Origin of the sequence: Roseibium sp. TrichSKD4, from assembly GCF_000148725.1 — a bacterium.
Taxonomy (GTDB): domain Bacteria; phylum Pseudomonadota; class Alphaproteobacteria; order Rhizobiales; family Stappiaceae; genus Roseibium.
In genome coordinates, this window is sequence record NZ_GL476320.1 from 384,746 (window position 1) to 440,234 (window position 55,489).

At 54.7% G+C, this 55,489-nt stretch carries 57 protein-coding genes, 1 pseudogene and 1 riboswitch; of the genes and pseudogenes, 30 read left to right on the forward strand and 28 right to left on the reverse strand.

Annotated features, from left to right (window positions below):
• The first annotated feature begins 133 nt into the window (after positions 1-133).
• The 5 genes from TRICHSKD4_RS22530 to TRICHSKD4_RS22550 all read left to right on the forward strand — a co-directional run bounded on the left by TRICHSKD4_RS22530 (position 134) and on the right by TRICHSKD4_RS22550 (position 3,419).
• On the forward strand, positions 134-844 hold the full coding sequence (locus TRICHSKD4_RS22530; RefSeq protein ID WP_009469289.1) for a GH25 family lysozyme: 711 nt from the start codon (positions 134-136) through the stop codon (positions 842-844).
• Positions 845-930: 86 nt separating this feature from the next.
• The gene (locus TRICHSKD4_RS22535; RefSeq protein WP_009469290.1) at positions 931-1,335 is read left to right on the forward strand and encodes a MerR family DNA-binding transcriptional regulator; all 405 of its coding nucleotides are present in this window, start codon (positions 931-933) and stop codon (positions 1,333-1,335) included.
• The gene (locus TRICHSKD4_RS22540) at positions 1,332-1,775 is read left to right on the forward strand and encodes a PaaI family thioesterase (RefSeq protein ID WP_009469291.1); all 444 of its coding nucleotides are present in this window, start codon (positions 1,332-1,334) and stop codon (positions 1,773-1,775) included. The genes TRICHSKD4_RS22535 and TRICHSKD4_RS22540 overlap by 4 nt, the downstream gene beginning before the upstream one ends.
• 4 nt (positions 1,776-1,779) lie before the next feature.
• Positions 1,780-2,250, forward strand: coding sequence for a GNAT family N-acetyltransferase (locus TRICHSKD4_RS22545; protein WP_009469292.1), 471 nt, complete (start codon positions 1,780-1,782; stop codon positions 2,248-2,250).
• Positions 2,247-3,419 carry an isovaleryl-CoA dehydrogenase gene (locus TRICHSKD4_RS22550; protein ID WP_009469293.1) on the forward strand — a complete coding sequence of 391 codons (1,173 nt, stop codon included), beginning with the start codon at positions 2,247-2,249 and terminating at the stop codon, positions 3,417-3,419. Before TRICHSKD4_RS22545 ends, TRICHSKD4_RS22550 begins: the two co-directional genes overlap by 4 nt.
• A 713-nt stretch (positions 3,420-4,132) precedes the next feature.
• Here TRICHSKD4_RS22550 and TRICHSKD4_RS22555 read toward each other — a convergent pair.
• A complete protein-coding gene (locus TRICHSKD4_RS22555) occupies positions 4,133-4,621 on the reverse strand; it encodes a DUF1993 family protein (protein WP_009469294.1) in 489 nt (162 codons plus the stop codon).
• Between the two features lie 414 nt (positions 4,622-5,035).
• Here TRICHSKD4_RS22555 and TRICHSKD4_RS22565 point away from each other — a divergent pair, with 414 nt between their 5' ends.
• The gene (locus TRICHSKD4_RS22565; RefSeq protein ID WP_009465529.1) at positions 5,036-6,385 is read left to right on the forward strand and encodes an IS5 family transposase; all 1,350 of its coding nucleotides are present in this window, start codon (positions 5,036-5,038) and stop codon (positions 6,383-6,385) included.
• Here TRICHSKD4_RS22565 and TRICHSKD4_RS22570 read toward each other — a convergent pair.
• On the reverse strand, positions 6,374-6,913 hold the full coding sequence (locus tag TRICHSKD4_RS22570; protein WP_009469296.1) for a Spy/CpxP family protein refolding chaperone: 540 nt from the start codon (positions 6,911-6,913) through the stop codon (positions 6,374-6,376). The genes TRICHSKD4_RS22565 and TRICHSKD4_RS22570 overlap by 12 nt on opposite strands.
• Positions 6,914-7,064: 151 nt before the next feature.
• Here TRICHSKD4_RS22570 and TRICHSKD4_RS22575 point away from each other — a divergent pair, with 151 nt between their 5' ends.
• From TRICHSKD4_RS22575 to TRICHSKD4_RS22615, 8 genes and pseudogenes are all read left to right on the forward strand, one after another.
• The gene (locus TRICHSKD4_RS22575; protein WP_009469297.1) at positions 7,065-7,445 is read left to right on the forward strand and encodes a helix-turn-helix transcriptional regulator; all 381 of its coding nucleotides are present in this window, start codon (positions 7,065-7,067) and stop codon (positions 7,443-7,445) included.
• Positions 7,442-7,943, forward strand: a pseudogene (locus tag TRICHSKD4_RS32460) (SRPBCC domain-containing protein). Before TRICHSKD4_RS22575 ends, TRICHSKD4_RS32460 begins: the two are co-directional and overlap by 4 nt.
• Before the next feature lie 95 nt (positions 7,944-8,038).
• Positions 8,039-9,010 (forward strand): agmatinase, encoded by a 972-nt coding sequence (speB, locus tag TRICHSKD4_RS22590; protein WP_009469301.1) that lies wholly within the window; start codon positions 8,039-8,041, stop codon positions 9,008-9,010.
• Positions 9,007-9,393 (forward strand): cupin domain-containing protein, encoded by a 387-nt coding sequence (locus TRICHSKD4_RS22595; RefSeq protein WP_009469302.1) that lies wholly within the window; start codon positions 9,007-9,009, stop codon positions 9,391-9,393. Before speB ends, TRICHSKD4_RS22595 begins: the two co-directional genes overlap by 4 nt.
• A 20-nt stretch (positions 9,394-9,413) precedes the next feature.
• On the forward strand, positions 9,414-9,827 hold the full coding sequence (locus TRICHSKD4_RS22600; RefSeq protein WP_009469303.1) for an ACT domain-containing protein: 414 nt from the start codon (positions 9,414-9,416) through the stop codon (positions 9,825-9,827).
• Between the two features lie 109 nt (positions 9,828-9,936).
• Entirely contained in the window at positions 9,937-10,779 is an 843-nt protein-coding gene (locus TRICHSKD4_RS22605) for an adenylate/guanylate cyclase domain-containing protein (RefSeq protein WP_009469304.1), read from the forward strand.
• Between the two features lie 162 nt (positions 10,780-10,941).
• Positions 10,942-11,556 carry an ATP-dependent Clp protease proteolytic subunit gene (locus TRICHSKD4_RS22610; protein ID WP_050763541.1) on the forward strand — a complete coding sequence of 205 codons (615 nt, stop codon included), beginning with the start codon at positions 10,942-10,944 and terminating at the stop codon, positions 11,554-11,556.
• 145 nt (positions 11,557-11,701) lie between these two features.
• On the forward strand, positions 11,702-12,505 hold the full coding sequence (locus TRICHSKD4_RS22615) for a YdcF family protein (protein ID WP_009469306.1): 804 nt from the start codon (positions 11,702-11,704) through the stop codon (positions 12,503-12,505).
• A 43-nt stretch (positions 12,506-12,548) separates the two neighbouring features.
• Here TRICHSKD4_RS22615 and TRICHSKD4_RS22620 read toward each other — a convergent pair whose 3' ends face one another.
• Positions 12,549-13,265, reverse strand: coding sequence for a DUF599 domain-containing protein (locus TRICHSKD4_RS22620; RefSeq protein ID WP_040617492.1), 717 nt, complete (start codon positions 13,263-13,265; stop codon positions 12,549-12,551).
• Positions 13,266-13,520: 255 nt separating this feature from the next.
• Between TRICHSKD4_RS22620 and TRICHSKD4_RS32070 the strand changes: the two genes are divergently transcribed.
• Positions 13,521-13,655: a hypothetical protein gene (locus tag TRICHSKD4_RS32070; protein ID WP_009469308.1), complete on the forward strand. Its 135-nt coding sequence runs from the start codon at positions 13,521-13,523 to the stop codon at positions 13,653-13,655.
• Between the two features lie 103 nt (positions 13,656-13,758).
• Here TRICHSKD4_RS32070 and TRICHSKD4_RS22625 read toward each other — a convergent pair whose 3' ends face one another.
• A complete protein-coding gene (locus tag TRICHSKD4_RS22625; RefSeq protein WP_040617348.1) occupies positions 13,759-14,646 on the reverse strand; it encodes an SDR family NAD(P)-dependent oxidoreductase in 888 nt (295 codons plus the stop codon).
• 122 nt (positions 14,647-14,768) lie between these two features.
• Between TRICHSKD4_RS22625 and TRICHSKD4_RS22630 the strand changes: the two genes are divergently transcribed.
• Complete coding sequence (locus TRICHSKD4_RS22630) at positions 14,769-15,203, forward strand: DUF1489 family protein (RefSeq protein ID WP_009469311.1); 435 nt, start codon at positions 14,769-14,771, stop codon at positions 15,201-15,203.
• Between the two features lie 51 nt (positions 15,204-15,254).
• Here TRICHSKD4_RS22630 and TRICHSKD4_RS22635 read toward each other — a convergent pair whose 3' ends face one another.
• Entirely contained in the window at positions 15,255-16,100 is an 846-nt protein-coding gene (locus TRICHSKD4_RS22635) for an enoyl-CoA hydratase/isomerase family protein (protein WP_009469312.1), read from the reverse strand.
• A gap of 273 nt (positions 16,101-16,373) precedes the next feature.
• Here TRICHSKD4_RS22635 and TRICHSKD4_RS22640 point away from each other — a divergent pair, with 273 nt between their 5' ends.
• On the forward strand, positions 16,374-17,102 hold the full coding sequence (locus tag TRICHSKD4_RS22640) for a hypothetical protein (protein ID WP_009469313.1): 729 nt from the start codon (positions 16,374-16,376) through the stop codon (positions 17,100-17,102).
• 9 nt (positions 17,103-17,111) lie between these two features.
• Entirely contained in the window at positions 17,112-17,804 is a 693-nt protein-coding gene (locus tag TRICHSKD4_RS22645) for a DnaJ domain-containing protein (RefSeq protein ID WP_009469314.1), read from the forward strand.
• A 16-nt stretch (positions 17,805-17,820) separates the two neighbouring features.
• On the opposite strand, the gene TRICHSKD4_RS22650 is transcribed toward TRICHSKD4_RS22645, so the two are convergent.
• Positions 17,821-19,314 carry a D-alanyl-D-alanine carboxypeptidase gene (locus TRICHSKD4_RS22650; RefSeq protein ID WP_040617349.1) on the reverse strand — a complete coding sequence of 498 codons (1,494 nt, stop codon included), beginning with the start codon at positions 19,312-19,314 and terminating at the stop codon, positions 17,821-17,823.
• A 531-nt stretch (positions 19,315-19,845) separates the two neighbouring features.
• Here TRICHSKD4_RS22650 and TRICHSKD4_RS22655 point away from each other — a divergent pair.
• From TRICHSKD4_RS22655 to clpA, 3 genes are all read left to right on the forward strand, one after another.
• The gene (locus TRICHSKD4_RS22655; protein ID WP_009469317.1) at positions 19,846-20,178 is read left to right on the forward strand and encodes a phasin family protein; all 333 of its coding nucleotides are present in this window, start codon (positions 19,846-19,848) and stop codon (positions 20,176-20,178) included.
• Positions 20,179-20,590: 412 nt separating this feature from the next.
• Positions 20,591-20,923 carry an ATP-dependent Clp protease adapter ClpS gene (gene clpS, locus TRICHSKD4_RS22660; protein WP_009469319.1) on the forward strand — a complete coding sequence of 111 codons (333 nt, stop codon included), beginning with the start codon at positions 20,591-20,593 and terminating at the stop codon, positions 20,921-20,923.
• Positions 20,924-20,935: 12 nt separating this feature from the next.
• Positions 20,936-23,410 carry an ATP-dependent Clp protease ATP-binding subunit ClpA gene (gene clpA, locus TRICHSKD4_RS22665; protein ID WP_009469320.1) on the forward strand — a complete coding sequence of 825 codons (2,475 nt, stop codon included), beginning with the start codon at positions 20,936-20,938 and terminating at the stop codon, positions 23,408-23,410.
• Positions 23,411-23,677: 267 nt separating this feature from the next.
• Here clpA and TRICHSKD4_RS30380 read toward each other — a convergent pair whose 3' ends face one another.
• The 3 genes from TRICHSKD4_RS30380 to TRICHSKD4_RS22680 are packed head-to-tail and all read right to left on the reverse strand — an operon-like array spanning position 23,678 to position 25,183.
• Positions 23,678-23,869, reverse strand: coding sequence for a hypothetical protein (locus TRICHSKD4_RS30380; protein ID WP_139052257.1), 192 nt, complete (start codon positions 23,867-23,869; stop codon positions 23,678-23,680).
• The gene (locus TRICHSKD4_RS31830) at positions 23,844-24,803 is read right to left on the reverse strand and encodes an NAD(P)/FAD-dependent oxidoreductase (protein ID WP_009469322.1); all 960 of its coding nucleotides are present in this window, start codon (positions 24,801-24,803) and stop codon (positions 23,844-23,846) included. Before TRICHSKD4_RS31830 ends, TRICHSKD4_RS30380 begins: the two co-directional genes overlap by 26 nt.
• A complete protein-coding gene (locus TRICHSKD4_RS22680; protein WP_009469323.1) occupies positions 24,800-25,183 on the reverse strand; it encodes a hypothetical protein in 384 nt (127 codons plus the stop codon). Before TRICHSKD4_RS22680 ends, TRICHSKD4_RS31830 begins: the two co-directional genes overlap by 4 nt.
• A 376-nt stretch (positions 25,184-25,559) precedes the next feature.
• Here TRICHSKD4_RS22680 and TRICHSKD4_RS22685 point away from each other — a divergent pair, with 376 nt between their 5' ends.
• Positions 25,560-26,438 (forward strand): hypothetical protein, encoded by an 879-nt coding sequence (locus TRICHSKD4_RS22685; protein ID WP_009469324.1) that lies wholly within the window; start codon positions 25,560-25,562, stop codon positions 26,436-26,438.
• Between the two features lie 216 nt (positions 26,439-26,654).
• Positions 26,655-27,365, forward strand: a complete 711-nt coding sequence (locus TRICHSKD4_RS22690; RefSeq protein WP_009469325.1) for a spermidine synthase — start codon at positions 26,655-26,657, stop codon at positions 27,363-27,365.
• A 44-nt stretch (positions 27,366-27,409) separates the two neighbouring features.
• On the opposite strand, the gene TRICHSKD4_RS22695 is transcribed toward TRICHSKD4_RS22690, so the two are convergent.
• Complete coding sequence (locus tag TRICHSKD4_RS22695; protein WP_050763520.1) at positions 27,410-28,270, reverse strand: LysR substrate-binding domain-containing protein; 861 nt, start codon at positions 28,268-28,270, stop codon at positions 27,410-27,412.
• A 133-nt stretch (positions 28,271-28,403) separates the two neighbouring features.
• Between TRICHSKD4_RS22695 and TRICHSKD4_RS22700 the strand changes: the two genes are divergently transcribed.
• From TRICHSKD4_RS22700 to TRICHSKD4_RS22715, 4 genes are all read left to right on the forward strand, one after another.
• Entirely contained in the window at positions 28,404-29,108 is a 705-nt protein-coding gene (locus tag TRICHSKD4_RS22700) for an SDR family oxidoreductase (RefSeq protein ID WP_009469327.1), read from the forward strand.
• Between the two features lie 97 nt (positions 29,109-29,205).
• Complete coding sequence (locus tag TRICHSKD4_RS22705) at positions 29,206-29,982, forward strand: AzlC family ABC transporter permease (RefSeq protein WP_009469328.1); 777 nt, start codon at positions 29,206-29,208, stop codon at positions 29,980-29,982.
• Complete coding sequence (locus TRICHSKD4_RS22710; RefSeq protein ID WP_009469329.1) at positions 29,982-30,353, forward strand: AzlD domain-containing protein; 372 nt, start codon at positions 29,982-29,984, stop codon at positions 30,351-30,353. Before TRICHSKD4_RS22705 ends, TRICHSKD4_RS22710 begins: the two co-directional genes overlap by 1 nt.
• Before the next feature lie 81 nt (positions 30,354-30,434).
• On the forward strand, positions 30,435-31,352 hold the full coding sequence (locus TRICHSKD4_RS22715) for a phosphatase PAP2 family protein (RefSeq protein WP_009469330.1): 918 nt from the start codon (positions 30,435-30,437) through the stop codon (positions 31,350-31,352).
• A gap of 21 nt (positions 31,353-31,373) precedes the next feature.
• On the opposite strand, the gene TRICHSKD4_RS22720 is transcribed toward TRICHSKD4_RS22715, so the two are convergent.
• The 5 genes from TRICHSKD4_RS22720 to TRICHSKD4_RS22740 all read right to left on the reverse strand — a co-directional run bounded on the left by TRICHSKD4_RS22720 (position 31,374) and on the right by TRICHSKD4_RS22740 (position 35,898).
• Positions 31,374-31,802, reverse strand: coding sequence for an HIT family protein (locus TRICHSKD4_RS22720; RefSeq protein ID WP_009469331.1), 429 nt, complete (start codon positions 31,800-31,802; stop codon positions 31,374-31,376).
• A 312-nt stretch (positions 31,803-32,114) separates the two neighbouring features.
• Positions 32,115-33,035: a homoserine O-succinyltransferase gene (gene metA, locus TRICHSKD4_RS22725; protein ID WP_040617495.1), complete on the reverse strand. Its 921-nt coding sequence runs from the start codon at positions 33,033-33,035 to the stop codon at positions 32,115-32,117.
• A gap of 42 nt (positions 33,036-33,077) precedes the next feature.
• Positions 33,078-33,186, reverse strand: a riboswitch (SAM-I-IV-variant riboswitch).
• 50 nt (positions 33,187-33,236) lie between these two features.
• Entirely contained in the window at positions 33,237-34,529 is a 1,293-nt protein-coding gene (locus tag TRICHSKD4_RS22730; RefSeq protein ID WP_009469334.1) for a GNAT family N-acetyltransferase, read from the reverse strand.
• Between the two features lie 84 nt (positions 34,530-34,613).
• A complete protein-coding gene (locus TRICHSKD4_RS22735; protein WP_009469335.1) occupies positions 34,614-35,372 on the reverse strand; it encodes a glycerophosphodiester phosphodiesterase family protein in 759 nt (252 codons plus the stop codon).
• 61 nt (positions 35,373-35,433) lie between these two features.
• Complete coding sequence (locus TRICHSKD4_RS22740; protein ID WP_009469336.1) at positions 35,434-35,898, reverse strand: RidA family protein; 465 nt, start codon at positions 35,896-35,898, stop codon at positions 35,434-35,436.
• Between the two features lie 257 nt (positions 35,899-36,155).
• On the opposite strand from TRICHSKD4_RS22740, the gene TRICHSKD4_RS22745 reads away from it, so the two are divergent.
• Positions 36,156-36,998 (forward strand): cell envelope integrity EipB family protein, encoded by an 843-nt coding sequence (locus tag TRICHSKD4_RS22745; protein WP_009469337.1) that lies wholly within the window; start codon positions 36,156-36,158, stop codon positions 36,996-36,998.
• A 13-nt stretch (positions 36,999-37,011) separates the two neighbouring features.
• Here the strand turns inward: TRICHSKD4_RS22745 and TRICHSKD4_RS22750 are convergent, their stop codons facing one another.
• From TRICHSKD4_RS22750 to TRICHSKD4_RS22760, 3 genes are read right to left on the reverse strand one after another with little or no spacing between them, the layout of a single operon-like run.
• Positions 37,012-38,337: a DNA polymerase IV gene (locus TRICHSKD4_RS22750; RefSeq protein WP_009469338.1), complete on the reverse strand. Its 1,326-nt coding sequence runs from the start codon at positions 38,335-38,337 to the stop codon at positions 37,012-37,014.
• Positions 38,338-38,355: 18 nt separating this feature from the next.
• Positions 38,356-39,030 (reverse strand): hypothetical protein, encoded by a 675-nt coding sequence (locus TRICHSKD4_RS22755; RefSeq protein WP_009469339.1) that lies wholly within the window; start codon positions 39,028-39,030, stop codon positions 38,356-38,358.
• Positions 39,023-39,322, reverse strand: coding sequence for a DUF3572 domain-containing protein (locus tag TRICHSKD4_RS22760; protein WP_009469340.1), 300 nt, complete (start codon positions 39,320-39,322; stop codon positions 39,023-39,025). Before TRICHSKD4_RS22760 ends, TRICHSKD4_RS22755 begins: the two co-directional genes overlap by 8 nt.
• 140 nt (positions 39,323-39,462) lie before the next feature.
• On the opposite strand from TRICHSKD4_RS22760, the gene TRICHSKD4_RS22765 reads away from it, so the two are divergent.
• Both TRICHSKD4_RS22765 and TRICHSKD4_RS22770 read left to right on the forward strand, forming a co-directional pair.
• Entirely contained in the window at positions 39,463-39,840 is a 378-nt protein-coding gene (locus tag TRICHSKD4_RS22765; RefSeq protein ID WP_009469341.1) for a response regulator, read from the forward strand.
• A gap of 515 nt (positions 39,841-40,355) precedes the next feature.
• Positions 40,356-42,068, forward strand: coding sequence for a methyl-accepting chemotaxis protein (locus TRICHSKD4_RS22770; protein WP_009469342.1), 1,713 nt, complete (start codon positions 40,356-40,358; stop codon positions 42,066-42,068).
• 78 nt (positions 42,069-42,146) lie between these two features.
• Here TRICHSKD4_RS22770 and rpmG read toward each other — a convergent pair whose 3' ends face one another.
• The 10 genes from rpmG to TRICHSKD4_RS22825 all read right to left on the reverse strand — a co-directional run bounded on the left by rpmG (position 42,147) and on the right by TRICHSKD4_RS22825 (position 55,222).
• Positions 42,147-42,314 carry a 50S ribosomal protein L33 gene (gene rpmG, locus TRICHSKD4_RS22775; RefSeq protein WP_009469343.1) on the reverse strand — a complete coding sequence of 56 codons (168 nt, stop codon included), beginning with the start codon at positions 42,312-42,314 and terminating at the stop codon, positions 42,147-42,149.
• 186 nt (positions 42,315-42,500) lie between these two features.
• On the reverse strand, positions 42,501-43,244 hold the full coding sequence (locus tag TRICHSKD4_RS22780; RefSeq protein ID WP_009469344.1) for an NUDIX hydrolase: 744 nt from the start codon (positions 43,242-43,244) through the stop codon (positions 42,501-42,503).
• The gene (locus TRICHSKD4_RS22785) at positions 43,241-43,720 is read right to left on the reverse strand and encodes a DUF983 domain-containing protein (protein ID WP_050763521.1); all 480 of its coding nucleotides are present in this window, start codon (positions 43,718-43,720) and stop codon (positions 43,241-43,243) included. The genes TRICHSKD4_RS22780 and TRICHSKD4_RS22785 overlap by 4 nt, the downstream gene beginning before the upstream one ends.
• The gene (rnr, locus tag TRICHSKD4_RS22790; protein ID WP_009469346.1) at positions 43,714-46,044 is read right to left on the reverse strand and encodes a ribonuclease R; all 2,331 of its coding nucleotides are present in this window, start codon (positions 46,042-46,044) and stop codon (positions 43,714-43,716) included. Before rnr ends, TRICHSKD4_RS22785 begins: the two co-directional genes overlap by 7 nt.
• Positions 46,026-48,743: a type I DNA topoisomerase gene (gene topA / locus TRICHSKD4_RS22795; protein ID WP_009469347.1), complete on the reverse strand. Its 2,718-nt coding sequence runs from the start codon at positions 48,741-48,743 to the stop codon at positions 46,026-46,028. The genes rnr and topA overlap by 19 nt, the downstream gene beginning before the upstream one ends.
• A 305-nt stretch (positions 48,744-49,048) precedes the next feature.
• Positions 49,049-50,185: a DNA-processing protein DprA gene (dprA, locus tag TRICHSKD4_RS22800; protein ID WP_009469348.1), complete on the reverse strand. Its 1,137-nt coding sequence runs from the start codon at positions 50,183-50,185 to the stop codon at positions 49,049-49,051.
• Positions 50,182-50,844: a glycerol-3-phosphate 1-O-acyltransferase PlsY gene (plsY, locus tag TRICHSKD4_RS22805; RefSeq protein WP_009469349.1), complete on the reverse strand. Its 663-nt coding sequence runs from the start codon at positions 50,842-50,844 to the stop codon at positions 50,182-50,184. Before plsY ends, dprA begins: the two co-directional genes overlap by 4 nt.
• A 1,085-nt stretch (positions 50,845-51,929) precedes the next feature.
• Positions 51,930-53,231, reverse strand: coding sequence for a dihydroorotase (locus tag TRICHSKD4_RS22815; protein WP_009469353.1), 1,302 nt, complete (start codon positions 53,229-53,231; stop codon positions 51,930-51,932).
• 11 nt (positions 53,232-53,242) lie between these two features.
• The gene (locus tag TRICHSKD4_RS22820; protein WP_208993164.1) at positions 53,243-54,199 is read right to left on the reverse strand and encodes an aspartate carbamoyltransferase catalytic subunit; all 957 of its coding nucleotides are present in this window, start codon (positions 54,197-54,199) and stop codon (positions 53,243-53,245) included.
• Positions 54,200-54,292: 93 nt separating this feature from the next.
• Positions 54,293-55,222, reverse strand: a complete 930-nt coding sequence (locus TRICHSKD4_RS22825) for an AEC family transporter (protein WP_009469355.1) — start codon at positions 55,220-55,222, stop codon at positions 54,293-54,295.
• Positions 55,223-55,489: the final 267 nt, after the last annotated feature.

Here is a 55,489-nt window from a genome sequence, read left to right on the forward strand (position 1 = left end):
GCTGGCTCAGCGATGTACCACATCGCCTTCGCCAGTTTCGCCTTGTCTTGAGCACTGCATTTCCCGGCGAAATACATCTCCAATCCATCCACACAGCCTAGGCTGCGCCAACTTCCCTTCGGCGGTCAGAGCAATGCGATTTCTTTTTTCGATTTTTCGGTTCATTCTTTACGTTGTTCTGGGCGGTGTTCTGTGTCTGGCTGGAGTGACCTTCTTTTTCATGTCCTGGGAACCTGATCGCTCAACGCACCCATTTCGCGGCATTGATGTATCCCATCATCAGGGCGAGATTGATTGGCCGCTGGTCGCCGCCGATGACGTGACCTTTGTCTATATGAAAGCAACCGAAGGACAGGATTTTCAGGACAAGTCATTCTCGACGAATTGGCGGGAAGCCGGACAGGCCGGATTGGCACGCGGGGCCTACCACTTCTTCAGTTTCTGTTCCCCCGGTGAAAAGCAGGCCCTGAATTACCTCTCCGTCTTGCCGAAGTCGGAGAAGATGCTGCCACCGGTTCTTGATCTGGAATTTGAAGGCAATTGCGCCCGCAAACCCTCGGTGGACGAGGTTCTACGGGAGGTGACCGACTTTGTGCAAACTGTTGAGGCTGCGCTGGGCCGGCAAGTCGTGTTTTATGTGCCAGATGATTTCCACGCGGCCTACATCAAGGGGCAGGGGCTGAACCGGCAGGTCTGGGCGCGGTCCTTGTGGCACTCCCCCGACTATGTGCGAGATTGGCTGTTCTGGCAGTTCCACCAGCAAGGTGCGATTGACGGGATTGATGGCAATGTTGATTTGAACGTTTTGGCGGGAAATCGAAAATTGGATCAGTTTTTGAAATAGTTACACAATTGAAAATATTATTAAAAAACAATTTGATTGACTAAAACGTAAAAAGAGTTGAATGTCGCCGCCAACAGGGAGTTGGCATGCAGCGGCTATACACAATCACCCAGCTTACGCAGGAATTCGACATCACGACGCGCACGCTTCGGTTCTATGAAGCGCAAGGCATGTTGACGCCGCAGCGTCGTGGCCGTCAACGTCTCTATCGGCCTGCCGACCGGACGCGTTTGAAGCTGATCCTGCGCGGCAAACGCCTTGGGTTTTCGCTGGCGGAAATCAGTGAAATGATTGAGATGTACGGCACAGCTCCGGGCGAAGAAGGTCAGCTGCGCCTGTTGATGCAGAAGATTGCCAACCGCCGGGCCGAACTCGTGGAAAAGCAACGGGACATTGAACTGACCCTTGCCGAACTGGAGGAAGTTGAAGAGGGCGCGCGGGCGCGCATGGCCGAAATCGGCGGAACCTTTGGCAAGGATGGTGACGCATGATGTTTGAAGTCCGCAGTGCGGATTGGGAGGCGCGTGTTCGCAGCAGCTTCGCCGCTCAGAAGTTTATGGAGCATCTTGGCGCGCGCTTGACGCATGTTGCGCCGGGCGCGGTCGATATCGAGCTTGATCTCAGACCGGAAGTCACCCAACAACATGGGTATTTCCATGCCGGAGCCACATCTTCGGTCACCGACAGCGCAGCAGGCTATGCGGCGTTGACCCTGTTTGCCGACGGCTTCGGCGTGTTGACCACCGAATACAAGATCAACCTTTTGAACCCGGCAAGGCAAAACCGCATCGTGGCGCGCGGTCGGGTGGTGAAGCCCGGTCGAACCCTCACCATCGCCAAGGCCGATGTTTTCGGCGTCTCGGAGACAGGTGACGTACATATTTCAACAGGCCTTTTCACTTTGATGAGTGTTGAGGGAATAAAGGACTGAATTCATGGGACAAGCTGCCATTCGGCAGATTGAGGCCGGAGATCGCGCCCAGTGGGAAGCGCTCTGGCAAGACTATCTTGCATTTTATCACACCAGCGTTCCAGCCAACGTGACGGACACCTTGTTCGAGCGACTTCTTAGCGAAGAAGGGCACAATGGTCTGGTTGCTGTTCTGGATGGCAAGGTGGTGGGCTTCGTGCACTATCTTTTCCATCCGAGCACCTGGTCGAGCGAGCTGAAATGCTATCTGGAAGACCTGTTCGTGAGCGATGAAACGCGGGGAACAGGCGCAGGTCGCAAACTGATCGAAGCTGTTTATGCCGCAGCCGATGCGCGTCCCGACGCATCCGGCAACGTTTATTGGCACACCAACGGCGACAACGCCCGCGCGCGTCAGCTTTATGACCATATCGGAAACCTATCAACCTATGTCTATTACGACCGCACCAAAGCGCCGGTGAAGGAGGCATCATGATCCGCAACGATTTTCCTGCGTTCAACTTCAATCTTGGCGAGACTGCCGACATGCTGCGCGACAGCGTGCGCTCGTTCTCGCAGGACCGCATTGCGCCGCTGGCCGAAAAGATCGACCGTGAGGACTGGTTCCCACGCGAACTCTGGCCGGAAATGGGCGACATGGGCTTGCATGGCATCACGGTGGAAGAAGAGTGGGGCGGGGCCGGCCTTGGCTATCTCGAACATTGCATCGCCATGGAAGAAGTCAGCCGGGCATCGGCATCGATTGGCCTGTCCTATGGCGCGCACTCGAACTTGTGTGTGAACCAGCTGCGGCGCTGGGGCAATGAAGACCAGAAGAAGCGCTATCTTTCCAAGCTGGTCACCGGCGAGCATCTGGGTGCGCTGGCCATGTCCGAGCCGGGCGCGGGGTCAGACGTTGTCTCCATGAAGCTGAAGGCCGAGAAGAAGGGTGATCGCTACATCCTGAACGGTAACAAGATGTGGATCACCAACGGTCCGACAGCAGACACGCTGATCATCTATGCCAAGACAGATCCTGACGCTGGCCCGAAAGGCATCACCGCCTTCCTCGTAGAGAAGGACTTCAAGGGCTTTTCCGTTGCCCAAAAGCTCGACAAGCTGGGCATGCGCGGGTCGGAAACTGGCGAGCTGGTATTCCAGGATTGTGAAGTGCCGGCAGAAAACGTGCTTGGCGAAGTCGGCAGGGGCGTGAATGTCCTCATGTCCGGTCTCGACTATGAGCGGGCGGTTCTGGCTGCAGGTGCGGTTGGCATCATGCAGGCGGCTATGGATGTGGTGATCCCATACATTCACGAGCGCAAGCAGTTCGGCCAGTCCATCGGCACGTTCCAGCTGGTTCAGGGCAAGGTCGCGGACATGTATGTCTCCATGAACGCCTCAAAAGCCTATGTCTATGCAGTCGCGCAGGCCTGTGACCGGGGCGAGACCACCCGCGAGGACGCTGCTGGTGCGATCCTTTATGCGGCTGAAAACGCGACCAAGATGACCCTCGATGCCATCCAGCTTCTCGGTGGCAACGGCTACATCAACGAATACCCGACTGGTCGCCTTCTGCGCGATGCCAAGCTCTATGAAATCGGCGCGGGAACCTCCGAAATCCGCCGCATGCTCATCGGTCGCGAAATTTTCAACAAGACGGCTTGAGGCAATAATCCGTGTTAAGAGAAGGGGCCCGCGCGGCCCCTTTTTGCGAGCCACAATCCACCAGCGTTTGCATCGTCATCCCGCGCTTGACGCGGGATCGGTGAGCCCGGATCGTGGTTGGAAGCTCATGCTCTGTCGTTCGGGGCTCTCCGATCCCGGCTCACACTGCGTTTGGCCGGGATGACGACCTAGGAGATGGGTGCCCTTACCCATCCGCTCTGCCGTACCGGTCCCCGAGCCGGGACTTTATCGAGGTCAAGCGATTTCAATAAATGGGATTGGGGCAAACAGACCCCACATCAAGTGCGCGGCGGCACCGTGGAAAACTTGGTTTTGTTGCTCATTTCTGATCCTGAGGAGCGATCTCATTCACCTCTCCCATGGGGATAGGTCGGCGCAACGCGCCGGGTGAGGGGAAGTGATGTCTCAAGGGACACGCCGCATTTCAGTCCCTCACCCTAACCCTCTCCTACTGGGAGAGGGAACTGTCGTGCATCCTTGGCGCGCCATTGATCGCAATAGGCCCCGGATCAAGTCCGGGGCGGCGGCTGGCAGAGGGTTTGGCGTTCTCTGTGCCGTCCCGACCCCCGAGCTGGGACCTCGTCGTATGTGACTGCCTTAGGTTCTCCTGCAGGCGGATAAGAGCCAGATTTTTTCAAAACGGCATGCCGGCCTAAAGAAGCTCTTCCGACGCTTTCAAGCGAATTCGAATTTCAATATTCATGAAGACCATCAAAGTCTGCTTTGCCTATTGGTAAACCGGAAAGACGGAGACCTGCATAGGCTTGGGAAAGGTGAAACAGCATGTTCGGAAAGGCAAATCTTAGAACATAGTCAGCAGTTGTTTGCGTCAAATGAGCGTTACCAGCAACATGACTTACTTTTGAAGTCCAGTGGATTGAGGGGGCATTGTCGAGCGCTTCAAGGACTTCTCGGTGTAAAGCATGAAGGCTGGTAATTGAGTAAGGCTCAATGATTTCAGGGACTGTTGCACCGCCGGGTATGCATACCGCTCTTGCCGCAAATTGAATGGCCACCGCTAGGTGAAATCCAGTGTCAAACGTGTCGGGAGCAAGTTGTACAGCGAGAAGGTCCGCTGCATCCGGTCGCTGGGTCACGATTTCAAGGAGTTTTCCCGACTGATCCAAATAATGTTCAATCGAAGAAATGGGAACATCGTCAAAGTTTGGATTTTCGATCACCTGATACCTCAATACTAATAGTTAAAAATAATTGCTGCGCCCCGAGGTCTCGACCTTAATGTCGGGACCTTTCGAGGCCAAGATCGTATATGTTTTAACTTCGAGTAGCAGGCCCCGGATCAAGTCCGGGGCGGCGCATATACATGAATTCGCATTGTGCCGTCCCGGCCTCCGAGCCGGGACCTCACATACCATTCAGCTAAACTCACCCGCAGCCATTGTGCTTCTTCCACATCTCGGCGTCATGGCCGTCGGGGATGTTGGTGCACGGGTCAGACGTATAGCCGCGCAGGACTTGATAGTTCGCGCTGAAAAACCCCTTAACTGATTGAAGAGTATGGATACCCATTGGGTTTTGGATGTGTGAATATGCCGGTTAGTTGATCCGAAGCACGCATTTTCTGGCATATTCTCATGAGACCTTCAAAACGCAACAAACGGTGTGGCGATCTGTTCAAGGAACGCCTGGCCGCAATCATCGATATGAACCATTCGTTGGTGCGGCTGTCTGGTCTGATGCCTTGGGATGAATTTGATGCGGAGTTCGGCAGGCATTATCGCCCCTTGGGACGACCGGCCAAACCAACGCGTCTGATGGCCGGGCTGCACTTTCTCAAGCACATGTACGATCTTTCCGATGAAGAGACGGTTGAGCGTTGGGTTGAAAACCCCTACTGGCAGTCTTTCTGCGGTTTTGAGTTTTTCCAGCACCAATTCCCCATTGATCCCTCAACCATGACCCGCTGGCGCAAACGGATTGGTCCTGAGGGAATGGAAAAGCTTCTTTCTGCTACGGTAGGTGTTGCGATTGAGAGCGGGACGATCAAGAAGAGCAGCCTTGAGCGGGTCTTGGTTGATACGACCGTTCAACCCAAAGCCATTGCCCATCCCACCGATAGCCGTCTTTATCACAAGGCCTTGCAGCTTCTGGTGCGCCAGGCCAAGAGGGCCGGCATCATCTTGCGTCGCAGCCATACCAGAGTTGCCAAAAAGGCGGCCTTGATGGCGGGCCGTTATGCCCATGCCAAACAGTTCAAGCGGATGCGCCGGGAACTCAAAAAGCTGAAGACCTATCTGGGCCGGGTCTATCGCGACATCTCCCGCAAGATCGCAGGCAACGAAGGTCTTGAGCACCGGTTCTCCCGTCTGCTGGGACTGGTGGAGCGGCTTCTGGCCCAGACCCCCAAGGACAAAAACAAGATTTATTCCATGCATGCGCCGGAAGTGGCCTGTATTGCCAAGGGCAAGGCGCGAACACCTTACGAGTTCGGGGCCAAGGTTGGCATTGCCACGACCAATCGGGAAGGATTGGTTCTTGCGGCGAGGGCTTTTGAGGGCAATCCCTATGATGGGCACACCTTGAATGACACCATCAGTCAGGCTGAGAAAGTCTGCGGCACCAAAGCTGAGCGTGTCTATGTGGACCGTGGCTATCGGGGGCATGATTATGAGGGCGACGCCAAGGTCATGATCTCCGGCCAGAAGCGCGGGCTGACGGCACAGATGAAGCGTGAGCTGAAACGACGATCAGCGATCGAGGCCACCATCGGCCACATGAAAACAGATGGACGACTTGACCGGAACTTCCTCAATGGCAAAAATGGCGATGCCATCAACGCCCTGCTGGCCGCAGCCGGTCATAACCTGCGTCTGATCCTCAATGCACTGATCATTTTGCTGCTCTGGATCACAAACCCCATCCCCAAACCGGTCAAATCGAATATTTGCGTATTGCTTCGGCCACGCGCAACATCAATGGCTTAGACGTTGTTCAGGGCGGACTTGATAGCGCTGGATCTGGTGTGCGGTCAAAAGGGGCGGGGTGTCAATGTGGCGCTTCAGGTGAACAAGGCGGAGCGCTGCACGAGCGTCCCCTGCTTCCTTCAAAAGGACTTCCAGCTGTGCATTATCCAGATCGGGCGTCTCAAATGCGATGCTTAGCGCGCGCTCGGCAGAAATGAAACGCTCTCCAGCGGCGATTGCTTCACGCTTCATATCGGCATGAAGCCCCTCGATTTTGGTAACTTGCTCAGGCGTCAACTGAAGCTGGTCCTTGAGTTCAAGAAGGTGCGCTGGGCCGGGACGACCATTGAGCTCGGCAGGCAGCGCCAAGCCCCAGCCAGAGCCCTCACGCAACTGCTTCAAATCACTGTCGGACAGGCTCTTGATCTGGCGGCTTTCAAAACCGGCATAGGGCTGTGTGGAATGTTTGTGGCCAGTTTCGCTAGCATCAGCTGAAAATGCCGTGGCCGTTGCCAGCAAAATGCTCATAACCATCGTGCTTTTGCGCATAACTTGTTCCCCCTCATGATGTAGCGTTCCTCTAAGTAAAGCAGGCGGGGATACGCTCGGCCACTGTTGCATCATTAAATCTTCGTAATGCCCAATCGCAGGTGCGCCATATCCGCTTGACAGATCGTATTCATTATATAACCTTAAAGTTATGGAAATAATTGGTTATGAAGATACTAGCGCTAATCTGGACGCTGTGTTTGCGGCGCTGAGTGACCCGACGCGTCGAGCGATCCTGACACGGTTGGCGCAAGGGGAGGCGACGGTCAATGAGCTTGCTGAGCCGTTCCAGATCAGCCAACCCGCCATCTCCAAGCATCTCAAGGTGCTGGAAAAGTCAGGACTGATTGAGCGCGGCATCAACCGCACGAAAAGGCCTGCGCGCCTGAAGGCGGGCCCAATGGCGGACGCGGTCGCGTGGTTGGAAGAATTTCGAAAATTCTGGTCGGGCAGTTTCGATCAGCTCGACGCACTGCTGGAGGATTTGCAGCAGGGGCAGGAAAAGACCAAAGGGGAGGATACTAAAACATGAGCGAATTGCCGACATATCTACTGGAGCGGGCTTTTAAGGCTCTGCGTGAGCTGGTCTGGAGAACCTGGACGGACCCGGAGCTTTTGGTGCGTTGGTATGGGCCCAATGTCGAGACAATCATTCATGAACTGGATGTGCGCCCAGGCGGTTTTTGGCTCAACGAAATGAAAATGGGCAGCGACTCGGGCTATCAAGCGCACGGAATATGTCGAGGTAGACGAGCCGTCGAAGCTGGTTTGCCTGATGGCCTCCGCCAATGACAAATGGGAAGTCACCGCCAATCCTATGATGCCCGACTGGCCGCGCGTGCTTTTGACAACGGTTACCTTCGAAGAGGTTGGCCGCGAGACTGTCATGAAACTGACCTGGGTGCCGCATGAGGCGACCGACGCAGAGATAACCTGTTTCGCTGGTGCCATTTCTGGCGCGGACAAAGGTTGGGCAGCTGGCATGGCCATTTTGGAAGAGCTGTTGGCCGAGTTGCAGCAGGCCGCGTGATTTCAACGGCATTTCGCCAACCGCTTCTGGAAGCAGGCAGAGGAACTGGCTAGGGTAGCGCCACTTGTTTCCTCGTCAGATTTCAGGAGTGTTTTGTGTCCGATCCGTTTTTCCATCCAATATCGGGGTTTGAGCTGCCACGGTTTGCCGGTGTGCCGACGTTCATGCGCCTGCCGCATGTGCCCTTGGAGCACGAGCGGATTGGAGATGTTCAGATTGGGCTGGTTGGAACACCGTGGGATGCGGGCACGACGAACAGGCCGGGACCGCGCCATGCGCCGCGTCAACTTCGCGATGCCTCGACGATGATCAGGGCCCAAAATGGCGCAACAGGCATTCGCCCATTCGAAATGGTCAACTGTGCGGATTTGGGCGACGTTGGGCCGAACCCAGCAAGCCTGAAAGACAGCTTGGCGCGGATCACGGCCTGTTATGAACGCTTGGTGCAAAAGAGTATTCGCCCGCTGACCGCCGGAGGCGATCATCTGTGTTCCCTGCCGATCTTGCGAGCGCTTGCCCAGAACAAGCCGCTCGGCATGATCCACTTCGACAGTCATACGGATCTCTTTCACAGCTATTTCGGCGGCATGATGTACACCCACGGAACACCGTTCCGCCGCGCCGTGGAGGAGGGGCTTCTTGATCCAAAACGCGTGGTGCAGATCGGCATTCGCGGCACGGCCTATGACGATGAAGATCGTGATTTTGCCGATTCCGTTGGCATTCGCGTGATCCCCATCGAGGAATTTCATGCGCGCGGCCCGGAAGACGTCATGGTTGAGGCGAAGGAAATTGCCGGAACAGGCGAAACCTACGTTTCCTATGACATTGATTTCGTCGACCCCGCCTATGCGCCGGGAACGGGTACGCCGGAAGTTGGTGGTCCGAATTCCTATCAGGCGTTGCAGGTGGCCCGGATGCTGGACGGTGTAAACATCGTTGGTGCGGATATGGTCGAAGTCTCACCGCCCTTCGACCAAAGCGGCGCAACGGCCTATCTCGGCGTCTCGATCATGTTCGAGATTCTTTGCAATATGGCGCTGTCCATTGGAAAGGCAGCAGAATGAAAACCACGCAGTTGGGACCGAAGGCCGACGCTAAATCACCCGCAGGCGCCGATATCCGTTTCATCATGGATGGCCCAACCGGGAACATGATCCATTCAACAGTGCCACCCGGCCAAATCAACCGGGCGACCCGGCACAGCACTGTCAGCGAATTCTGGCATGTTCTGGAAGGGGAAGGGCAGATCTGGCGCAAGAACGGGGACGCTGAAGAAACAGTGGATCTCGTCGCTGGCGTATCGATTGATATTCCGGTTGGCACAGCTTTCCAGTATCGCTGCACCGGAACCACACCCCTGAAGTTCATCTGCATCTCCATGCCGCCGTGGCCGGGAGATGAAGAAGCAACTTATGTCGATGAGGTTTGGGAGCCAACGGCGTCCTGAAAGGGCGTAAGGAGCAATTGGTGGCAGGCGAAACAAATCTACAAAAGCTGATTTCCGGCATGCGTCCCGAGCTTGACGCGCAACCCTATGTCTTTTGCACCTTCGAAAAGACGTCGATGGCCGATCTTGCCGCGCATGATCCGGTCGGGCTGTTTCGCGAAGCAGAAGGGCTGACCGCGATCCTGACGCCAAAGGCCGCAGAAGCGCTGGGTCAGACAGGCTTACCCCAGTTCAAACGCATCACGCTACAAATACACTCGGCCCTGGAAGCCGTCGGTCTGACCGCCGCCTTTTCAACTGCGCTGGGCGAGGCGGGTATTTCGGCAAATGTGATCGCGGGCTACTATCACGATCACATTTTTATTGCCGAGACGGATGCTGACAAAGCTATTCAGGTGCTGGAAGATTTGGCGGCAGAGGCTGGCACCCAATAGGGGGCATTCTAAAAAATTTCACAAGGAATTATCCCCATTTGTGCCTCAAACGTTGCAATTGAGACCGATCATTCCCATTCCTAAAGAACACGGAGCAAAGGGCAGGGATATGCAACGGGCCAAACGGCGCCTCGCAGCGGTCATGTGTGCGGATGTCGCGCATTATTCAAAGCTGATGGAGCAGGATGAAGACGGGACCTTGAACCGTCTCAAGGCCTATCGCGATGTCATGTCCGCGCTGACCGAGCGCCACGATGGCCGGATCGTCAACACATGGGGCGATGCGGTCATCATCGAGTTTGGCTCCGTGATCGAGGCTGTGCAATGCGCAATCGAAATCCAGACCGAACTGTCCCACCGCAATGCGGACCTGCCCGACAGTGAAAAAATGGAATTCCGCATTGGCCTCAACCTCGGTGACCTTATGGTTGAGGGGGACGACATCTATGGCGACGGTGTGAATGTGGCTGCCCGTCTTCAGGAACTGGCGCCGACCGGCGGTATCATGCTGTCCCAGTCTGTCTATGATCAGGTGCGAAACAAGCTCGCCATAGGCTTTGATCCGCGTGGCTTGCAAACCGTCAAGAATGTCTCCGAGCCGGTGGAAACCTATGCGGTGCGCCTCGGCGGGCGAAATGAACCGGAGACGGTGCCGGACAATAACAAGGCCGAGAATGAGCCTCGACAGGCTGAGACGGTTGGCGATCCCGATTTGGCCAAGGCGCGTAACGGTTTCGATCAGGCACGGGCGTGGGTTGCGCGTCAACCGCGTAACATCCGGTCGTCAATCTTCATGATCGGCTTTTTCTTCGGGTTAAATCTTCTGACCAGTGGTTTGTCTGAATTGTGGTTTGTTTGGCCGGCCTTGCCTTTCGCAATGATGATTGCCTGGCACTTTTTTGTCGGGAAAAAGGAAGAGAAGCTTTCTTCATCAGGCAAGTCCGCTAAATAACCTGTGAAAGTTTACGTCATTGTTGGCGGGCTGGTAACTCTTTTGCGGCTAAGAGGGTTTCTTCATTTGCGAGCCGTGCCATCATCGCCTACACATGGGGACAGGTACTGATTTGCCGGTCCCTCCGGCACTCATAAAAAGTCAATGGAGTTTTTCCTGCGCATGAAAGACTATACAACACCGGTGCCCGCCCGCCTCGATGACGACGAGGACGACAAGACAAAGACCCCGCAATCCGTGCCGGTCGACAAGCACCTGTTCGAAGCCCGGACCGTTTTGATCACCGGCCCGATCACGCAGGAACTTGCCCGGGACGTGTGTTCCCGTTTGCTGGCTCTGGCGCAAGTGTCGAACGATCCGATCACGGTCATCGTTTCGTCTCCGGGTGGCCACGTTGAATCTGGCGACATGATCCACGACACGATCAAGTTTGTGTCCCCGGAAGTTCGCATTCTTGGCATGGGCTGGGTCGCAAGTGCTGGCGCACTGATCTATGTGTCTGTTCCCAAGGAACAGCGCTATTGCACCCAGAACACCCGCTTCCTGTTGCACCAACCGTCCGGTGGTGCTGGCGGCATGGCAACGGATATCGAGATCCAGGCCAAAGAGATCATCAAGATGCGGGATCGCCTCAACCAGATCTTCGCAGATGCCACCGGCCAGCCGATAGAGCGGATCGAAAAAGACACCGATCGCGACTATTGGATGAGCCCGGAAGAGGGCATTGAATACGGTCTGGTTGGCAAGGTCGTGACGAACGCCAGCGAAATCGGCTAAATCCAGCCAGCTGATTAGCATTTCAAACACCGGTCAGACCTAACTGGCCGGTGTTTTTTGTTTTCTGCCCTATCCAACGCGACCATGCTTTCGCCAATGTCTGCCGCAACAAGACCGTTGAAGTTCTACGGTTCGGAGTCCTGATTTGTTTTTTCTGTTGTCCAAGGTGATCTTTTTCATCATTCGCCCATCCAATTTTCTACTGATCTTGTTGGGTGTCGGCGTGTTTTTCTTATTCGGAAAGCGCCAGAAGTTGGGACGCGGGCTGGTGCTGCTGTCCTTTCTGGGCTTTTTCGCTTTTGGACTTGGGCCGCTGGGCAACATCTTGATGCAGCCTCTGGAAGACCGCTTTCAAACGCCTGAGGACGTGGGGCAGATCGACGGGATTATCGTGTTGGGCGGAGCGATTGATACGGTTGTGACCAACACGCGCCTGTTGACTTCCATCAACACCGCGGCAGAGCGGGTAACGGTTGTCGCGCAGCTTGCCAGAGAGCATCCGAAAGCCGAGGTCATTCACTCCGGCGGTGAAGGGCTGTTGCTTGGTTCCGGGACTTCGGAAGCAGAAGGCGTTCTGCCGCTGTTTCTGTCTTTCGGCATTGAGCGTGAGCGGATCATCTTGGAGGATCAGGCGCGCAACACCTGGGAAAACGCGACCCTGACCAAAGAGCAGTTGGAGCCGATAGAAGGACAGCGCTGGCTTTTGGTGACATCTGCTTATCACATGCCACGCTCCGTCGGTGTGTTTGAAGCGGCTGGCTGGACAGGCATCGTTCCATATCCGGTCGATCAGCGCACCCGAGGCCCGCAAGATGCTGGCCGGTGGTTTGTCGGGCTTGCAGAAGGCTTGAAACGAACGGATGTGGCCGTGAAGGAGTGGATCGGTCTGGTTGCCTATTACGCGACCGGCCGCAGCACAGCGCTGTTTCCATCTCCAAAGGCGAATTGAGCTTGATTAGTGCCCCAAAGGGCCATGTCTGCCTTGATGTTGTCTATTTGCCAGACGGTGTGTCTGAGGGCGGGATCACCCTTTGTCCGAAGAGGGCAGCGGCCCGAGCTCTCGACAGGAACTGACGCCGGAGCAAGACGGCAAGTGTTGTGCAGGCAAAGACCGCAGGGCCGGCAAACCAGCCAAGAAACGCAATTGCAAAGAAAAAAGCGCGCTGCCCCCTGTTGAAATGGCGTCCAGCCAGAACATTGAGGTCAGCAGCTTTACTCGCAATGTATCTGAGGTCTTCTTCCGGTTTTGTGCCATGTTCAGGGACGGACCCCATAACGATGCTGGCGTAGTTGAATAGTCGGTAGGCCCAGCCAAACTTGAAAAACGCATAGGCAAAGATGACCCCGAGGCCAAGAACCTTCAGTTCCCATAATGTCCGGCTCATCTCAACCGGTATGGAGAGGTCGCCAGCCACCCGTTGAATTGTGTCGGGCGAATCAAGAAGCGCAAAGCTGCCACCTATTGCGAGCAGGGACATTGATGCAAAGAAGGCAGTTCCTTGCTGCAGGCCGCCCATGATTGCCGTATCCATGATGCGCACTTCACGGCTGGCCATGGCCATCATCCACTGTCTTCGGTGCTGATCCATGGCGTGAGACAGAGACTTCTTGTGAAACGGGCTTATGTCTATCAGCAGATTAAAGCCGAACCAGGCAAACAAAAACCACGTCACTGAGAGCATGTCGGCAAGGGAGAGTGCGTCAAACATCAAGTGCCCAAATTTTGTCATCATTCGGACACGGGGTAACTGGAGGAGCCGCTATCCGAATTTTTTCGAGTGGCAATTTAATACCCTAAATAGTTGATTTAATCCCCATAAATCGAGCCCTGCACACAGGGCTATTCAGGGCCCCATATTTTGCGCTTGCGAAATCGTAATCATTCCTTTACCTCCTCGCCTCAATGAGGCCGCAATTGGGGCACCCCGCTGCGTAGCCGTTCATCAAAAGAGGTTTCCTGTTTTATGGATGAAAACGTACAAAAGTCCTGTTGGGGCGTAACAATCTGGACCGTGGTTGCTGTGACTGCAGCCTTGGCATTGGTTGTTCTTTTCAATGACGTTGATACAGCACAACAGGCAGTCGCAGTCGCTCAGTAAATTTATAGCGACTTGCAGACATCAGAAGCGCGACATCGGTCGCGCTTTTTTCGTTTCTGGAATAGAGATAATGACGTTACGTCAATTTTGGTGGCGTTGATTGTCAGACCTGAAGCACGGCTCTGACAAGGGTTTCCGCCGTTTTGTGCTCAGGAGACCAACCAGAAAGTTTCTCTGATCGCTCGGTGTTCAAGACTTGCGAGCGACCATATCCAGCCATCCAGTCGGCTGTAGGCGGAATGTCCTCTGGAGCGGCTTCCGTCTGAAGTATCAGGTCCGTTTCCAATTCCTGGTTAACCGCATCAACCAGTTCACCAACTGGCAGTCCGGGGTGGCCTGCACCAAACACATTCAACCGAAATCCCTGACGCCTCAAAACGGTAGAATAGAGGCGTGCCAAATCGCTGACTTCAACAAGGGGCCAGCAGGTTTGCAGTGTTGCGCGAGTCTTGAACGGACTGCCCGCCAATGCTGCATTTGCCAGATCGGCTACAGGGCCGGTTTCTGCGCTGCACACAAGGGCCGGGTGAATAACGGAAACCTGCAGCTCCACACTTGTGATAAGACTGCGAATTGTCTCAGACATTTGCGCAAAGGGCGGCAGCGGGGCGTGGGCTGTTGTTTCCTTCAAGGGATACCGGTCTGAGGCCGCAGGATAGAGCCAAATCCCACCTGTGTAGATGATTTTTAAAGGGCGGGCCTTGCCGCGAGCAGCTTTTCGGATCGCGAACATCGCCGCACGGTCAACGGCACCCATGTCAGGGGCAAAGGTTGCGCCCAGATGCACAAGCGCCTCGCAAGATACCGCGCGCTGCGTCCATTCCTCCGGGCATGTGAGGTCGCCCGGGAATACGGTTGCGCCCAGATGCCTGAGTTTGTCCGCAGATTGCTCTGATCTGGACAGGGCAATGACCTTGCAGCCATCTTCCAACAAATGAGAAACAACCGCTTGCCCTATGGTGCCCGAACCACCTGTCAAAAATACTTCCATGTAGTGACAGAAACTCTTTCCCGAGTGGAGCGCAAGCAGACGACCTGCAAGACCTGTGCAAAAGGTACCAGCCCAAACGCGGTGCATTTGAAACCGGGCGGCGCAGTGCTAGATGAAGAAGCATGACGCTTCATTTGGTGAAATTATGTGTGGGCGCGGACAGCGTGGAGAGCTTGCAGGCGTGGATCGACTTCCGCAAGGAGCAGGCGCATTCCGCCGGTGTTGAGTTCGTCCAGAACCACACGACCCGTATGGTGCCGACCCGAAAGGATGAGCTGCTGGATAAAGGGTCCCTTTATTGGGTGATCAAGGGTAAAATCCAGTGTCGTCAGAACCTTTTGGATATCCGGCCCTTCACCGACAACGCCGGGGTCAAACGCTGCGACCTGATTCTGGAGCCGCGGATTATCCTGACCCAGTATCAGCCAAAACGGCCGTTTCAGGGCTGGCGTTACCTGAAGGCGGATGATGCGCCCAGAGACATCAAAAATGCGGCGGAGGCAGCAGCCATGCCCGACGCCATGCGCCGAGACCTCACAGAACTCTGCCTCCTTTGATCAAAAGAAGCCGAGCTTCGTGAGCTCGGCTTTTTAACGAAGCGGAAGATCTTAGTTGATCTCTTGAACTTTCATCACCAGATCGCCCCAGTTGCGTTGGTTTTCGATGTCGTGTTCCAGCCGTTGTTCATCCGCGATGGTGAAACGTTTGATCGCAGGTGTTTTACTGGTCGCCTGATAGAGCCAATATGCTTCCGCATTCAAGGCGTCATCGATTGGTTTGTCGATGGACTCATACACTGCCTTTTTGCAAGCGTTTATGGATTCCGCCGGGAATTGGGCAATGCGGTTCGCTAGGGCGTCAACATAAGGCCCGATTTCGTCGGGGTCCAAGGCCTTGTTGATCGTGCCCAAGCGTTCTGCATCGTCAGCATCATAGTCCTGTGCGCTCAAGATGATTTCCAGAGCTTTGCCAAGGCTGGTCTGACGAGCCATCCGAGAGGCTCCGCCGCCGCAGGGCAGGATGCCCATACCGACTTCCATCTGCATGAATTTGTACTTGCCGCGCGCCGCAAAGCGCATGTCGAGCGCCAGAGCAAGTTCATGACCTCCGCCACGCGCGAATCCCTCCAGCTTCGCAATTGTGGCCTGAGGTACCTTGCTGATCCGCTCACAAACAGCCTGAAGATCAAGCAATTGCGCTTCTTCACGCGACACGGCTTCGGTCGACATGTCTTTCAAAAGTTCGGTGTCGTAGTGACAGACCCAGATTTCCGGATTGGCAGACTGAAAGACCACAACTTTCGTGTTGCGATCACGCTCCAGTCGCATTGCTAAGCTGTTCAAGTCGGCCAGCATTTCCTGCCCCTGAACATTTACCGATCCGAAATCGAAAGTGACCGTTAGGACACCGCCATTTTGTTCAGTCGTGAAAGTGGTGAAACCTGCATATTTCATTGAACGTTCCTCGGGGATAGTCGTGGTTACGGACACGATTTGTGAAGTCACTCCGATGTGACCAACTACAGGTAAGGAACGTATTTTCGATATAAACGACCGAAAAAAGAATTCAGAATATAGAAAAAGTATATATTGAGGATTGTGAGAGGTGGAGGAGGGGTGGAAATTACAAGTATGTAGTGTGTATGGGGGTTATCAGTCTCTTGCTTTTTGAAACCCAGCTCTCCAATTTTCAGTATGAGACACAGTTCGAACCAAAGGGCGAAAGAAATGGTTGGTGACACGCCAATCTCAAAGAAAAGTCGGGGAGCAGCTGTCACAGAAGTTCGCTCTAGTTCCTCGGAAATTGATGCGTTTCTCTCAAAGGCATCTGAAATACCCAGCCCGACGGAAGGGGATGGCCGGCTGATTTTTGCGCTGGATGCGACGATGAGCCGACAACCGACTTGGGATCAGGCCTGCCATATCCAGTCGGAAATGTTTCGAGAGGCCGACCGGATCAGCGGATTGCAGATCAAATTGGTCTATTTCCGGGGATTTGATGAATGTCGCGCCTCCAGATGGTTTCGCAATGGGGCGGAGCTTGCCAAGGTGATGGGGCGGATTTCCTGCCAGGGTGGGCGAACGCAAATCGGAAAGGTGTTGAGCGCGGGGCTCAAGGAAGCCCGGACGGGCAAGGTGCAGGCGTTGGTCTATATCGGCGATTGCATGGAAGAAAATGTCGATGACCTGTGCCACAAGGCGGGCGAGCTGGGCTTGCTGGGCGTTCCAGCGTTTTGTTTTCAAGAAGGGCGGGACCCGGCAGCGGAAACGGCTTTTCGCGAGATCGCACGCCTGACCAATGGCGCGTTTTGCCGATTTGACAACGGATCTGCTCGCCAGCTGGCGGACCTTTTAAAGGCCGTTGCCACTTATGCAGCGGGCGGTCGAAAGGCTTTGCAGGCCCTTGAAAAGTCAGGCGGCAAGGGCGCGCGCTTGTTGTTGCAACAATTGAGGTAAAACGACCGGATGGTCTATCTGCTTTTGGGTATTTTGGTTCTGGTGCTGCTGCTTGCGGCAGCGCGCGGGTTTGTAAACGCCAATCCGGCTGTGTTGGCCAGACAACTGAAATTCAGTGTTGGGGGCGCGCTTTTGCTTGGAGCACTGTTTCTCGGTGTAACCGGACGTTTTGCGCTCGCTTTGCCCGTTGGGGCATTTGCCTTGTCCATGCTAGGGGCGGGGTGGGCGTCGCAAAGGGCCCAACCATCTGGCGGACAGAAATCCACCGTTCGCTCTGCAATGCTGGAGATGGAGCTGGATCATGACAGCGGAGAAATGCGCGGCCATGTTTTGGCAGGGCATTTTCAGGGCAGAGATTTGGAATCCCTTACCCCGATGGAATTGAAGGAGCTTTGGCTGGAAACACAGGCCGACAACCAAAGTCAGGCCTTAATCGAAGCTTATTTCGACCGCCGGTTTGCCAGATGGCGTGAAGACTTCGAGGCGGATGGAACAGAGGGGCATGGAGCTCCTCCGAGCGCGGGACCCATGACAAATGAGGAGGCCTACGAGATCCTGGGGCTTTCGCCCGGCGCCGGGGAAGCGGAAATCAGATCGGCGCACAGACGGCTTATGAAGGCCGTTCATCCCGACAGTGGCGGTTCCACGTTCCTCGCGTCGAAACTCAACGAGGCTAAAGACACTCTTCTCAGAAGACATTGACGACATCCGTTACGCATTACTGATAGATGGCATAGCAGCGGAACTTGGCCCGCTTCAGGGACTTACATGCATTCCAGGCGGCCGTTTTGGTTTCAAAACCAACGAAACGGGCGCGGTAAAGGGTTTGACCATTGGAATCGACCGGCTCGGTGTAAGGAACACGCTTTTTGAGGGCAGATCCGGTTGCTTTCGACGCCTTCTTCAACATTTTGATGGCGGCGCTTTCAGACTCAGTTGCCGCAATCTGGACCTGCCAGGTTGGCTCTTGAACCTTGGTGTTGTTCGTTGCAACAGTGACAACGTCGTCGCTGCTGTCGTCTGCTTCAACCTTGATGGACGTGGTCGAGACAGTCTTGATCGAGGCCGTTGTGGTCTTGCGCTCAGGCGCAGAAACCGGAACCGGGGGAAGGGCTGCTGCTGCAAAGGCCTGGTCAAATCGGCTTCCGCCATCAACCGGCTTCGGCGGAACCGGAGCGGACGCGTTGATCGGGAACGGAACGTTTGATTTAGGTGTTGCTGATGCAAGCGCCAGAACTGGAGACGTCTTGATCGTCTTGGAGCCCGGTTTGCCGTTTGGCATCGGGACATTCTTCATGGAAGCAGCGACAAACGCAGGCTGACGCTTGACCTTGGCAACGAGCGGCGCAGATTTGCGACCTTTGCTTGCCTTGTGAAGATAACGGCCGATCAGGTTGGTCATGTGCCGATTACGGGATGCGCCAGTGCGGCCCCCCATGACAACAGCAACAATGTGACGACCGTTGCGGTTTACAGAGGTAACAAGATTGAAACCGGAAGCTCGGATATAGCCGGTCTTGATGCCGTCAACACCTTTGACGCGACCCAACAGCTTGTTGTGGTTGCCATACCGGCGACCCTTGTAGGAATAGACCCGAGTGTTGAAGTATTTGTAGTACTTCGGAAACCGTTCCTGAATGGCGATGCCGAGACGGGACATATCCCGTGCCGTCGTGCGTTGCCGGGAGTTTGGCAGACCATGCGCATTGCGGAAGGTCGTCCGCTTCATGCCGAGTTGGCGAGCGGTGTTTGTCATCCGCTTTGCGAATTTCGCTTCCGAGCCAGCGATGTTCTCGGCAACGGTTGTTGCAACGTCGTTTGCGGACTTCGTGACCAGCGCGAGAATAGCGTCCTTGACCTTGATGGTCTGTCCCGGTCTAAGGCCGATTTTTGATGGCGGTTCTTTAGAAGCGTTCTTTGAGACCTTGAACTTGGAGTTCAGGGACAAGCGGCCAGCCTCAAGCTCTTCAAAAACGATGTAGAGCGTCATGATCTTTGTCAGGGAGGCGGGGTAGCGATAGGCGTCTGCGCTATCTGCATATAGCGTTTTGCCTGTTTTTGCGTCGACGACGATCCCGGCATATTTCGAATTTGCTGCAGCAGGCGCGGTGCCTGCGGCGGTCATGCCGGCAATCAACAGGGCAGACCCGACAATGCGAACATGGCGGGAGATTGATTTGAAACGCTTACCAAACACAGTACTCAATCCCATTCTGGGGCACGTATTTTGTCTCTTGCGGTTTCAGAGGCTGCGTTGACAGCTTCTATGGCCGTTGGGGCCGAACCCATGAAACCCGTAAATTTCTTGAGTTCATTTGATGGATTCTCGGTTACGAATGAGTAAATAATGAGGCGTTATTGCGGAAAAAAATTCTAGAAATAATTAGGGTTAATGAAGTGTAAATATTCTGTTATTTGAAATAGTGAAGTAAATGTAATCACGATAGCTAGTATAGTTGAATATTATATTTTGAAAATTATCTCTATTGCTGATGTGTATCGTGGTTTCCCAAGGGTGAAAATGCCTAGTTCTCGAAAATATCAAATTTCAGAATTGAGAAATCGATATTCTGAAGCTGGAAGAGGGGAGGCGCTCTCTTTGCGGAAATATTTATGTTGCACTGCGAAAGTTTGATTGACAAAATTTGTGCATTGCACGATATTCCCTGTGCTGATGTTTAATAAGGTCGGGAGATGAGCGGCGCTCTCCCCGGTCTCGTGGTTGAAGACAGGGACACTGGAAATGATGAACAGTTTCGAAGACATTCAAAAAGCAAGCAAGGAAAACATGGAACTGGCCATGGAATCTTTCGGTTCTTTCAGCAAGGGCTTCCAAGCTCTCGCAACCGAAGTTGCTGAATACCAGAAGAAGTCCTTCGAAGAAGGCACTGCTGCTGTCGAAAAGCTCGTTGCTTCCAAGTCTCTCGACAAGGCTGTTGAAGCTCAGACAGAATATGCAAAAACTGCCTACGAAGGCTTTGTTGGCGAAATGACAAAGATCGGCGAAATTGTCACCGACATGTCCAAGGAAGCTTACAAGCCTTACGAAAGCGCATTCGGCAAATTCGGCAAGTAAGCACTTCCAAACGAATCCAACTGGATCGTTGCAGGCCCGGCTTTTTTGAAGCCGGGCTTTTATTTTGCGCTGTTCACAGTTTTCCTGAGGTTCTGCTGCCGCACTCGTGATGAGCGGAAAGCCCGCACAGCAACTGCTGTTAGCGCACTGAACTTTGGACCTTTTAATTATTTTTGATCAACCTACATAACCGTTCATAGTGGAAAACGACGGGCAGTGGGCAAACACGCGAAACCGGGCCGTTTCCCCCATTGCACTCGGGGACGCATCGCGGCAGACTCGTAAAAATCTGCAGATGGCGCTTTGGTCAAACCATGGTACCGTCGAATGCAGGGCTAGTAACCAGTAGGTGCGGCCGTCCCGACCCGGGAATGCTGCTCCTGTCCGTTGAGCAAAGGGTATAGGCGACAATATGGCAGCTGGGGCTGATTATGGCGACGATGACGGAGATTCCGGCGCGGTCGTTGTTACCAGGACCAAACCGAAAACCAAGCGCCCAAATCTGTATCGGGTGCTGCTTTTGAACGACGACTACACGCCCATGGAGTTTGTTATTCATGTTGTGGAGAGTTTTTTCCAGAAGAATAGGGAAGAAGCGACGCACATCATGCTGCATGTTCACCATCATGGCGTCGGCGAATGCGGGATATATTCCTATGAAGTAGCAGAAACCAAAGTGACTCAGGTTATGGACTTCGCCCGAAAGCACCAGCATCCGCTGCAGTGCGTCATGGAAAAGAAGTGAGGGAACTAGCACGTGCCATCATTTTCACGCAGTCTCGAAAAAGCCCTCCATCAGGCTCTGGCCTTTGCCAATGAGCGCGAGCAGGAATACGCCACACTGGAGCACCTGTTGCTGGCCCTGCTTGATGATCAGGATGCAGCCGCAGTCATGCGCGCCTGCAATGTTGATCTGGATGTGATCCGGCGAAACCTGGTCGACTATATCGAAAATGAGCTGGAGAACCTGGTCACGGATTCCGATGAGGATTCCAAGCCGACCGCCGGGTTCCAGCGCGTCATTCAACGCGCCGTCATTCACGTTCAGTCCTCTGGACGCGAAGAAGTGACCGGTGCCAATGTTCTGGTGGCGATTTTCGCCGAGCGTGAGAGCCATGCGGCTTACTTCCTGCAGGATCAGGACATGACCCGCTACGACGCGGTGAACTATATCTCGCACGGAATTGCCAAACGCCCGGGTCTTTCCGAAACCCGCCCAGTTGACGGCGTGGAGGATGAAGAAGCCGTTTCTGGTAACGCTCAAGGCGGCGGTGAGAAGAAGGCCGGTTCAAAAACCGATGCTCTTGAAGCTTATTGCGTGAACCTCAACAAGAAGGCTGCGGACGGCAAGGTCGATCCGTTGATTGGTCGGGATACAGAAATTTCCCGGACCATCCAGATTCTGTGCCGCCGGTCCAAGAACAACCCGCTGTTTGTGGGTGATCCCGGTGTCGGCAAGACGGCCATTGCTGAAGGTCTTGCCCTGCGCATCGTCAACGAAGATGTGCCGGATGTTCTCAAGGGCAACACCATCTTCTCGCTCGATATGGGTTCGCTTCTGGCAGGCACGCGCTACCGCGGTGATTTCGAGGAACGCCTGAAGCAGGTGGTCAAGGAAATCGAGGAATTCGATGGCGCGGTGATGTTCATCGACGAAATCCACACGGTCATTGGCGCGGGGGCAACCTCCGGCGGGGCCATGGATGCGTCAAACCTTCTGAAACCGGCTTTGGCAGCTGGAACCATCCGTTGCATCGGGTCAACGACCTACAAGGAATACCGCCAATTCTTCGAAAAGGATCGGGCCTTGGTGCGCCGGTTCCAGAAAATCGACGTCAACGAACCAACTATTCCGGATGCCATCGACATTCTGAAGGGCTTGAAGCCTTACTTTGAGGACTTCCACAAGGTTCGCTACACCAATGATGCGATCAAGACGGCGGTTGAGTTGTCGGCGAAATACATCTCCGACCGTAAACTGCCGGACAAAGCCATCGATGTCCTGGATGAAACCGGGGCATCCCAGATGCTTGTTCCGGAAGCACGCCGTCGCAAGACCATTGGCGTGAAGGAAATCGAGAACACCATCGCCACAATGGCGCGCATTCCGCCGAAATCCGTCTCCAAGGATGATGCGGAAGTGCTCTCCAGCCTGAGCGCGGAACTCAAGCGCGTGGTCTATGGTCAAAACGATGCCATCGATACGTTGGCCTCCGCCATCAAGCTGGCCCGCGCTGGCTTGCGCGAGCCGGACAAACCAATCGGCAGCTATCTGTTCTCTGGCCCGACCGGCGTCGGCAAGACGGAAGTGGCGCGGCAACTGGCCTCGTCACTGGGTGTCGAACTGATCCGCTTTGACATGTCGGAATATATGGAACGGCACACTGTGTCCCGGCTCATCGGCGCGCCTCCTGGCTATGTCGGGTTTGATCAGGGCGGTCTGCTCACCGATGGTGTTGATCAGCACCCGCACTGTGTCCTGCTTCTGGATGAAATCGAAAAGGCCCACCCGGACCTTTACAACATCCTTCTGCAGGTGATGGACCACGGCAAGCTGACCGACCACAATGGCAAGCAGGTCGATTTCCGCAATGTCATCCTGATCATGACCACCAATGCGGGCGCAGCCGACATGGCCAAGGCTCCCATTGGCTTCAACCGCGTAAAGCGGGAAGGGGACGATCAGGAAGCGATCAACAAGCTTTTCACGCCGGAGTTCCGCAACCGTCTTGATGCCATCATCGCGTTTGGCAATCTGCCGATTGAGGTGGTTTACAAGGTGGTCGAGAAATTCGTCATGCAGCTTGAGGCCCAACTGTCCGAGCGTGGCGTCACGTTCGAGTTGACAGACGCGGCCACCAAGTGGCTCGCCGACAAAGGGTATGACAACCAGATGGGCGCTCGTCCATTGGGCCGCGTCATTCAGGAGCACATCAAGCGGCCTCTCGCCGACGAGGTGCTGTTCGGCAAGTTGCAAAAGGGCGGCACGGTCAAGGTGTCTGTCTCTGAGGACGAAGCCGGTCTGCTTCTGGAAAGCGTGGAAGAACGGAAAGAGCCACCGAAGAAGCCAAAGGCGAAGGCAGCTGCAAAGGCCAAACCAAAGCGCCGCCGCAAGACAGCCACCGCCAAGACTGCTGCCCCGAAGTCTTCCAAACCGGATGACGACGGCGGCGACAACGGCGGCAGCTCCCCGAAGAAAAGTCTCGTCCCGAAGGTTCCCCTCGCGGACTGAGGAATTTGGACCAAGTAGCTGAATCAAATACTGAAAAAGGTGCTCAATAGGGCGCCTTTTTTGCGTTCGGGGCTAAAACGTTTGCCTCGGATTTTGCGCCGTCCCGGCTTTGAGCCGGGACCTCGTTGATTTCTGGGACAAGAGCTGTCGATGAGAAGCTCCCGGATCAAGCTACGCTTGTCCGGGACGGCACTATTGCGAGCGTCGAGGTACTTTTGCTCTCCTGCCTAATGCTAGTCACCGGTAATTTACCGCTTGCTCCGACCGTCATCCCGGACAAGCACAGCGCGATCCGGGATCCATACCGCGATCAAGCCACGGCCAATAAAGCGTGCGGACAAACCGCGGGATGGATTGCTCAAAACGAAACGCGTCAAGTCCTGCAATGACGAGGTGGAGGGGTGCGCGGTTCACCGTTCCGTCAAAGCGTTTTTCATTGTCGAAGACCAACCGCCTCACACTTGCTCCAACAACTTCTCTGCAGTGCTGGTTCCGCTTTGCCATGCCGCTTCCACGCGGGCGCCGATGCACCAGTCACCGCCCAGGAACAGGGTCTCCGACGCGTTGGCAAGGAAAGGCGCGCCCAGAGGGGTGTCGACTTTGGCGTAGCGCCAGCGGTGCGCATCGGCGTGGACCACATTGGCCCGATCGAGGCCCAGACCTTGCAAAGCTCTGTCAGCATAAGGTCAGTTGCAGCCGGTTTGTCCAGTTCAAGGTGGATTTGGCTCCAGTAAGGACTGGCTTGGGCGACAAATGTGTTTTTGTTGGCGCGTCCGGGTTTGGTGCTCTCTTGTGCGATCCAGGCAAGCGGCGCGTCCGGGTCGTGATATGTGGCTGCAAGGGCGGGGGCCTTGTCAAAGGCCACCATGAGGGTCCAGCAGGGTAGCAGTGAGACGTGGGCTATCTGCTTGGAGAGCGGGTGATCATTGCCCAGGAGAGCCATGGTTTGCGGGGCAGGGGCGGTGATGATCAACCGATCAAACTCCAGCGTGCCATCGCCAGTGCTGACGGACCAAGTGGAGCCAGTTTCCATCACTGACGTCACCTGAGTTTGGCGACGGATGGTCAGCCCATCAGCTAATGCCTTGGCAAGGGCGTTCATCGAAGGAGTGCCAACGACCCCGGTTCGGTCGCCCATGTGCCATTCGCTCGCCGCGCAATTTGCCGTCAACTCTGCGAGAAGGCGCTGAAAGCCATCAGTTTTTGCGGTGATGTACTGCGCACCATGATCGAACTGAAGATCGTTTTCTGCCCGGCGCGTTGCAAGGCGTCCACCAATGCCGCGTCCCTTGTCGAGAAGCAGCGGTTCGTGCCCGGCATCGGCGAGCTTTCGCGCACAGGCGAGGCCTGTCATGCCGGCACCAATGATGCCGATCCGAATAGGTCTGGTCATGCGATCTCCAGTCGAGCAAGTATGTTCGGGATTTCCTTCTTCACCTTGAAAAAGCCAGCGGTGGCGTGCCGCCAGATCGTGTCGTCCCAGGGGCGACGGATTTCGCACAAGGCAAGGGTATTGTCTTCGAGTTGTGTTTGCACCGTATCCATCCAGTCCTTCAGCGGTCCGCGCGGGGTATAGGGCATCACGATTTGCTGGGCGCCGGTATCTTTTGCCCAATCGAGCAGCGGCTGAGGAGACCCCGTATTGAGCGTTTCATATGTTCGTCCGAAGCGCATTGCAGCGTCCTCTAAAGCACCAGCCTCAAAGGCTAGGACGTGATCCGGCACCGGTCCAGGAGATCGCAAGGTGCTGGAGGACAGCGTTGCCACCGACATTATGTCAATGGTTTCAAGGTCCAAAGTTTCCGGCAGACAATCGTCTTCAGTGAGAAGGAACGCTGTTGAGCTGACCTGATCCCATTACGAGCCGTCCTATTTTAAGCTAAACAAACAGTTACGTTATGTCTTTTGCAGGTGAGGCGAGGTTCAAGGAGTGGAGCAGGGGTGAATAGCGAGCTAGCCTAAGCTTCTAGACGTTTAGTTTCAACGGTCTAACTTAGGTGGGAGTAAGGCATGGCAGGTCCGGAGGTAACACTGGTGTCAACTAATTGGAAGCGCGGTGCCGACCCTCGTAAATTTCGCTTATGTCATTTGAATAAGAGCAGATTTGAAGACAATTTGCCATTATCCTGACAATCAGTGGGGAGTTTCTATGTTAAGAAGAATAAATAGCTTAGCTGAAATTTGGCAGTCTATTGTTGCTTTGGTTGGGATGTTGTCGATAACCGCAGCGGTTCTGTTTTATTTCGCACAAGGTAATATAAGCTGCAAAAGTTGGTTTGTATCCGCAGCTGAGAATTTCGGGATATTCAAAATTGAGAGATGTAAGCTACGCACGTACTTAGATAACTTCTCTTCAGCGTACGAAGTCGCAGAAGAGTTGATGGGCCCAGCTTTTCGTCCTGATAGAGTATGGGCCCAACCCGCAGGCGACGAGTTCAAGCATATTTTGAGTTTGCACGAACTTTACAGGGCTGAAATCATGAAGCAGTCTGTTTCTAACGCATGGCTGGAAGAGGATTACAATAAGCGCGGGGATCTATACTTCGCTAGCTTCGATCTTGGAAACGTCTCTGTAGTCACATTTTACAGTAAAGATGGTGAATTTAGAAACGTAGAAGGTATTTCTGTATCAGGAGACAGGTTGTTCGAAGACTACGATTTTCCATTTTTTAGATGGAATCATCATGTAAGAGCACAATTTCCAGATGGGCATAACTATCCACCGAGTAGCTCGCAAGCGACCAACTACGTCAGTGGCTTAGGCACTATTGAGTTGATCAAACTGTTGTGTGGAGGGGATGACTTGGTTCGCGACTCTCTACATTATTATGACTATATGGAGGACGACTCATTGGTGTCACCGCCATGCTTCAGCTTACCTCAAGACGCTGGTGATTATCCGTACTTTACAAGATTTTATTTTAACTACGTTAATGTTGATGGGGGCGAACCGTATATCTCAAGTATAAGTGCGTTTAGTGATAATGTAAAAATCATGGAGCAGGTTAGAATAACCTGGGGCGATTAATGTAAATTTCGCATGCATAAATAAATATAAGAATATATTTTAGAAAGGGAAGGTGAGGTTGGGAGAAGCCGATCTATTCCCGTGTAGATTTGGGGGCAGTCGGTTGAGAGATTTATCCAAAATTCTTTTCCCTCTTTCTTCTTGTCGTCCGCCGATTTTCCCTTTCCATTCCCGCCAATCCCCGCCAATCCCCGCCACGGTGGGCGGATGAGTAAGATGTTTGAAGAATTGGGCTACGCGCCGACGCCAATTGGGGCGATATCGCTCCGCCGCCGGCATATTCTCTCCCTGAAAACCGATGTGTTTGAAATCCTGCTTGGTGAAGAGCATTTGATGTCAAGCCTGTTCACTGCCTCTGAAGTCGCGCTGGCCGACCTTGGGGTGAAAGCCTTGGCGGGAAATCAGCTGGATGTGCTGGTTGGCGGATTGGGGCTTGGTTATACAGCACAGGCGGTGCTAGCCCATGACACGGTCAAAAGCCTCACCGTTGTTGATCTGCTGGAACCTGTCATCCGCTGGCATCAAGAAGGCCTTGTGCCGATGGGGGCGGAACTGGCGGAAAACCCGAGATGTGAACTGGTGCAGGGCGATTTCTTCGCGCTGGCAGCCTCTGGGGACGGGTTTGATCAAAGCGAGCCGGGTCGCCAATTTGACGCGATCCTGATCGATATTGACCACACGCCGGACCGGTTGCTGCATGGCGGCTCGAAAAGTTTTTACACCAAAGAGGGTTTGCAGGCCGTGCAGCGGTTTTTAAAGCCCGATGGTGTTGTCGGTCTGTGGTCAGACGAAGCACCAGATGAGGCAATCACCCAGCGGCTCTTGGAGGCTTTTGATGAGGCTTGGGCCGAGCCGGTCATCTTCCCCAATCCCTTGCAGGAGGGGCGGGAGGTCACACAGGCGGTCTATCTGGGGCGGAAAAGCTAAGTAGCTGTCTACGATTGGTTTTCTTGTGGGCTGGGCTGCGAACATCAAACGCCCTGCTTCAACAGCCAGTCTATAACGCGCAAGCGAACGTTATGTTCGCCAGAATGACCAGCTGGATAGACAATGTAATAATTAGAGCAGCTAAGCGCAGGGGCTTCGAAAAGACTGACAAGATCTCCGGTTTCTATCCCATGGCGGGTCAGAATCGTTGGGGCAAGGGCAATGCCCTGCCCCTCGCGGGCTGCGTCTATAGCAAGGCTGGAATGATTGAACTGAAGTTGGGGCGAGGGCGTTGCAAGCCCCTCACTGCGGAAGAACAATTCCCAGTGGTTGTGACTGTCGAAGACCAAAGGTAGGGATGAGAAATCTCGGGCGGAGCTGAAGTGCGGTGAACCGCTCAGGAGTTTATTAGCGAGGGCCGGTTGGGTGACAGCTGACAAGCGCTTGTCAGCCAGAAAATGGTGTTCGAGATCTGCGAACGGCGGGGTTCCAATTCGAATGGCGAGATCGACTGCATCTGCGTTGAAAACCGATATTTTTTCGCTCGCCTGAGTTACCAGATCTATATCCGGATTTATCTCACGGAAATCGGCCAGTTTTGGCAATAACCATTTCGCAGCAACTGAAGGCGGGACGCTCAAGACAATCCGTTGTGATGTTGGGGCGATCTGACGGGTGGCGTTATCTACGATTTCCAGCGCGCGCCGTATTTCTCTGGCATAGGCCCGTCCGTTTTCGGTGAGATGAAGTCCCCGGGCATGACGGGAGAACAGTTTTTGCGCCAATTCTTCTTCCAACGAGCGGACCTGTTGTGCGACAGCGCCTTGTGTCAGGTTCAGTTCTTCCGCCGCAGTTCGGAAATTTTGATGGCGAGCCGCGGCATCAAATGCCCACAACTTGTTCAAACTGGGTCGCTTCAAATTCTATCCTAATCTGAGTGTAGTTTTTCTACAGCCTTAAGCATGAAATCATGATTGGTCAGATAAATCCAGCAGCGATAGTTTGCTTTCAGACTTAAGTGATGTGCTGAGGATTAAGATGACAGATCAAAAGGTTGCGGTCGTTACCGCTGGTGGATCAGGAATGGGTGCGGACGCGGCGAGGCGGCTTGCAGAAGATGGCTTCAAGGTCGTTATCCTGTCCTCCTCCGACAAGGGAGAGGCCTTGGCGCAAGAGCTGGGCGGCGTCGGTTTCACCGGTTCCAATCTTGTGCCTGAAGATCTGCAAGGGTTGATCGACAGAGCCATGAAAACCTATGGCCGGATCGATGTTCTTGTGAACTCTGCAGGGCATGGACCTAAAGGTGATATTATGGAGATATCTGATGCGGACTGGCATCTCGGCATGGACGTTTATCTGATGAATGTCATTCGCCCGACCCGGCTTGTCGCGCCCTTGATGGCAGAGCAGGGCGGCGGAACGATCATCAACATTTCAACCTTTGCCGTGTTTGAGCCGGACCCCATGTTCCCGACCTCCGGGGTCTTTCGCGCCGGTCTTGCCAGTTTCACAAAACTCTTTTCCGACAAATATGCGGCACAGAATGTCCGCATGAACAATGTCTTGCCCGGCTTCATCGACAGCCTGCCGGAAAAGGAAGACCGCCGCGCACGCATTCCAATGGAACGTTATGGCAAGGCGCGGGAAGTTTCGTCCCTGATTTCCTATCTTGCGTCTGAGGATGCGGCCTATATCACCGGACAAAACATCCGTATCGATGGAGGTCTGACGCGGTCGGTGTAGGGTGCAAGGTTGTGCACAAGGTCTCTGGACATGAATTGACAAGCGTGTCCAGAGGCTTGAAAAAGAAACAGTTCTTTCAAGCAAAAAGCATTCGCTGATGTCCGCTTCCGCCGGAGAGCCGCCGGACCCTTCCTCGTCTGAAAAAGACACTGGTGCCGCACCTGTTTCAGAACGAACATGGATGCTGCGCGGGGCACGGGCGGCTGTGTCCATTCCGGCGCTTATTCTGACAGCAGCCTTTGTTGGCTATGCGGGCCTTGCGCGCGAAACCGGTTTGTCGCTTGCCGAAACGCTGGTCATGACCGGGTTCGTCTGGGCGCTACCGTCCATTGTGGTATTGACCGGCGGAATGGCAACCGGCATGGGGCTGGTACCCGCGGCCATCGCTGTGGCACTCGCTTCCGTTCGCTTGATGCCCATGACAATGGCTTTGATGCCGCTGGTCAAGGTGCCGGGAAAAACGCCCACCTGGAAACTGCTGCTCGCCTCGCATTTTGTGGCCGTAACGGCATGGGTTTACGCGATGAAGAACCTGCCGGACATGCAGCGAGACGGGCGATTACCATTCTTCATTGGCTTTGGCGGCTCAGTCACGATCTTCGTGTTCACCATGACCGGCATTTCCTACATGCTGGTCGATCATATGCCGCCCATTGTGGCCGGGGCCTTGTTCCTGCTTACGCCAATCTATTTTCTTTGCTCGCTCTGGGGTGCCGCGCGGATGAATGCCGACAAGGCCGCCATGATTGCTGGCTTGGCCCTGGGGCCTGTCTTCTTTGTGTATGTTCCAGGGCTTGATCTGCTCTGGACTGGCCTTGTTGGTGGAACACTCGCCTATCTGGTCACACGCATCATGAGACAAGGCCTAAGCTGATGGACGGTATACACATTACCAGCCTGCCGGACACATGGTGGTGGCCTTTTGTCATGATCCTCGTGGCTGGCTGGCTGGCGACCGATGTCTGGCGCTGGCTCGGCGTTCTTGCCGGGGGGCGCTTGCGGGAAGACAGCGAAGTCTTCGTGTGGGTACGCTGTGTCGCAACAGCGCTCGTTGCTGGCGTGATTTCCAAGCTGATCCTGTTTCCTCAAGGCGCGCTCGCCGAAACCTCGCTTGCCCTCCGACTTCTGGCCGCCAGCTGCGGCTTTGCCGCGTTCCTCACATTCAAGCAACGCGTGATCGTTGGGGTTCTCACCGGCGAAGTTGTTCTGCTCGCCGGTTGGGTATTACATGACGTAGCGTTTTGAGCGTGTTTTGGGTAAGGTGTTCTTATTAAATTAACAATTTCTCTTGATTGATATGACAAGGGTTGCCTCGGAGAGTTCCGCTTGTTTACGCGTGTTGAGCTAATATTGTTCGCAATTATAGGGTCTATTCTGGCAATTGACCTTGTGGTCATAGCTGTAACCGGTCAGGCAGTCTACTGGAGCGGCTACGTTGGTGTGGCTGCCCTGCCTACTATTTTTCTCGGGCTAGGGCTTTTTTTTCGAATTTTGCGAAAAAATGAGCGCTTCGCCGTTGTTTTTATCTGTATGGCGATCTTCTTGTTTTTTACGATTTCTGGATCTGTCTTTAACTATCTTCTCTTACCTGTTGGACCCAGAGCGGTGGACATGCAACTGGTCCAGATTGACAGTATGCTGGGCTTCAGTTGGTCGGAGTTTGTCAAATGGTTCGATGGGCACCCGCTATTGGCCGAAGGGTTGAAATACCTCTATGCATCTTCCCTTATCCAGCTCGCTTTGGTCACCATTTGCCTCGGACTTACCGAAAAAATAGAAGAACTTTACCGATTTTTGAGCTGTGGCTTGATCGGCGTGCTTGCGTCTATGGTTATCTGGTATATTGCTCCCAGCTTCGGAACTTCGGTTGTCTACGATATAGACAGCCTAGGAGTTACCTCGTTTTCGCTTATGGTGGGCGATGAATATGGGGAAAAACTGAGACATCAGTCGTTGCACGGCATTGACGTATTGTCTCCAGAAAACGTGCTAGGATTGATAGCGTTTCCGTCCGTTCATATCCTCATGGCTGGAATGTGCGCGGTCTACAGCCGCAGCCTGAAAGGCATTTTTCCTGTGCTTCTTGTTTTAAATATTGCGATGATTCCCGCAACTATCCTTCATGGCGGGCATCATCTAATCGACTTGGTCGGTGGCTTAGGCTTGTTCGCGCTTTGTTACTATATTGCCCAGGTGTTAGTCCGAGACCGGTCCCCTGAAATGCCCCGAGCTCTGGCGAATTAACACTCGCGCGGCCCCGGTCAATCAACCAAGCACCGCCCGGATTTTCTCTGCATGCGCAGCAAGTGCGTCATTGTCGGCCATCTCGCCGGTGTGGGCGCGAAGCGATACGCCGTCAAAGCGCGGGATAACGTGGACATGGGTGTGAAACACGACCTGTCCGCCGGCTGGCTCTGAAAACTGCTGAATTGTCGTGCCATCTGCGCCAAACGCTTCCTTCACCGCCAGCGCCATCTTTTTCACAGTAGTCATGACCGAATGAAGGTCAGCCTCGGCAATATCGAAGATGTTGCGGGAAGGGGCCTTCGGGATCACCAGAACGTGCCCGTCACCACGCGGCATGATGTCCATGATGACAAGCGTCGCATCATCCTCATAGACCTTGTGGCTGGGCAATTCCCCGCGCAGGATTTTCGCAAAAACGTTGTCAGTATCGTAGGCAGGCGCGGACATTTGAAACCTCACAAGGAAGATGGAAGATCGACCGTCTATAGCCGATTGAGACTTCGCACACCCTAGTCAAAAAAAGCCTGTGAGAGAACCGCTGAATTCGGTTTTCCGCAAGGGGGAGAAGCAGTTAGCTGACCTCATTGAATCATGTTGCCAAAAGGGCCAGTTCAATTGGCCAATGGTGATTGATCTCAGGTCGCCGAAACGGCGGCGAATTGACTCAGTATTTTCACTCTTGTGACTAATGACCTGAATCTAAAGAAAAATCCCGGCCAGAAGGTCTCACCGGGATTTTTGAGGCAAAAGGGCTGGAATCTATTTCCCGATGTCAGCAACATCAAATGGCGTCGTCTGGTACATCTCGTTGATCCAGTTGCCAAAGAGAAGGTGCGCATGGGCGCGCCAGCGGTTCGGCGGAACGTTGGACGGGTTGTTTTCCGGGAAGTAGTCCGCCGGAAAAGGTGCGTCGTCCTTCTTCGTCTCGCTGTCACGGGTAAACTCGTCCGCCAGTGACGTCGTGTCATATTCGATGTGGTTGAACATGTTGAGGACCCGATGTTTCGGGTCTTCCAGCAAGCACATGCCGGTTTCGTCGCTTTCTGCCAACACGACGAGACCGCTACCCTCAGGAATGTCGGACTTGCGAGCCTCTGTCCAGCGAGACACAGGAACGCGGAAGTCGTCTGAAAAGCCGCGTAGAATAGGGGAGGCGGGCACGCGTACATATTGGCGGAAAATGCCGGTTGCCTTCGTGTCTAGAGCGTATTTCTGCATGCCGTGGAAGTGATAGCTTGCTGCCTGCGCGGCCCAACAGATGTTGAAGGTGCGGTGGACATTGCTTTGCGTCCAGTCAAACACCTGACGCATCTCGTCCCAATAGGTGACCTCTTCAAACGGCAGATGTTCCACTGGCGCGCCTGTGATGATGAAGCCGTCAAACTTGCGGCTCCGCACGTCTTCCCAGCTGCGGTAAAACGCGGCCATGTGGTCGGCAGACGTGTTGCGCGGCGTGTGGCTGCCGATCTTCACCAAGGTGAGGTCGATTTGCAGCGGTGTTGCACCGAGCAGCCGGGCGATCTGCGTTTCGGTGGTGATCTTGTTCGGCATCAGGTTGAGAAGGCCGATGCTCAGTGGACGAATGTCCTGTCGGATCGCCTGGGATTCGCTCATGATCATGACGCCCTCATTCTCAAGGACTTCGCGACCAGGCAAATCATTCGGGATCTTGATGGGCATTTTCAGGCATCCATTTATCTTTTTTGAAAGAACGCCTTGTGATCCGTTCCGCTTGGTTGCCGGTTCGGCCACATCCCCCATCTGTCGGAGTACCACCTTGCCCGGATCGGCAGGTTGGCGTTGGGCGTCTTCCCAACTCTTGATGATGAAACACTATGTAGTTGAAGAAGAAGTTGAAAACAAGCTGCTTGGCGTGAACCCTCAGGATTGTGAACGCGGCGGATCACTTTTGCGAAACGGTGCATGATCAGCCAGCATCTCGTTTTCGCGCTCCACGGCCATCCGCTCCTGTTCCAGAAAGTCCGCAACAGCATTGTGCAGACCCTCGTGGGCAATCCAGTGGGCGGAACAAGTTGTGACGGGCAAATAGCCTCTGGCGAGCTTGTGAGCCCCTTGCGCACCGGCCTCAACGCGCTTCAATCCGTGAGCAATCGCGAAATCGATCGCCTGATAGTAGCAAACTTCAAAATGCAGGAAGGGGTGGTGCTCTGTGCAGCCCCAGTGGCGCCCAAACAGCGTATCAGAACCAATGAAGTTGAGGGCCCCTGCAACATAGCGGCCCTCACGCTTGGCCATGACCAAAAGGATGCGCTCCGCCATGCGCTCGCTGACGGTGGAGAAGAAGGCCCGGTTCAAATAGGGCCGTCCCCATTTCCGCGCACCGGTATCCTCATAAAACTCGAAAAAGGCATCCCAATGCGCCTCGGTGAGGTCAGTGCCTGTAACCCATTCAATCTCAACACCTGAGGCAAGCGCTTCGCGTCGCTCTTTCTTGATCGCCTTGCGCTTTCGGGAGGCAAGGTCGGACAGAAAGCCCTCAAAACTCTCATAGCCATTGTTTACCCAGTGAAATTGCTGGTCCGTGCGCTGCAAATATCCCAGTCCGCCGAGTGTTTCCCATTCTGGTTGGGTCAAGAAGGTTGCATGCACGGACGAAGCCTGGGAGCGTTTGCACACTTGAACCAAGCCGGAAGCCAGCGCTTGCATGCCGGCCTCCCGGTTGATCTCCGGGCACAGCAGAAACCTCCGCCCAGTGGCAGGGGTGAATGGTACCGAAATCTGCAGCTTTGGATAATAGTCTCCGCCTGCGCGATGAAAGGCTTCCGCCCAGCCGTAATCAAAGACGTATTCGCCTTGCGAGTGAGACTTGAGATACGCGGGAACAGCACCCCAAACCGCCCCACTGTCGGTTTCCAGAATAAGGTGACGCGGATACCAGCCTGTTTGCGCGGTCGCGCAGCCCGTGTCTTCGAGAGAACTCAAAAAAGCGTGTGAAACGAAGGGGTTAAATCCTGCGTCTTGAATCAGATTATCAGTATTTTTAACAAGCACATTAAGAACACCCGCGGAGGGTTCAGGCATCAGGTTTCCGCCATTTCCAAGCGTCCAGCCCGGGTTCGCCACCGCGTCCCAGTCGCTTGCAGAAATGTCGTTCAAGCTTGAAAGAATGCGCAGCGTTGCAGACGGGGCAGTCGGATCGCCGGTTTGGGTCATGGGCAATATGCGGCCTGTTAGACGTTTCCAGCTAAGGTAGATGTTAAAGACGTGATGACAAGGGGCGCATCATCCTTTGAAGTTTCAGACCTGATCCGGATCGAAGCCTTCAAAGACGATCTGATCGGCAAATTGCGCAGCCCGTTCGCGGTCCTCTTTGTTTTTAACGGTCCACGTCATGATTGGCAGCTTGAACCAGCGGCTTAAAAGGCTTGGCCCGAACTGGGGTAGGTCTTTCACGCCATAGGAGATGAAATGCGGCCTTGTGCGCGGTAAATGCAAAAGGTGGCGTAGGCCAAAGCGATTGGAGTGCGAAAGGTTGCCGTGATCTTGCCGACGCATTGCATCGGACACTATTCCGCGCAACACGGACGGATTATGAGCCAAGGCGACATCAATCATATCCGGATCAAAGCTCTTGATGCAGGCAGGCCCTTTGTAAGCTGCGACCTGATCGACGATCCTGCGCACAAACGGATTTTGTGCCCCCGCTTTCATATGCGACTTGATCTCAATGACCAGCGGCACAGCACCATCGACTTGGGCAAACAGATCATCCAGCATCCACAGTTTGTCGCCGCCCGACAGCATCGACAGCCGGACGAGGTCTGTGGAGTTGTAGTCGATTACCCGCCCGCTTGCCTGCACAAGCCGGTCGAGTGAATAGTCATGAAAAACAAGGGCTTCCCCGTCAGCCGTTTCCTGAACATCCACCTCTATCCCGAAGTTCTTGTCCTTTGCTGAAGAAACAGCAGAGGGCGTGTTTTCAAGACAAGCCACATTGCCATCGTGATAACCACGATGAGCAATCGGGCGCGCGAAAATGTCCTGTAACTGGCTCATGGGAAAACCCGTGCTGGCCGGTCCACGTCATCCGTAGACCGGGAACAATTGATCGCTAAGGTCAGGCGAGTTCGAAAATGGCTTCGATTTCGACAGTTGCGCCAAAGGGCAGGGAGGCTGCGCTCACGGCAGAGCGGGCATGCTTACCCTTTTCCCCCATGGCTTCACCGAGGAAATCGGATGCTCCGTTGATGACCTTCGGCTGATCGGTAAAGTCACTGGTGGAATTGACAAAGCCAACGATCTTGACGAGCCGGGCAACCTTCTCCAGGTCGCCAGTTGCCACCTTGGCTTGAGCCAGAATGTTAATCGCGCAGAGTTTTGCAGCCGCAACACCATCTTCCAGTGACGCGTCTTCACCAATTTTGCCCTTATGCGCCAGACCATCCGGTCCCATAGGCAGCTGTCCGGAGATGAAAAGCTGGTTGCCGGTTTGAACATAAGGCACATAGTTGGCGGCAGGCGCTGCGGCTTTCGGCAGGGTGACGCCAAGTTCTGCAAGGCGGCGTTCAATGGTCTGGGTCATGGAATTCTGTCTCCGAATGGCTTGCGGTCATGAGGCAAGGTCGATCGGTTTCTTGACGTAAAACAAATCCGCCTGCAAGGCCTGAATGCGCCGCGCAGCCGACTCTTGGAAAAATAATTTTATAGGTCCTAATCGGGGTAAAACTTTGCAAAATCCGCTTTTTTTCAGGGAAAGGGTGGCGGGCTGGTGAGAGCAGGAATAATGTTTGGCCAAAGAGATCCGCTGGTCTTCAGCGCTTGTGTTCGGAAGCAAATCGAATGAACCGTTTGAGTATCGCCCTATTGAGTGCCGCCCTTTTAGGAACCGTCCTGCCGACAAGTGCTTGGGCCGGGGCGAGTGGACTCGCACCCCACAGGGCTGTTTACGACATGAATTTGGGAGAATCCGAGGGCCAGTCTGGAATTTCGGCTCTGTCAGGTCGAATGGTCTACGACTTTTCCGGAAATGCCTGCGACGGATACAGCGTGTCCTTCCGCTTTGTCACAGAGTTTCAGGATGTTTCCGGAGGCTCTCAAGTCACCGATTTGCAGACGACCTCATTTGAGGGCGGTGATGCAAATTTGTACGAGTTTTTGAGCAAGACCTTCGTAAATCGCAAACTCGTGGAATCCACGAGAGGTACGGCAAAGCAGTTGTCGAACAACAAGGAGATCGACCTGTCTGAACCGGAAGAACGAACATTCTCAATTGGTTCCAAGGCGTTGTTTCCGACAGAGCATCTCAACAAGGTGATTGAAAGCGCCAAGGTCGGAACACCGTTTTATGCGGCGGACGTCTATGACGGTTCAGAAACAGGGGACAAGGTTTTCTCCACGACAGCCGTGATCGGTGCTTTGCGTCAGTCTCCTAAAGATGCCAGTGCAACTGCAGGAGCACTGCTGGAGCCGCTGACAGGTGTTTCCCACTGGCCAGTTACGATTGCCTATTTCGAACCGACAGCGAATGAAAATGGCGGGGAGCAAATGCCGATCTACCAGCTGACCTTTCTGCTTTACGAAAACGGTGTAAGCCGTGAGTTGGTACTGGATTATGGCGATTTCTCCATGACCGGAGAATTGAAAGAGCTTGAGTTCTACGAGGCGAGCGACTGCAATAAGTAGCAGTCTTTGTTCGTTAATCTGCCTTGGGTTTGCGCTTCTTGCGCACGCCGTGAGTCAGACCCAGCTCAACGGCTTCGGTTCCAAACTTATCCTTCAGTGCATCCATGGCCCGTTCGGCTTTGCCGCGCCGTTCCGCTTGCTCGTCAACGAGGTCTTGCGGATCGGCTTGCTCGCCGGGGGCAAGATCGTTGACACCGATCCCAAGCAACCGAAAGCGCCGGCCATCTGCTTCCTTTTCCAGCAAGTCGACACCGTTTCTAAAAATCTTGTCGGCCAATTGGGTCGGGTCGGCCAGATGCCGGGCCCGTGTGATGGTCTTGAAGTCCGCCGTTTTTAGTTTGAGCGTGATACCCCGCCCGGAAAGGTCAGCCTTTTTTAGCCGGGCAGAGACCTTTTCCGACAAATCCCGCAGGACCGGACGCAACACTTCAAAGTCGGAAATATCTGTGTTGAATGTGGTTTCTGTGCTGACGCTCTTGGCCCCGCGCGACGGTTTTACGATCCGGTCATCGTCACCTTGGGAAAGGTGGGCAATGTGAAGTCCCATCGAGCCGTAGCGCCGGGCAAGGTCTGTGGGGTCCATTTTCTGCAGTTGACCGATCGTCCGGATCCCGTCCGACTCCAGTTTTTTTTGAAAAACCTTGCCAATGCCCCAAATGAGACTGACGGACTGTTTGGCCAGAAAACTCTTGGCTTCCGCCGCGCCGATGACGGAAAAACCACGCGGTTTTTCAAGGTCAGAGGCGACCTTGGCGAGGAACTTGTTGGGAGCGAGGCCAACAGACGCTGAAATCCCGATCTCTGATTCAATCTCCCGAATGAGCCGCGCGAGCGTTTCGGCCGGGGTGGCACCGTGCAGGCGCTCGGTTCCGCTCAAATCCAGAAAAGCCTCATCAATGGATAAAGGTTCAACAAGCGGAGTAAGGGCGCGCATGCGTTCGCGAATTTCGCGGCCAACCTTGCTGTATTTCTCCATATTTGGCTTGATGACCACAGCATCTGGACAGGCCTCCATGGCCTTGAACATCGGCATGGCGGAGCGAACGCCGTAAATGCGGGCGATGTAGCAGCAGGTCGACACCACGCCGCGTTGACCGCCGCCGACAATTACCGGCTTGTCCTGTAGCTCGGGATTATCGCGTTTTTCGACAGATGCATAAAACGCATCACAATCGATATGGGCAATGGAGAGTTGATCCAGTTCCGGGTGGCTGACGAGCCTTGGGCTACCACATTTTGGGCACCGGGACCGCCCGACCGCTGAGCGTGTCCCGCAATCCCGGCACAGCGCTTTGGGCGGGGTTAGGGACGGATCAGAGGCTGAGTGCGTTTCGCCCATGGCTGATGCGTCCTGAGCCTAACCGCCCGAACGTGGCAGCGCGTTGATGAAGGATAGGGTGTCAGCCCAATCTCCCGTCAAAAAATCGACATGCGCTTCTTGCGTCATGTTGGAGCGAAACGGCTCGTCGGCAATAAACTGGATCTGGATTGCGGACGGCAGGCTGGCCTGAACAGAGGTGTGGTTTGTAGGGCTGTCATCGATGAAGACGACGGGCTCTTTGCGGCCTGCAGAAAGTGCCGAAACGGCACCTCCTTTGGGGCCGGAATTCACCAGAACAGGAAACGAGAACCCATAGGACGCCAGAAGCCTCTCGCGAATAGGGCGATTATGGGCACCTGGAAGATTCGTTAGAAAAAGGACATCCCAGTCTTCTGCTAGTGCGTGAAGAGTTTTGTCAGCGCCTTCGACGAGGTCTTGCGCATGGCTTTGTGTATCAAGGAAGTCTTGCAGCAGGCGTTTGACGGCATCTGCTGGTAAAGCGGATTGGGACGCCTTTTCGGCAATATTGTTGGTCAGCCTGTATTCTTGCTTGAGGAGCTTAAAGCCGTTGTTCTCCAAATAAGTCCTCAAGTGTCGCACCAAATGCAGCACCACTTCGTCAACATCACAGATCACAAGCGGACGAGATGACGGCGGCAGTGCGCTTATTTGATCCAGAATGGCGCGGCTCGCCGCTTGCGGCTCAGGCATCGTTTGGCAAATCCTTGGCAAGCACATGGCGTGCAGCGGCGATCATTGTCGGGCGAATGCCCGCATTTTCGCAAAAGGCTAAAAGTAGAGCTTCGTCGGACATGTAGAATTCAAGAACACCGGCAAGGAAACCCGGCTCTGCAGCCGCAGTGCGAATCGCCTCCGGCCCTATCCCGGAAGTTGCCAGAAATCGGCCAACCTGCTCGGGGTCACTGGTCATTTGAACAAGCGCCTGCGTTGCAATTTCTTCAGCTTGCTCGGCTGAGATCCGATGGCCAGTAGAATCAATCATTGCTATTTTTGCCTTTCTGAAAGATTTCCGCGATAAAAGACTGAATAACTTGCAGCGGGGCAGGGGTCCAGTACTCGATAACGGGACTGGGATGTAAGAAAAACGGGGATCGGCATTCAAGCCGTCAAAAGGGCAAGACCATGTCAAAAACCGTGCTGATTGTGGAAGACAATGAGCTGAACATGAAACTCTTTCATGATCTGCTCGAGGCGCACGGTTATTCCACACTTCAAACAAGAACAGGTATAGAAGCCCTGGATCTTGCGCGCCAGCACAAGCCTGACCTTATCCTGATGGACATTCAGTTGCCTGAGGTTTCCGGTCTGGAAGTCACCAAATGGATCAAGGAAGATGAGGATCTGGCCTCAATTCCCGTGATTGCAGTGACTGCATTTGCCATGAAAGGTGATGAGGAGCGGATCCGCCAGGGTGGTTGCGAGGCCTATATCTCAAAACCCATTTCAGTTGCCCGTTTCCTTGAAACAGTACGCTCGTATATTGGCGACGTAGAGGCCTGAAGGCCTGAGTTGTTCTAGGGTTGTAGGACGTAGGTCGAACCCTCACGACCAATTGAAGCGGGGCGTTCCATACTGATTAACCTTACAATTTTACTAAAATCAGTAAAGAGAATGTGCAAAATCCACCGTATGTATTGATTTACTTGAGTAAATGGGTAGGGTGACCTCCTATCGGGGTAAATCCTGATAGTGTTTTGTGCGATGAGAAAAACATCCGGGCATAAAACCGACAGTTTCCCTACGGAGTGCTCAGGTCCGCCGCATCTCCTGGGTCCGTGGGGCAGGCCGGCGCGAAAGCAAGTCGAAGAGTGGCCTCCTCGAATGCTTGCCTTCCGCCGGCCTCCTAATTTCAGCCAATTGTTGTATTTTTTTGTCGTTGCACGTCTTTTAAATAGAGTGCAGTAGGTTCTATAGGTACATTTAATGGAATATTGCGTATATTACTTAGGGTGAGTTTACTTCCATTTAAAGACTTCGCTGCATCCTTAAACCAACCTGGTTCATGAGGGGCTGAGATGTCTTTTTTCACGAAAATGAAAATAACCACGGCGATGTCCGTGGCATGTGTTTGCTTTTTTACTGTAGCAATGATGTTGGTTGGCGGGATCGTTTACACCATCGCCGACAAGCAGGCAGCTGAATCAGCCGTTGCCAAGCAAAACTCCAGCCTAAACATTGCTGCGACCGTTTTCTCTGAGCGCATTGAAGGTGTTACGGTTTCGCGGGACAGCGATGGCAATGTCAAAAGGATTGAGCTGGATGCACTGCCGGGTTTCGCATCTCATGAGATGATCGAAACAATCACCGGTATGACGGGTGAGACAGCAACGGTGTTCGCTTGGGATGCCGAGAGCAAGGATTTTTGGCGCAAGACGACGAATATCATCAAGCCGGATGGTTCCCGGGCTGTTGGAACACCTTTGGGGCAAAAGGGAGCAGTCTACCCGGTCATCATGGCGGGCAAGACCTTCAGCGGTCAGGCGACCATTCTTGGCAAAGACTATTTCACAATCTATGAGCCGATCTTTTCCAAGAACAACGAGATCATCGGCATTCTTTATGCAGGTGTAGAAAAAGACGCGGTACTGGCTAACGTTTGGGAGTTGATGACGTCCTTCCTGTTGCTGGCTATCCCGGTCGTCGCTGTCTTCGTTGGTCTGACTTGGTACATGGTCGGCCGCATCCTGCGCCCAGTGACGGTTTTGGCGGAAGCCACGCAAAAGATTGCACATGAAGAGCTAGATGTTGAAATTCCGTTTGTGGAACGCACTGACCAACTTGGGGACCTCGCCCAGTCTGTTCAGACGCTGAAAGAACGGTCGATTGAGCGGGTTCAGTTGGCACGCACACGCGAAGACGGTGAACGTGCCGAAACAGAGCGCCAAACCGCAATCAAGGGCATGATCGATGGGTTCCGCACCCGGTCCTTGAACCTCTTGTCCTCTGTTGAGCAAACAGCCGGACATCTGGACTCCACCGCACGCGAATTGAGTGGGCTCGCGACCGAAAGCGCAAGCCATGCCAATGAGACAGTGCATTCCTCCTCAGAGACGTCTGGTAACGTGCAGACAGTGGCCAGCGCTGCAGAAGAACTGGCAGCATCTATCGGTGAGATTTCCAGTCAGGTTGCTCGCACCACTGAAGTTGTTGGCCGGGCGAGCCTTGAAACGCGCAACACCAACGAAAAAGTGGAAGGTCTTGCTGCCTCTGCTGCCAAAATTGGTGAAGTGGTGACGCTCATTCAGGCGATTGCTGAACAAACCAACTTGCTGGCCCTGAACGCAACCATCGAAGCGGCCCGTGCCGGCGAAGCCGGGAAAGGGTTTGCAGTCGTGGCGGCTGAGGTGAAGGATCTGGCGACCCAGACCTCCAAGGCAACAGAAGAAATCGGCTCTCAGATTTCTGCCATCCAAAGTGCGACCCGCGAATCCGTTCAAGCGATTGCGCAGATCACCAGCATTATGGAAGAGGTCGACAGCTACACGTCAACGATTGCCGCAGCTGTTGAAGAGCAGGGCAGTGCAACGGCTGAAATCTCGCACAGTGTGCAGCGGGCCTCTGTTGGCACTCAGGCCGTGTCTGAAAACATGGCGAACCTCTCCAACTCCGTCCAGGCAACCTCCGGCACGTCTGAACAGGTGTTGAGTGCTTCCGGCGATCTTTGGGAGAAGACCGAGGCGCTCAAGGACGAGGTCGAGACCTTCTTGACCAATGTGGTAGCCGCTTAAGCAGCAAGCCTTTCAAAGCAAAAGAAAAACCCCGCTGGAAACCAGCGGGGTTTTTTGTATCTAAAAGCTGAAAAGACCTTACTTGATCTTCGCTTCCTTGAAATCAACGTGCTTCTTGGCAACCGGATCGTACTTACGCTTGACCATCTTTTCGGTCATTGTGCGGGAGTTCTTCTTGGTGACATAGAAGAAGCCGGTATCAGCTGTCGAAACAAGCTTGATCTTGATGGTAGTCGCCTTGGCCATGGCCTTGCTTTCCTGTGTTCTTATTAGGGGCAAACGGTTCAGGTGGCCAGGAGACGCTGGCGATCAATCTGCCCGTTATATGAAATCAGCGCGCAAAGTACTCAACAAGCGCTCAAAGTCAAGCATTGCCTTTTGTACTGCACATTCCGCGGGAAGACGATCAGTATTTGTCCCCCGAAGATCCTTTTAAAGAAGGTCTCTGACAAAATCGCCTTGCCGGAAGGAATAAAACGGTACCTCGGTCTCCGGTGCCAGTTCAGGGTCGGATTGCAGCCGGTTCTCAAGATCAGTGAGAATCGTTTGGGTGATGATCGGCAGTTCTTTTTGCCGAGCCTCTTCAAGCGTCAGCCACGCACAGTCTTCCAGTTCTCCAGAAGGGCCACGCCCGTCGGCAAGCTTGTCTGCAATGGCATCTGACCAGACGGCGAAGAAACGCGCATCAAATCGCCGGGGGCGCTTTGGCGGCGTGATGGCCCGTGCAACGAACCGAAGGGGCGTCAGATCAAGGGCTATGCCGCGATCCACAAATGCATCGAACCCGGCCCCGAGACGCTTTGGGCAATCCAGTTCTTTGGAGCCAACAAAAACGCCCGCCTCTTCGTAAGTCTCACGGATTGCAGCCAGTGCAAAACCTTTGATGCGTCCGTCGGATTTAGGGGCCTTGAGCTCCTTACGCAGCTTTTCTTCGACAACTGGGTGGTAGCCTTTCTGGGCGCGAACACGGGAATCAGTTGCATCCACCCGGCCACCTGGAAAAACGAACTTTCCCGGCATGAACGTGTGGCGCATGTGCCGACGCCCCATCAATACCCGCACATTTACCCCTGATCGGTCGAGGATCAGCAGCGTAGCCGCGTCCTTTGGGCGAATATAAGGGTGGTTTCCGGCTTGTTCGTCTCGGGCCAGTCTCTCGGCCAGGTTTGTCGTCATTTAATGCTCGCGGCTGGATCAGGTTCTGGAAGGTCATCCCCAGCATCCGGATCAAATCCGTGCATGTAAAGAGCCCATTGCAGACCTATCAAGGCACCTTTGACCGGGCGCATGAGCGCAAAAGACAAAATGAGTGTCAGCGGTATCCAGAGCGCCATGTGAATCCATAGCGCAGGCCGGTAGATCATCTCAACGGCAAGAAGGGCTGGGATGATAATGTGGCCGACGATTGTGATCGTGAAATAGGGCGGGGCGTCGTCTGCGCGTTGGTGATGCAATTCTTCACCACAATGCTCGCAAGCCGTCTGCGTGCCCAAAAAGCCGTCAAACAGGCGTCCTTCGCCGCAAGCAGGACATTTTCCGCGCATGCCACGAAGAATGGAGCGCCAGACCGGCCGTGCCGGTTTGCCAGAAAGAGCGTGATCGTCTTCGGGCGCATCGGATATCAAATCCGTCCTGTATTCGATGCTCACCATTTTCTCCCACGTTTCGGTTTGGCCGCACGTTTGGACTTGCCGTCCGTCTTGCGAGCCGGTGGTTTCCTTTTTGTTGATCGCCGGGATGGCTTTCCGGTGCGACGGCCTTCACTGACCATCTCGAACCGCAAGGATCCGGCAAAGGGCGCAGCTTCCGCCAGCCGAACCTCAACACGGTCGCCAAGTTGGAAGGTTTCACCGCTCTTGTCACCAACGAGGGCGTGCGACCCTTCGTCATAGCGGTAGTAATCGACGCCAAGTGTGCTGGCCGGAATAAAGCCGTCAGCGCCACTTTCATCAAGTTGCACAAACATGCCGGACTTTACCACGCCGGCGATTCTGCCTTTGAATTCAGCGCCAACCTGATCTGACAGCCAAAGCGCGATCAGGCGATCCACGGTTTCGCGCTCCGCCAACATGGCGCGTCGTTCTGCCGCGGAAATATCGGCGGCAATCACCTCAAGTTTCGCCTCAATGCCATCCGGCAGGCCATCATCGCCAAGCCCGAGCGCACGCACAAGGCTGCGATGGACGATCAAATCGGCATAGCGGCGAATAGGGGAGGTGAAATGGGCATAGCGGCGAAGATTGAGCCCGAAGTGACCAATATTATGCGGATTGTATTCCGCCTGCGCCTGACTGCGCAGAATCACTTCATTGACCAGATGCGCCTGCGGTGTGTCCTTTACCTTGTCCAATATGCCGTTAAACACGGACGGTCTGAGACCGCCGGAAGACGGCAGCTTCATGTTAATCGTTGAAAGGAACTCTTTCAGCGACTCCAGCTTTTCCGGTGTAGAGGCATCATGGATCCGGAAGAGCAGGGGAGACTTCTTCTTCTCTAGTGTTTCGGCTGCGGCCACGTTGGCCTGGATCATGAACTCTTCGATGAGCTTGTGCGCGTCCAGTCGGTCCGGAACATAAACATGATCAACACGGCCATCCGCCGTCAGCTTGATCTTGCGTTCAGGCAAGTCCAGTTCCAGCGGCTCGCGGGCATCGCGTCCGCGCTTCAGGCAGGCGTAAGCCTCCCAGAGAGGCTTCAGGACGCCGTCCAGCAACGTTTCCGTTGTCTCATCCAGAACACCCTCTATAGCCTTCTGTGCCTGAATGTAGGACATCTTGGCAGCCGAGCGCATTAGCACCCGGTGGAAGGTATGGTTGATCTTGCGGCCTGATTTGTCGAACACCATCCTGACGGCCATCGCAGGGCGATCTTCTTTCTCGCGCAAAGAGCAAAGGTCGTTGGAAATGCGCTCTTGCAGCATCGGGATCACCCGATCGGGAAAATAAACCGAATTGCCGCGCTTCAGAGCTTCCTTGTCGAGCGCCGAGCCGGGGCGGATGTAATGGGCAACGTCGGCAATGGCAACGTAAACCACATGCCCGCCTTCGTTGTTCGGATCCTCGTCAGGTTCCGCATAGACCGCATCATCATGGTCCTTGGCATCGGGCGGATCGATTGTGACCAGCGGGATCTTGCGCCAGTCATCGCGTTTCCCAAGCGTTTCAATTGGCTTTTGACGTTCTGCTTCTGCTTCCACGCTGTCCGGAAACACATGGGGAATGCCATGCTGATAGAGTGCGATCTCCGAGACAGCCTTTTCGCTGTTCATGGAGCCAAAACGCTCCACGATAGACGCGCGCGGATGGCCGTAGCGGCCAGAGCGGGTCACCTGAACACTGACAAGATCGCCGTCTTCAGCCCCTTTCAGGTCCGTGGTATCGACATCCAGCTCCCGCTGCTTGCGCTCAATCGGCTCAAGATAGGGCGGCATGCCTTTCTCACGCATCCGGAAGATCCCGAGAATGGCATCCTGCCGCTTCTCCAGAACCTTGATTACGCGCGCTGTATGGCTTGCTTCCGGGCCGCTTTCACCTTCTCCAAGACGGATCAAGGCCCGGTCATTCAGTCCCGGTTGGGGGCCTTTGCCTTTTCCGGTGAGAACTAGAATACGAGGCGGAGCACCAGCTACCTCATCCCAGTCAACCGGTTCGCCTAATAGTTCGCCATTCTCGTCGCGCGCAACGAGGTTGACGACAAACACGGGCGGCAAATCCCCCGGACGGATCAAACGCTTCTCACGCTTTTCCAGCAAACCTTCAGCTGCAAGGTCCTTGAGCATCTTTTTCAGATGAATGCGCGCCCCGCCGATAATGCCGAAATGACGCGCGATTTCGCGTTTTCCAGCTCGCCCGGGATGATCTGCCACAAAGGCTAGAATATCCTCCCGGGAGGGCATTTCACCCGGAACCTTGGCATGCGCCCGTTTGGAATGCTTGCGCGGGTTGATCCGTTTGGCACTCAAGACGCGCCGTCCCACGGCACTTCATCAGAGGAAGCGTCAACTTCCGCCTTGGCTTTGGAAGCCGTCTTCTTGGCAGTCGTCTTTTTTGCTGCTGGCTTTTTCGCCGCCGCTTTCTTCTCACCAGCCTTAGCTGTTGATTTTTTCGCGGTTGTTTTCTTTGCCGCTGCCTTTTTCTTTGTTCCGCCCTTTGCCGCCTTGGCTGCGATCAGTTCAACCGCCTGTTCCATAGTGACGGCTTGCGGGTCGGTGTCTTTTGGCAGGGTCGCGTTGACCTTGCCATGTTTGACGTAAGGCCCGTAGCGCCCGTCATACACGTTCACTGCACCGCCTTCTTCCGGGTGTTCGCCCAGTTCTTTCAAAGGTGTTGCCGCTGCCCGGCCACGTCCGCCGCCCTTGGCGCGTTTTTCAGCCAGCGCGTCCACGGCGCGGTTGATGCCAACAGAAAACACTTCATCCGGGGAGGAGAGGTTTGCATAAGTTCCTTCGTGCAGCACGAACGGGCCATAACGGCCAATGCCTGCAGATATCATCTTGCCGTCTTCCGGGTGTGGGCCGACTTCACGGGGCAGGGAGAGAAGCTGCAGAGCTTTGTCCAAATCCATGTCGGCTGCCGACCAGCCCTTCGGCAAAGACGACCGCTTCGGCTTGGCTTCTTCACCCAGCTGCACGTAAGGGCCAAACCGTCCGGTGCGCAAGGAAACATCCAGCCCGGTTTCCGGGTCTTGGCCCAGCACCTTTGGTCCGTCCGCAGCGCCGTCGTCTTCTCCGTCGCCGCTCTTTGCAAGCTGGCGAGTGTAGCTGCATTCCGGATAGTTGGAGCAGCCGATAAACGCCCCGAAACGGCTGACTTTCAAGGATAGCTGACCCGTGTCACAGGTCGGACATTTGCGCGGATCAGAGCCATCTTCTTTCGCCGGGAAGATATGCGGCCCTAGCAATTCGTTGAGGTTGTCGATCACCTCAGAGACGCGCAGGTCCTTGGTCTCGTCGACAGTTGCTGAAAAGGCGTTCCAGAAATCGCGCAACACGTCGAGCCATGAAAGCTCACCAGCGGAAATCTTGTCGAGCTGTTCTTCAAGGCTCGCGGTGAAGTCAAACTCCACATAGCGGTTGAAGAAGCTTTCCAGGAATGCGGTAACAATCCGGCCCTTGTCCTGCGGAACCAGCTGTTTCTTTTCCAGTTCCACATAGTCCCGGTCGCGCAGGGTCTGCAGCGTGGAGGCATAGGTGGACGGACGGCCAATCCCAAGCTCTTCCATCTTCTTCACAAGGCTCGCCTCGGTGTAACGCGGCGGCGGGGTCGTGAAGTGCTGGGAAGCTTCGACGGACTGTTTCTTGTCTTCCAGAACCGTCAGGCTGAGGTTTGCGCCTTGATCAACGGCGGGCAGGCGGTTTGAACCTTCCTCATCGTCATCATCGCGCCCTTCCTGATAAAGCGCGAAAAAGCCGTCAAACCGAACCACAGAGCCCGTTGCGCGCAGTTGCGCAGACTTGCCGCTGCCCTTGGCCGTGATTTCAATGGTTGTGCGTTCCAGAACTGCCGATTCCATCTGGCTGGCCATGGTGCGTTTCCAGATCAACTCGTAGAGCTTCGCTTGATCCGAGTCGAGAAATCGGGCGACATCCTTCGGGCGACGGGATAGATCGGTTGGGCGCACGGCTTCGTGCGCCTCTTGGGCGTTCTTGGCCTTTGATGCGTAAAAGCGCGGCTTTTCAGGGACGTAATTATCGCCAAAGTCCTGTGCGATCACCTTGCGAGCAGACGAGATCGCTTCTGGCGCGATCTGAACGCCGTCCGTACGCATGTAAGTGATCAGACCCGAGGTCTCACCGCCAATTGAAATGCCCTCATAAAGCTTCTGTGCCACCTGCATGGTGCGCGAGGCGGCAAATCCGAGCTTTCGAGAGGCTTCCTGCTGCAGCGTCGATGTTGTGAACGGCGCTGCCGGGTTGCGCTTGGCAGGCTTGGACGTAACGCTCTCGACTAGATAGCTGGCACTGTCCAGCATGGTCTTGATTTCGGTGGCTTCTGCTTCCGTCTTAATGTCCAGACGCCCGATCTTGCGACCGTCATATCCGGTCAGCCCGGCTTGAAACACGCCCCCTGCCGGTGTCTTCATGCCCGCAAAGATCGACCAGTATTCCTGTGGCTGGAAAACCTCGATCTCCATTTCCCGGTCGCAGATGAGGCGCAGGGCAACAGACTGCACGCGGCCAGCTGACCGGGCACCCGGCAGCTTGCGCCACAAGACAGGAGACAATGTAAAGCCGACAAGATAGTCCAGTGCGCGGCGCGCCAGATAGGCGTCGACAAGTGGCGTGTCCAGCTCGCGCGGGTTGTCCATTGCTTCCAGAATGGACTTCTTGGTGATCGCGTTGAAAACCACGCGCTCAATCTTCTTGTCTTTCAGAACCCGCTTTTTCTGAAGAACTTCCAGAACGTGCCACGAAATTGCTTCCCCTTCGCGGTCGGGGTCAGTCGCGAGGATCAGTTTGTCGGCATCTTTCACCGCATCTGCGATTTCCTTCAGCCGCTTTTGGGATTTGGAATCGACCTGCCAGCTCATGGCAAAGTTCTCGTCCGGCTTGACCGAGCCATCCTTGGGAGGCAGGTCGCGCACGTGTCCATAGGACGCCAGGACGTGATAGTCAGAGCCAAGATACTTGTTGATCGTCTTCGCCTTTGCCGGCGATTCCACAATGACGATGTTCATTCTTACCCAAAATACGATTGCCGGAGACAGGTCATCCGGGAGGAAACACAAAGCATGAGTGCCCGACGATCCGGGATCATGAGCCGCCTGTCAAATGGACCTTTGAAACCGCCGGGTCAAGTCAGGCGGGCCAAGAGGCCGTCAATTCCGGCCATTTCTACTGTTGATTATCTCGCAAGGTAAAGTATGTGCGGGGCTTTTTTGAAACTTGGAGCTTAGCTACAGCGCACCTCCTTTTTGTGCCAAATGGCGATTAAGTGGGTGCGAACACCGTGGATAAGTCACGTCTTTGCCGACAAGCCAACTCAATAAAGCAGCGAAATCGTGTTTCCCCGGTGCCGTTCCAACCGTCCGGCGAGTTCCAGTTCCAACAGGATGACATTGACACTGCGCGCTGGCACGCAAAGAAACCGAATGAGCTCATCCACATCCGTTGGTGTCGGTCCAAGGGCAGAGAGAACTGCGCTGCGCGAACTGTCGTCCGGCTCCTGATAAGGGGCGTCTGTTGAAGTCGGGTCTTCGTTGATGGTCTGTGCGAAGGGCAGGTCAGGCTCAAGGCGTCCGGCAAGGCTTTCCAGAATATCGTCGGCGGATGTGATAAGTGTCGCGCCTTGCCGGATCAGCTGGTTGGCGCCTTCAGAACGCGGGTCAAGCGGAGAGCCCGGAACAGCAAAAATCTCACGGTTTTGCTCCAGCGCGAAGCGGGCTGTGTGAAGCGAGCCGGATTTCTTCGCCGCTTCAATCACCACCACGCCAAGAGACAGGCCGGAAATGATCCTGTTGCGACGGGGAAAATCGCGGCCACGCGGTTTCCAGCCAAACGGCATCTCGGTGATGGCATTGCCGCCGCGCTCCAGCAGGCTTGAGAGCAGCCCGGCATGGTCCGGTGGATAAAGAATGTCGATCCCGCCAGCAAAGACCGCAACGGTACCGGAGGAAAGCGCTGCTTCATGCGCAGCAGCATCAATTCCGCGGGCGAGGCCCGAGGCAATGGCAAAGCCGTGCGTCCCGAGATCGGTGGCAATTTGCCCAGCCAGCTTTCGCCCGGAGAGGGATGCATTGCGCGCGCCGACCATGCCAATCATTTGCGGGCCAGCCAGTGTTTGACCCCCGAGAACCGAAATGAGGGGCGGCGGGCCGTCAATATGTTTCAGATGCGGTGGATAGTCCGGCTCACCAAGGGCGACCAGTCGCGCGCCAAAACGCGTGTGTGCTTCAAGCTCTGCTTCTGCATCGTGAAGCGGCGAAACACGAAGTGTGCGTTTTCCGCCCCGCGCGGACATTTCCGGCAAGGCAGCGAGCGCTGCATCTGCAGACCCGAAATGGTTGATCAGATCACGGAATGTATGCGGCCCGACATTTTCAGAGCGTATTAAACGCAGCCAAGCAAGGCGCTGGGCCTCTGGGAGGCAAGGTGTTTTATGCGGCTTGAGCGCCGTCACGCGGCCCCGTCTTCTGCAGGGTCTGGCTCAGGAGCGGGTTTGGATTTTTGCCCAATCCTGGATTCTTCGCCGCGCAGCAATCGGCCAATATTCTCGTGATGCTTAACCCAGAGCAGCAAGGAGAGAAGGGCAAACATCTCCGCGATTTGAACCTGCCCGAAGGCAACGTAAAGCAGCACTGGCGTCAACAAGCTGGCGGTAAGGGCAGAGAGAGAAGAGTAGCGGAACACAAAGGCCACCCCGATCCAGATCGCCGCACACGCCAAAAACGCAGGCCAGTAAATCCCGAGCAAGATTCCAAGATAGGTGGCAACGCCCTTGCCGCCCTTGAATTTCAGCCAGACCGGAAACAAATGCCCCAAAAACGCGCCAAGCCCTGCAATCAGCGCCATTTCCAGCCCATAAAAATGACTGACAATCAGAACCGCAACCGTGCCTTTCAGACCGTCACCAAGCAGCGTTGCCAGCGCCAGCTTCTTGCTGCCTGTCCGTAGAACATTGGTGGTGCCGATATTGCCCGAACCAATCTTGCGAATATCGCCTTTCCCGGCCATGCGCGTGAACACAAGACCAAAGGGAATGGAGCCCAGCAGATACCCGAAGGCGAGGGCAGCAAGGTAGTAAGGCCAGGCAAATTCCCAGCTGATCGGATCAGGCATGTTCTGTCAGTATCTCCCCGCCGCGCGCATGATCATTTCATTTTTGTCACTATAAGGCCTTGCCGCGCTGCTTTCCATGGGGAGATGCACTCCAAAATTCACGGCATTGGTTTGGACCAGATAAAAAAACAGTCAGCCACAAAGTGCAATCTCAATACTAGCTGAATCAAAATGGTTGTTCTTTCGATGTAATGTATACATATTGTTATATTTATCAAAAATCGTTAGATATAAAACTCACGTAAATGCTTACTAGTAGCATTGGGAGTGTGATGACAAAATTTCAGACTTCCGTACTTATTTGCTTTTTCCTCCTGATTTTCATTTGTGCTGGGCTTATGGTTGCATCTGAATTTCTGGGTGCGTCAAACGGCGAGAAAGTGCTGGAGGTGGCCAGCCAAGGCTTCACGTTTTCTTTGGGGTCTGCGGTAGGAGCTCTGATAGCTATGACCGGGAGATTTTTTGAATGACCCACAAATGCCTTGTGCTTATATCTCTCTACTCTTTGGTTGCAGGGCTTTTTCCTTCGCCAGCAATTGCGCAAATTAAAGATATTGATCGCCGGGTTGAAGTCTGTGCTGGGGGGCTCGGAGTTTCAATTGAAGGAAGGCTACGAGGAAGTATAGGAAAGGCATAAGAGGAAAGCGACCTAGTTGGAGACGATTTTGTTTTGAATCAGCTAGGAGCGATTTTCAGGGCACGACGGCAGCCGAACGCATTGAACTTTATAAACTATACACCGACTGCCTTAAATCAGAGAGACAGCAAGGGGGCACAAGTAATCTCGGATACTCTGAACCTAGCCAACAGGAAATGCTAAAGGCGCATTCCGCTCAGGTGTCTCCATTGGCGCTCCAGCTTCTGCCGATCACTCACTTTGTCAAGCAAGGATGTACAGCCGTTCAAAGCAAAGGTTATGAGTGTAGTTATCAAATTAGAGCGGGTGGAACAGGTACACCAAAACTCGTGACAAACATCTTTGCCAAAATTGGATCCGATTGGATCATGCGAGTAAACTGACAAGCAGATTCCCGGAGAGTAAGCCCCGAAACATGTCCGGGGCGGCGCAAAAGTGGGGCTGCTCGCTAGCCGTGTTCAAACACGACTTTCCCACCAACAACCGTTCTTAGAACGCGGCCTGAGAAGCGGGCGTCTTCGAAGGTGGAGTTTTTGGAGCGGGACTTGATGGCGGATTTTTCTAAAACCCAAGGCTTGTCCGGATCAAAGACAACGATATCTGCCGGTGCGCCTTGTGTCAGACGGCCTACGTCTAGCCCAAGCCGATCCGCCGGATTGACCGTCATCGCAGCCAGCAGGGTGACGAGGTCGATTTGTTCGGAGTGATAGAGGCGGAGGGCGGCGGCCAGCATGGTTTCAAGGCCAATCGCCCCGTCTTCTGCTTCTGCCCAAGGGTGGCGTTTGGTTTCCACGTCCTGCGGGTCGTGATTGGAGACGATAATATCGATCGTGCCATCTGCCAAAGCAGCGATCATGGCCTGACGATCATCTTCATCGCGCAAGGGCGGCGACATCTTGAAGAAGGTGCGATAGGCGCCGATATCGTTTTCATTGTGGGTCAGGTGGTTGATCGAGACCCCAGCGGTGATGTTCAGACCGCGTTTCTTGCCAGCTCTAATGACGTCTGCGCTGTCAGACGTTGAAATCAGGTTGGCGTGGTATTTCGATTTCGACATGCCAACGAGGCGCAAATCGCGCTCCAGCATGATGATTTCCGCTTCGCGCGGCACACCGGACAGGCCCTTCCAGCTGGCATTCAAACCGGCATTCATGACGCCGCCTGCCAGATCTGGGTCTTCCGTGTGGTGGATTACCAGCGCATCAAAATCGCGGGCATAGGTCATCATCCGGCGCATGACTTGCGCGTTTTTGACGGACTTGTGCCCATTGGTGAAGGCAACCGCACCGGCTTCTTTCAAGAGGCCTATTTCGGTCATCTCTGTGCCTTGCAGGCCTTTGGTCAGAGCGGCAAGAGGATGAACGTTGATGGCGGCGGTATCGCGTGCGCGGCGCAAGATAAAGTCGACCAGCGCCGGATCATCAATCACCGGGTCAGTTTCCGGCATGGTGCTAATGGTGGTGACACCGCCTGCAGCAGCGGCATCAGACGCGCTGGCCAGCGTTTCGCGGTGTTCTGCGCCCGGTTCGCCAACCGACACGCACATGTCGATCAGACCGGGGGCGGCGATAGCGCCTGCACAGTCGATGATGTCGGCACCATAAGGCGCACCCTGATTGGCGGCTTCCGGTCCCGCTGCCAAAATGGTGCCGTCTGCGACAATGACGGAACCCGGTGCATCCAGCTTGCGGGCAGGATCAATCACCCTGGCATTGGAAAGAACCAGAGGTTTTGGTGTGTCGTGAACCAATTGCGTTTCCTCTAGTTTTGCGGCAGGTGGGCGGCGAGTGCTTCCAGAACGGCCATGCGCACGGCGACACCCATTTCCACTTGCTCGCGGATCAAGCTTTGAGGGCCATCGGCAATGGCGGGGTCGATTTCAACGCCCCGGTTCATTGGTCCCGGGTGCATGACCAGCGCATCTTCATTGGCGTAGGAGAGCTTTTCTGCATCCAGTCCGTAGTAGCGATAGTATTCGCGTACTGAAGGAATGAAGGCCCCGTTCATGCGTTCGCGCTGCAGGCGAAGCATCATGACAATGTCACAGCCCTTCAGGCCCTCGCGCATGTCCTGAAAGACTTCGACGCCCATGTTCTGAATGCCGCCGGGAAGCAGCGTAGAGGGGGCGATCACCCGTACCCTTGCGCCAAGCGCGTTCAAGAGAATGATATTGGAGCGCGCCACCCGCGAATGGGCAATGTCACCACAAATCGCGACAGTCAGCCGAGCAATCTTGCCCTTATGGCGGCGGATCGTCAGTGCATCCAGCAAGGCTTGCGTCGGGTGTTCATGCGGCCCGTCGCCAGCATTGACCACCGAACAGCCGATCTTGCGGGCCAGCAAATGAACCGCACCGGCTGCATGGTGCCGTACCACCAACAGATCGGGATGCATGGCATTGAGTGTCGCCGCCGTGTCGATTAGGGTTTCGCCCTTTTTGACCGACGATTGGGACACCGCCATGTTCATCACGTCCGCGCCTAGGCGCTTTCCTGCGATCTCGAACGAGGACTGGGTCCGCGTCGAAGCCTCGAAGAACAGGTTGATTTGGGTGCGTCCACTCAAGACGGACTTCCGCTTTTCCACCCGGCGGCTCACCTCAACGGCTTCATCCGCCCGGTCCAGAAGGCCCAGAATTTCGTGGGGTTGAAGCCCTTCGATCCCAAGCAGGTGGCGATGGGGGAAGGGCATATCTCGATGGGAATGTGTCGCGCTCATCGAAGCCAAGGCTATAGGCGGAGTCGGGCCTTGGCACAAGCGGTGAGTCTGCTATCCCCCGTTCTTCGTGTTGTTTTTGAAAAAATAGCGGCGCTAGCCGCCAAGCAAATAGACCGCCAGAGGTAGGGTCACCACGGCCACAACCGTTTGCAGCGTCAGAATTTCCGCCATCAGTTTGGCGTCTCCACCCATCTGGCGCGCCATCAAATAGGAATTGCTGGCGGCCGGCACGGCAAGCGAGATGATAACGGCGGTCAGCGCTGGGCCGGTCACGCCGAAAACCCAGGCAAAACCGGCGCCCATCAAAGGCATCAGGATCAACCGGAGCAGAGTGCCACTGGTCAAAGCCGGACCGGGACGGCGTAAGGCCGCTAGATCAAGTCCGGCCCCAACGCACAAGATACCAACTGGCAGCGCAGCGCTGGCGAACAGTCCAAGCGTATCATTCAAAATGGCGGGGATTGGTAGCCCGACGACATTCACAAAAAGCCCGAGCGCAATCGACATAATGAATGTGTTGGAGGCCAGGTCTTTTAAGGTCTTTTTAAGCGTCGGTGGTTCTGCATTGGCATAACGGGAGAGTACCAGCACGCACATGACGTTCAGGACCGGGATCATGACCGCCATGGCTACGGCGATCAGGGCAACCCCGACGGGACCGATCAGGCTTTCTCCAAGTGCAAGCGCCACGAAAGCATTCCAGCGCACAGAGCCTTGAAAGATGGAAGTGTAGCGGGGGCCGTTGATGGCCCAGACCTTCTCAAACATCGGGCGCAAGGCCAAAATCAGCGCGCCCATGGCAAAAATAGATGCCAAAAGCGCAGCCGACATTTCCAGTGCTGGCAGTGTCGAGAAATCGATGACGGCGGTTTTTAGAAACAGCACTGATGGAAACAGCACATACCAGGCCAGACGCTCGATCCCACGCCATTGATCACCGCTGATAAGTCCAACGCGCGCCAGAAGGTGGCCGGAAGCAATAACCAGTATGACCGGCAAAAGGGCATTGAGCGTCGTAAGCATTGAAAACCTGTGATGTGGAACGCCGAAGGTCAACGAAGCCTTGGGACAAGAGCAATAATCGTCCGGAGGCGGAAGCTGAAAGGCAGGAAGCGCTTCTTTAATGGCAGGGAATTGGAGTTCCGGAAAGGCAAAAATGAAAACGAATAGGTAATTCTGATTAATACCATAGACCGAAATGAGATGGGTCCGGGCACGAGTCTCTTTAAAATTTCACTACGTCAACTGCTCTTTCGTGAGGAGTTGAAGGGGAGATCGTAAGGGACGTTC

Coding starts and splice junctions, on each gene's coding strand:
- TRICHSKD4_RS22645 (WP_009469314.1), top strand. CDS start 17,112: ATGGTCTATCTGCTTTTGGGTATTTTGGTTCTGGTGCTGCTGCTTGCG.
- plsY (WP_009469349.1), bottom strand. CDS start 50,844: ATGCCTGATCCGATCAGCTGGGAATTTGCCTGGCCTTACTACCTTGCT.
- TRICHSKD4_RS22785 (WP_050763521.1), bottom strand. CDS start 43,720: ATGGTGAGCATCGAATACAGGACGGATTTGATATCCGATGCGCCCGAA.
- TRICHSKD4_RS31830 (WP_009469322.1), bottom strand. CDS start 24,803: ATGACCAGACCTATTCGGATCGGCATCATTGGTGCCGGCATGACAGGC.
- TRICHSKD4_RS22745 (WP_009469337.1), top strand. CDS start 36,156: ATGAACCGTTTGAGTATCGCCCTATTGAGTGCCGCCCTTTTAGGAACC.
- TRICHSKD4_RS22735 (WP_009469335.1), bottom strand. CDS start 35,372: ATGAGCCAGTTACAGGACATTTTCGCGCGCCCGATTGCTCATCGTGGT.
- TRICHSKD4_RS22545 (WP_009469292.1), top strand. CDS start 1,780: ATGGGACAAGCTGCCATTCGGCAGATTGAGGCCGGAGATCGCGCCCAG.
- TRICHSKD4_RS32070 (WP_009469308.1), top strand. CDS start 13,521: ATGGATGAAAACGTACAAAAGTCCTGTTGGGGCGTAACAATCTGGACC.
- TRICHSKD4_RS22565 (WP_009465529.1), top strand. CDS start 5,036: ATGAGACCTTCAAAACGCAACAAACGGTGTGGCGATCTGTTCAAGGAA.
- TRICHSKD4_RS22640 (WP_009469313.1), top strand. CDS start 16,374: ATGGTTGGTGACACGCCAATCTCAAAGAAAAGTCGGGGAGCAGCTGTC.
- TRICHSKD4_RS22550 (WP_009469293.1), top strand. CDS start 2,247: ATGATCCGCAACGATTTTCCTGCGTTCAACTTCAATCTTGGCGAGACT.
- rpmG (WP_009469343.1), bottom strand. CDS start 42,314: ATGGCCAAGGCGACTACCATCAAGATCAAGCTTGTTTCGACAGCTGAT.
- TRICHSKD4_RS22625 (WP_040617348.1), bottom strand. CDS start 14,646: ATGGAAGTATTTTTGACAGGTGGTTCGGGCACCATAGGGCAAGCGGTT.
- TRICHSKD4_RS22710 (WP_009469329.1), top strand. CDS start 29,982: ATGGACGGTATACACATTACCAGCCTGCCGGACACATGGTGGTGGCCT.
- TRICHSKD4_RS22720 (WP_009469331.1), bottom strand. CDS start 31,802: ATGTCCGCGCCTGCCTACGATACTGACAACGTTTTTGCGAAAATCCTG.
- TRICHSKD4_RS22570 (WP_009469296.1), bottom strand. CDS start 6,913: ATGCGCAAAAGCACGATGGTTATGAGCATTTTGCTGGCAACGGCCACG.
- TRICHSKD4_RS22535 (WP_009469290.1), top strand. CDS start 931: ATGCAGCGGCTATACACAATCACCCAGCTTACGCAGGAATTCGACATC.
- TRICHSKD4_RS22680 (WP_009469323.1), bottom strand. CDS start 25,183: ATGTCGGTGGCAACGCTGTCCTCCAGCACCTTGCGATCTCCTGGACCG.
- TRICHSKD4_RS22655 (WP_009469317.1), top strand. CDS start 19,846: ATGATGAACAGTTTCGAAGACATTCAAAAAGCAAGCAAGGAAAACATG.
- TRICHSKD4_RS22705 (WP_009469328.1), top strand. CDS start 29,206: ATGTCCGCTTCCGCCGGAGAGCCGCCGGACCCTTCCTCGTCTGAAAAA.
- TRICHSKD4_RS22575 (WP_009469297.1), top strand. CDS start 7,065: ATGGAAATAATTGGTTATGAAGATACTAGCGCTAATCTGGACGCTGTG.
- TRICHSKD4_RS22820 (WP_208993164.1), bottom strand. CDS start 54,199: ATGAGCGCGACACATTCCCATCGAGATATGCCCTTCCCCCATCGCCAC.
- TRICHSKD4_RS22610 (WP_050763541.1), top strand. CDS start 10,942: ATGAAAGACTATACAACACCGGTGCCCGCCCGCCTCGATGACGACGAG.
- TRICHSKD4_RS22730 (WP_009469334.1), bottom strand. CDS start 34,529: ATGACCCAAACCGGCGATCCGACTGCCCCGTCTGCAACGCTGCGCATT.
- TRICHSKD4_RS22630 (WP_009469311.1), top strand. CDS start 14,769: ATGACGCTTCATTTGGTGAAATTATGTGTGGGCGCGGACAGCGTGGAG.
- TRICHSKD4_RS22595 (WP_009469302.1), top strand. CDS start 9,007: ATGAAAACCACGCAGTTGGGACCGAAGGCCGACGCTAAATCACCCGCA.
- TRICHSKD4_RS22620 (WP_040617492.1), bottom strand. CDS start 13,265: ATGTTTGACGCACTCTCCCTTGCCGACATGCTCTCAGTGACGTGGTTT.
- TRICHSKD4_RS22750 (WP_009469338.1), bottom strand. CDS start 38,337: ATGGGCGAAACGCACTCAGCCTCTGATCCGTCCCTAACCCCGCCCAAA.
- metA (WP_040617495.1), bottom strand. CDS start 33,035: ATGCCCATCAAGATCCCGAATGATTTGCCTGGTCGCGAAGTCCTTGAG.
- TRICHSKD4_RS22765 (WP_009469341.1), top strand. CDS start 39,463: ATGTCAAAAACCGTGCTGATTGTGGAAGACAATGAGCTGAACATGAAA.
- TRICHSKD4_RS22650 (WP_040617349.1), bottom strand. CDS start 19,314: ATGGGATTGAGTACTGTGTTTGGTAAGCGTTTCAAATCAATCTCCCGC.
- TRICHSKD4_RS22605 (WP_009469304.1), top strand. CDS start 9,937: ATGCAACGGGCCAAACGGCGCCTCGCAGCGGTCATGTGTGCGGATGTC.
- TRICHSKD4_RS22740 (WP_009469336.1), bottom strand. CDS start 35,898: ATGACCCAGACCATTGAACGCCGCCTTGCAGAACTTGGCGTCACCCTG.
- TRICHSKD4_RS22540 (WP_009469291.1), top strand. CDS start 1,332: ATGATGTTTGAAGTCCGCAGTGCGGATTGGGAGGCGCGTGTTCGCAGC.
- TRICHSKD4_RS22770 (WP_009469342.1), top strand. CDS start 40,356: ATGTCTTTTTTCACGAAAATGAAAATAACCACGGCGATGTCCGTGGCA.
- TRICHSKD4_RS22700 (WP_009469327.1), top strand. CDS start 28,404: ATGACAGATCAAAAGGTTGCGGTCGTTACCGCTGGTGGATCAGGAATG.
- TRICHSKD4_RS22780 (WP_009469344.1), bottom strand. CDS start 43,244: ATGACGACAAACCTGGCCGAGAGACTGGCCCGAGACGAACAAGCCGGA.
- topA (WP_009469347.1), bottom strand. CDS start 48,743: ATGAACATCGTCATTGTGGAATCGCCGGCAAAGGCGAAGACGATCAAC.
- TRICHSKD4_RS22685 (WP_009469324.1), top strand. CDS start 25,560: ATGTTAAGAAGAATAAATAGCTTAGCTGAAATTTGGCAGTCTATTGTT.
- TRICHSKD4_RS22530 (WP_009469289.1), top strand. CDS start 134: ATGCGATTTCTTTTTTCGATTTTTCGGTTCATTCTTTACGTTGTTCTG.
- TRICHSKD4_RS22760 (WP_009469340.1), bottom strand. CDS start 39,322: ATGATTGATTCTACTGGCCATCGGATCTCAGCCGAGCAAGCTGAAGAA.
- TRICHSKD4_RS22755 (WP_009469339.1), bottom strand. CDS start 39,030: ATGCCTGAGCCGCAAGCGGCGAGCCGCGCCATTCTGGATCAAATAAGC.
- TRICHSKD4_RS22825 (WP_009469355.1), bottom strand. CDS start 55,222: ATGCTTACGACGCTCAATGCCCTTTTGCCGGTCATACTGGTTATTGCT.
- clpS (WP_009469319.1), top strand. CDS start 20,591: ATGGCAGCTGGGGCTGATTATGGCGACGATGACGGAGATTCCGGCGCG.
- TRICHSKD4_RS22690 (WP_009469325.1), top strand. CDS start 26,655: ATGTTTGAAGAATTGGGCTACGCGCCGACGCCAATTGGGGCGATATCG.
- TRICHSKD4_RS22635 (WP_009469312.1), bottom strand. CDS start 16,100: ATGAAATATGCAGGTTTCACCACTTTCACGACTGAACAAAATGGCGGT.